The sequence below is a fragment of the Pseudomonas fragi genome, assembly GCF_002269505.1.
Classification (GTDB): domain Bacteria; phylum Pseudomonadota; class Gammaproteobacteria; order Pseudomonadales; family Pseudomonadaceae; genus Aquipseudomonas; species Aquipseudomonas fragi_D.
In genome coordinates this window covers 59,972-116,171 of record NZ_NQKQ01000004.1, presented here as the reverse complement: position 1 = coordinate 116,171, position 56,200 = coordinate 59,972, and the positions used below count along the sequence as shown (strand labels likewise).

General features: G+C 58.4%; 60 protein-coding genes and 1 tRNA gene (2 of these 61 cut by a window edge). 37 read left to right on the top strand and 24 right to left on the bottom strand.

Annotated features, from left to right (window positions below):
- The 5 genes from CJU81_RS05600 to CJU81_RS05580 all read left to right on the top strand — a co-directional run.
- A protein-coding gene (locus CJU81_RS05600; protein ID WP_095035833.1) for an RNA polymerase factor sigma-54 crosses the window boundary here: on the top strand, window positions 1-490 show its final stretch. It extends 1,004 nt beyond the left edge of the window; 490 of the gene's 1,494 nt are visible here — the last part of the coding sequence; its start codon lies beyond the left edge, outside the window; its stop codon occupies window positions 488-490.
- 75 nt (window positions 491-565) lie between these two features.
- Entirely contained in the window at window positions 566-874 is a 309-nt protein-coding gene (gene hpf, locus CJU81_RS05595; RefSeq protein WP_016781796.1) for a ribosome hibernation-promoting factor, HPF/YfiA family, read from the top strand.
- Window positions 875-886: 12 nt separating this feature from the next.
- The gene (ptsN, locus tag CJU81_RS05590; protein ID WP_095029001.1) at window positions 887-1,351 is read left to right on the top strand and encodes a PTS IIA-like nitrogen regulatory protein PtsN; all 465 of its coding nucleotides are present in this window, start codon (window positions 887-889) and stop codon (window positions 1,349-1,351) included.
- 2 nt (window positions 1,352-1,353) lie between these two features.
- Entirely contained in the window at window positions 1,354-2,211 is an 858-nt protein-coding gene (gene rapZ / locus CJU81_RS05585; protein ID WP_095029002.1) for an RNase adapter RapZ, read from the top strand.
- A 15-nt stretch (window positions 2,212-2,226) separates the two neighbouring features.
- Window positions 2,227-2,499 carry an HPr family phosphocarrier protein gene (locus CJU81_RS05580; RefSeq protein WP_095029003.1) on the top strand — a complete coding sequence of 91 codons (273 nt, stop codon included), beginning with the start codon at window positions 2,227-2,229 and terminating at the stop codon, window positions 2,497-2,499.
- A gap of 112 nt (window positions 2,500-2,611) precedes the next feature.
- Here the strand turns inward: CJU81_RS05580 and CJU81_RS05575 are convergent, their stop codons facing one another.
- From CJU81_RS05575 to pmbA, 6 genes are all read right to left on the bottom strand, one after another.
- Entirely contained in the window at window positions 2,612-3,505 is an 894-nt protein-coding gene (locus CJU81_RS05575) for a ZIP family metal transporter (protein ID WP_095035832.1), read from the bottom strand.
- Between the two features lie 27 nt (window positions 3,506-3,532).
- Window positions 3,533-4,144, bottom strand: coding sequence for a superoxide dismutase (locus CJU81_RS05570; protein ID WP_095035831.1), 612 nt, complete (start codon window positions 4,142-4,144; stop codon window positions 3,533-3,535).
- A gap of 1 nt (window position 4,145) precedes the next feature.
- On the bottom strand, window positions 4,146-4,595 hold the full coding sequence (locus CJU81_RS05565; RefSeq protein WP_095035830.1) for a hypothetical protein: 450 nt from the start codon (window positions 4,593-4,595) through the stop codon (window positions 4,146-4,148).
- 27 nt (window positions 4,596-4,622) lie between these two features.
- On the bottom strand, window positions 4,623-5,999 hold the full coding sequence (locus CJU81_RS05560) for a class II fumarate hydratase (RefSeq protein WP_095035829.1): 1,377 nt from the start codon (window positions 5,997-5,999) through the stop codon (window positions 4,623-4,625).
- Window positions 5,992-6,387: a FagA protein gene (locus CJU81_RS05555; RefSeq protein ID WP_095004705.1), complete on the bottom strand. Its 396-nt coding sequence runs from the start codon at window positions 6,385-6,387 to the stop codon at window positions 5,992-5,994. The genes CJU81_RS05560 and CJU81_RS05555 overlap by 8 nt, the downstream gene beginning before the upstream one ends.
- A 142-nt stretch (window positions 6,388-6,529) precedes the next feature.
- On the bottom strand, window positions 6,530-7,876 hold the full coding sequence (gene pmbA, locus CJU81_RS05550) for a metalloprotease PmbA (protein WP_095035828.1): 1,347 nt from the start codon (window positions 7,874-7,876) through the stop codon (window positions 6,530-6,532).
- A gap of 107 nt (window positions 7,877-7,983) precedes the next feature.
- Between pmbA and yjgA the strand changes: the two genes are divergently transcribed.
- Window positions 7,984-8,505, top strand: coding sequence for a ribosome biogenesis factor YjgA (yjgA, locus tag CJU81_RS05545; RefSeq protein WP_095029013.1), 522 nt, complete (start codon window positions 7,984-7,986; stop codon window positions 8,503-8,505).
- Between the two features lie 47 nt (window positions 8,506-8,552).
- On the opposite strand, the gene tldD is transcribed toward yjgA, so the two are convergent.
- The 8 genes from tldD to mreB all read right to left on the bottom strand — a co-directional run bounded on the left by tldD (window position 8,553) and on the right by mreB (window position 19,781).
- Window positions 8,553-9,995 (bottom strand): metalloprotease TldD, encoded by a 1,443-nt coding sequence (gene tldD, locus CJU81_RS05540; protein ID WP_095029014.1) that lies wholly within the window; start codon window positions 9,993-9,995, stop codon window positions 8,553-8,555.
- A 155-nt stretch (window positions 9,996-10,150) separates the two neighbouring features.
- Window positions 10,151-10,978, bottom strand: a complete 828-nt coding sequence (locus tag CJU81_RS05535) for a carbon-nitrogen hydrolase family protein (protein ID WP_095035827.1) — start codon at window positions 10,976-10,978, stop codon at window positions 10,151-10,153.
- A gap of 9 nt (window positions 10,979-10,987) precedes the next feature.
- The gene (locus CJU81_RS05530; RefSeq protein ID WP_095035826.1) at window positions 10,988-14,800 is read right to left on the bottom strand and encodes a YhdP family protein; all 3,813 of its coding nucleotides are present in this window, start codon (window positions 14,798-14,800) and stop codon (window positions 10,988-10,990) included.
- Between the two features lie 75 nt (window positions 14,801-14,875).
- Window positions 14,876-16,333: a ribonuclease G gene (gene rng, locus CJU81_RS05525; protein ID WP_095001127.1), complete on the bottom strand. Its 1,458-nt coding sequence runs from the start codon at window positions 16,331-16,333 to the stop codon at window positions 14,876-14,878.
- Window positions 16,334-16,389: 56 nt separating this feature from the next.
- Entirely contained in the window at window positions 16,390-16,995 is a 606-nt protein-coding gene (locus CJU81_RS05520) for a Maf family protein (protein WP_095035825.1), read from the bottom strand.
- Window positions 16,996-17,046: 51 nt separating this feature from the next.
- Complete coding sequence (gene mreD / locus CJU81_RS05515) at window positions 17,047-17,535, bottom strand: rod shape-determining protein MreD (RefSeq protein ID WP_095029018.1); 489 nt, start codon at window positions 17,533-17,535, stop codon at window positions 17,047-17,049.
- Window positions 17,536-18,570 carry a rod shape-determining protein MreC gene (mreC, locus tag CJU81_RS05510; protein WP_441007402.1) on the bottom strand — a complete coding sequence of 345 codons (1,035 nt, stop codon included), beginning with the start codon at window positions 18,568-18,570 and terminating at the stop codon, window positions 17,536-17,538.
- Window positions 18,571-18,743: 173 nt separating this feature from the next.
- Window positions 18,744-19,781 (bottom strand): rod shape-determining protein MreB, encoded by a 1,038-nt coding sequence (mreB, locus tag CJU81_RS05505; RefSeq protein ID WP_003439856.1) that lies wholly within the window; start codon window positions 19,779-19,781, stop codon window positions 18,744-18,746.
- Between the two features lie 210 nt (window positions 19,782-19,991).
- Here mreB and gatC point away from each other — a divergent pair, with 210 nt between their 5' ends.
- From gatC to CJU81_RS05480, 5 genes are all read left to right on the top strand, one after another.
- Entirely contained in the window at window positions 19,992-20,279 is a 288-nt protein-coding gene (gene gatC / locus CJU81_RS05500) for an Asp-tRNA(Asn)/Glu-tRNA(Gln) amidotransferase subunit GatC (protein WP_016781778.1), read from the top strand.
- A gap of 15 nt (window positions 20,280-20,294) precedes the next feature.
- Window positions 20,295-21,746, top strand: a complete 1,452-nt coding sequence (gatA, locus tag CJU81_RS05495; protein ID WP_095035823.1) for an Asp-tRNA(Asn)/Glu-tRNA(Gln) amidotransferase subunit GatA — start codon at window positions 20,295-20,297, stop codon at window positions 21,744-21,746.
- 10 nt (window positions 21,747-21,756) lie between these two features.
- A complete protein-coding gene (gene gatB, locus CJU81_RS05490) occupies window positions 21,757-23,202 on the top strand; it encodes an Asp-tRNA(Asn)/Glu-tRNA(Gln) amidotransferase subunit GatB (RefSeq protein ID WP_095035822.1) in 1,446 nt (481 codons plus the stop codon).
- A gap of 158 nt (window positions 23,203-23,360) precedes the next feature.
- Window positions 23,361-23,732: a septal ring lytic transglycosylase RlpA family protein gene (locus CJU81_RS05485; protein ID WP_095035821.1), complete on the top strand. Its 372-nt coding sequence runs from the start codon at window positions 23,361-23,363 to the stop codon at window positions 23,730-23,732.
- Window positions 23,733-23,782: 50 nt separating this feature from the next.
- The gene (locus tag CJU81_RS05480; protein WP_095035928.1) at window positions 23,783-24,823 is read left to right on the top strand and encodes a calcium/sodium antiporter; all 1,041 of its coding nucleotides are present in this window, start codon (window positions 23,783-23,785) and stop codon (window positions 24,821-24,823) included.
- Here CJU81_RS05480 and CJU81_RS05475 read toward each other — a convergent pair.
- Entirely contained in the window at window positions 24,820-25,761 is a 942-nt protein-coding gene (locus CJU81_RS05475) for an AEC family transporter (protein ID WP_095035820.1), read from the bottom strand. The two genes, CJU81_RS05480 and CJU81_RS05475, sit on opposite strands and share 4 nt — an antisense overlap.
- Window positions 25,762-25,825: 64 nt before the next feature.
- Window positions 25,826-26,383: a hypoxanthine-guanine phosphoribosyltransferase gene (locus tag CJU81_RS05470; RefSeq protein WP_088378128.1), complete on the bottom strand. Its 558-nt coding sequence runs from the start codon at window positions 26,381-26,383 to the stop codon at window positions 25,826-25,828.
- A gap of 165 nt (window positions 26,384-26,548) precedes the next feature.
- Here CJU81_RS05470 and upp point away from each other — a divergent pair, with 165 nt between their 5' ends.
- Complete coding sequence (gene upp, locus CJU81_RS05465; protein ID WP_095001117.1) at window positions 26,549-27,187, top strand: uracil phosphoribosyltransferase; 639 nt, start codon at window positions 26,549-26,551, stop codon at window positions 27,185-27,187.
- Window position 27,188: 1 nt separating this feature from the next.
- A complete protein-coding gene (locus tag CJU81_RS05460; protein WP_016781771.1) occupies window positions 27,189-28,466 on the top strand; it encodes a uracil-xanthine permease family protein in 1,278 nt (425 codons plus the stop codon).
- 81 nt (window positions 28,467-28,547) lie between these two features.
- On the opposite strand, the gene hemH is transcribed toward CJU81_RS05460, so the two are convergent.
- Complete coding sequence (hemH, locus tag CJU81_RS05455; RefSeq protein ID WP_095035819.1) at window positions 28,548-29,573, bottom strand: ferrochelatase; 1,026 nt, start codon at window positions 29,571-29,573, stop codon at window positions 28,548-28,550.
- A gap of 13 nt (window positions 29,574-29,586) precedes the next feature.
- The gene (locus CJU81_RS05450) at window positions 29,587-30,489 is read right to left on the bottom strand and encodes a TIGR01777 family oxidoreductase (protein ID WP_095035818.1); all 903 of its coding nucleotides are present in this window, start codon (window positions 30,487-30,489) and stop codon (window positions 29,587-29,589) included.
- Between the two features lie 192 nt (window positions 30,490-30,681).
- Between CJU81_RS05450 and CJU81_RS05445 the strand changes: the two genes are divergently transcribed.
- The 10 genes from CJU81_RS05445 (at window position 30,682) to CJU81_RS05400 (ending at window position 40,155) form a co-directional block, all read left to right on the top strand.
- The gene (locus CJU81_RS05445; protein WP_095035817.1) at window positions 30,682-31,665 is read left to right on the top strand and encodes an NAD(P)/FAD-dependent oxidoreductase; all 984 of its coding nucleotides are present in this window, start codon (window positions 30,682-30,684) and stop codon (window positions 31,663-31,665) included.
- 172 nt (window positions 31,666-31,837) lie between these two features.
- A complete protein-coding gene (locus tag CJU81_RS05440) occupies window positions 31,838-32,806 on the top strand; it encodes a DUF523 and DUF1722 domain-containing protein (RefSeq protein ID WP_095035816.1) in 969 nt (322 codons plus the stop codon).
- Between the two features lie 2 nt (window positions 32,807-32,808).
- Entirely contained in the window at window positions 32,809-33,747 is a 939-nt protein-coding gene (locus tag CJU81_RS05435) for a MerR family transcriptional regulator (RefSeq protein WP_095035815.1), read from the top strand.
- Between the two features lie 8 nt (window positions 33,748-33,755).
- Window positions 33,756-35,201, top strand: coding sequence for a deoxyribodipyrimidine photo-lyase (phrB, locus tag CJU81_RS05430; RefSeq protein WP_095035814.1), 1,446 nt, complete (start codon window positions 33,756-33,758; stop codon window positions 35,199-35,201).
- On the top strand, window positions 35,194-35,964 hold the full coding sequence (locus tag CJU81_RS05425) for an SDR family NAD(P)-dependent oxidoreductase (RefSeq protein WP_095035813.1): 771 nt from the start codon (window positions 35,194-35,196) through the stop codon (window positions 35,962-35,964). Before phrB ends, CJU81_RS05425 begins: the two co-directional genes overlap by 8 nt.
- Complete coding sequence (locus tag CJU81_RS05420; RefSeq protein ID WP_095035812.1) at window positions 35,961-37,208, top strand: NAD(P)/FAD-dependent oxidoreductase; 1,248 nt, start codon at window positions 35,961-35,963, stop codon at window positions 37,206-37,208. Before CJU81_RS05425 ends, CJU81_RS05420 begins: the two co-directional genes overlap by 4 nt.
- Window positions 37,205-38,005, top strand: coding sequence for a DUF1365 domain-containing protein (locus CJU81_RS05415; RefSeq protein WP_095035811.1), 801 nt, complete (start codon window positions 37,205-37,207; stop codon window positions 38,003-38,005). Before CJU81_RS05420 ends, CJU81_RS05415 begins: the two co-directional genes overlap by 4 nt.
- Window positions 37,992-39,263, top strand: a complete 1,272-nt coding sequence (locus CJU81_RS05410) for an SAM-dependent methyltransferase (RefSeq protein ID WP_095029033.1) — start codon at window positions 37,992-37,994, stop codon at window positions 39,261-39,263. Before CJU81_RS05415 ends, CJU81_RS05410 begins: the two co-directional genes overlap by 14 nt.
- On the top strand, window positions 39,256-39,750 hold the full coding sequence (locus CJU81_RS05405; protein ID WP_095035810.1) for a DUF2878 domain-containing protein: 495 nt from the start codon (window positions 39,256-39,258) through the stop codon (window positions 39,748-39,750). The genes CJU81_RS05410 and CJU81_RS05405 overlap by 8 nt, the downstream gene beginning before the upstream one ends.
- Window positions 39,751-39,849: 99 nt before the next feature.
- Window positions 39,850-40,155 (top strand): YkgJ family cysteine cluster protein, encoded by a 306-nt coding sequence (locus tag CJU81_RS05400; RefSeq protein WP_095001104.1) that lies wholly within the window; start codon window positions 39,850-39,852, stop codon window positions 40,153-40,155.
- A 10-nt stretch (window positions 40,156-40,165) separates the two neighbouring features.
- Here the strand turns inward: CJU81_RS05400 and CJU81_RS05395 are convergent, their stop codons facing one another.
- From CJU81_RS05395 to hemA, 6 genes are all read right to left on the bottom strand, one after another.
- On the bottom strand, window positions 40,166-40,684 hold the full coding sequence (locus tag CJU81_RS05395) for an acyloxyacyl hydrolase (RefSeq protein WP_095035809.1): 519 nt from the start codon (window positions 40,682-40,684) through the stop codon (window positions 40,166-40,168).
- A gap of 82 nt (window positions 40,685-40,766) precedes the next feature.
- Window positions 40,767-41,558: a glutamate racemase gene (gene murI, locus CJU81_RS05390; protein ID WP_095035808.1), complete on the bottom strand. Its 792-nt coding sequence runs from the start codon at window positions 41,556-41,558 to the stop codon at window positions 40,767-40,769.
- Complete coding sequence (locus CJU81_RS05385) at window positions 41,551-42,306, bottom strand: molybdopterin-synthase adenylyltransferase MoeB (protein ID WP_095035807.1); 756 nt, start codon at window positions 42,304-42,306, stop codon at window positions 41,551-41,553. The genes murI and CJU81_RS05385 overlap by 8 nt, the downstream gene beginning before the upstream one ends.
- Entirely contained in the window at window positions 42,300-43,130 is an 831-nt protein-coding gene (gene prmC / locus CJU81_RS05380) for a peptide chain release factor N(5)-glutamine methyltransferase (protein ID WP_095035806.1), read from the bottom strand. The genes CJU81_RS05385 and prmC overlap by 7 nt, the downstream gene beginning before the upstream one ends.
- On the bottom strand, window positions 43,131-44,213 hold the full coding sequence (gene prfA / locus CJU81_RS05375; RefSeq protein ID WP_095035805.1) for a peptide chain release factor 1: 1,083 nt from the start codon (window positions 44,211-44,213) through the stop codon (window positions 43,131-43,133).
- A 2-nt stretch (window positions 44,214-44,215) separates the two neighbouring features.
- On the bottom strand, window positions 44,216-45,499 hold the full coding sequence (gene hemA / locus CJU81_RS05370; protein WP_095029039.1) for a glutamyl-tRNA reductase: 1,284 nt from the start codon (window positions 45,497-45,499) through the stop codon (window positions 44,216-44,218).
- A 201-nt stretch (window positions 45,500-45,700) separates the two neighbouring features.
- Between hemA and CJU81_RS05365 the strand changes: the two genes are divergently transcribed.
- The 14 genes from CJU81_RS05365 to sctJ form a co-directional block, all read left to right on the top strand.
- On the top strand, window positions 45,701-47,425 hold the full coding sequence (locus CJU81_RS05365) for a tetratricopeptide repeat protein (protein ID WP_095035804.1): 1,725 nt from the start codon (window positions 45,701-45,703) through the stop codon (window positions 47,423-47,425).
- 3 nt (window positions 47,426-47,428) lie between these two features.
- Window positions 47,429-48,055: a lipoprotein insertase outer membrane protein LolB gene (gene lolB / locus CJU81_RS05360; RefSeq protein WP_095035803.1), complete on the top strand. Its 627-nt coding sequence runs from the start codon at window positions 47,429-47,431 to the stop codon at window positions 48,053-48,055.
- A 1-nt stretch (window position 48,056) separates the two neighbouring features.
- Window positions 48,057-48,944 carry a 4-(cytidine 5'-diphospho)-2-C-methyl-D-erythritol kinase gene (ispE, locus tag CJU81_RS05355; protein ID WP_441007401.1) on the top strand — a complete coding sequence of 296 codons (888 nt, stop codon included), beginning with the start codon at window positions 48,057-48,059 and terminating at the stop codon, window positions 48,942-48,944.
- Between the two features lie 10 nt (window positions 48,945-48,954).
- Window positions 48,955-49,029, top strand: a tRNA-Gln gene (locus CJU81_RS05350).
- A 45-nt stretch (window positions 49,030-49,074) separates the two neighbouring features.
- Entirely contained in the window at window positions 49,075-50,016 is a 942-nt protein-coding gene (locus CJU81_RS05345) for a ribose-phosphate pyrophosphokinase (protein WP_019825119.1), read from the top strand.
- Window positions 50,017-50,155: 139 nt separating this feature from the next.
- Entirely contained in the window at window positions 50,156-50,743 is a 588-nt protein-coding gene (locus CJU81_RS05340; protein WP_095035802.1) for a 50S ribosomal protein L25/general stress protein Ctc, read from the top strand.
- Between the two features lie 166 nt (window positions 50,744-50,909).
- Entirely contained in the window at window positions 50,910-51,494 is a 585-nt protein-coding gene (gene pth / locus CJU81_RS05335; protein WP_095035801.1) for an aminoacyl-tRNA hydrolase, read from the top strand.
- 23 nt (window positions 51,495-51,517) lie between these two features.
- Window positions 51,518-52,618, top strand: a complete 1,101-nt coding sequence (ychF, locus tag CJU81_RS05330; protein WP_095035800.1) for a redox-regulated ATPase YchF — start codon at window positions 51,518-51,520, stop codon at window positions 52,616-52,618.
- 136 nt (window positions 52,619-52,754) lie between these two features.
- Window positions 52,755-53,831, top strand: coding sequence for an FUSC family protein (locus CJU81_RS05325; protein WP_095035799.1), 1,077 nt, complete (start codon window positions 52,755-52,757; stop codon window positions 53,829-53,831).
- Window positions 53,832-54,065: 234 nt separating this feature from the next.
- Window positions 54,066-54,983, top strand: coding sequence for a sigma 54-interacting transcriptional regulator (locus tag CJU81_RS05320; protein ID WP_095035798.1), 918 nt, complete (start codon window positions 54,066-54,068; stop codon window positions 54,981-54,983).
- A gap of 91 nt (window positions 54,984-55,074) precedes the next feature.
- Window positions 55,075-55,281, top strand: coding sequence for a hypothetical protein (locus CJU81_RS05315; RefSeq protein WP_095035797.1), 207 nt, complete (start codon window positions 55,075-55,077; stop codon window positions 55,279-55,281).
- A 32-nt stretch (window positions 55,282-55,313) separates the two neighbouring features.
- Entirely contained in the window at window positions 55,314-55,541 is a 228-nt protein-coding gene (locus tag CJU81_RS05310) for a hypothetical protein (protein ID WP_095035796.1), read from the top strand.
- Between the two features lie 97 nt (window positions 55,542-55,638).
- Window positions 55,639-56,007 (top strand): EscI/YscI/HrpB family type III secretion system inner rod protein, encoded by a 369-nt coding sequence (locus CJU81_RS05305; RefSeq protein ID WP_095035795.1) that lies wholly within the window; start codon window positions 55,639-55,641, stop codon window positions 56,005-56,007.
- Between the two features lie 8 nt (window positions 56,008-56,015).
- On the top strand, window positions 56,016-56,200 hold the 5' end (the start) of the coding sequence (sctJ, locus tag CJU81_RS05300) for a type III secretion system inner membrane ring lipoprotein SctJ (protein WP_095035794.1). It continues 571 nt past the right edge of the window; only the first 185 of its 756 coding nucleotides appear in the window; the start codon lies at window positions 56,016-56,018; the stop codon falls past the right edge of the window.

Genomic DNA, 56,200 nt, shown 5'->3' with positions numbered 1-56,200 from the left:
CAACACGTTTATGCGTAACCAGCTGCAGGAAGCGCGCTGGTTTATCAAAAGCCTGCAGAGCCGTAACGAAACCCTGATGAAAGTGGCGACCCAGATCGTCGAGCATCAGCGTGGCTTTTTGGAATACGGCGACGAGGCCATGAAGCCGTTGGTGCTGCATGACATCGCAGAAGCCGTCGGCATGCATGAATCGACCATTTCACGGGTTACCACGCAAAAATTCATGCATACCCCGCGCGGTATCTATGAGCTCAAGTACTTTTTCTCCAGCCACGTCAGCACCTCCGAGGGCGGCGAATGCTCGTCCACCGCGATCCGTGCCATCATCAAAAAACTGGTTGCTGCGGAAAATCAGAAAAAGCCGTTGAGTGACAGCAAGATCGCTGGTTTACTGGAGGCACAAGGTATTCAGGTAGCCCGTCGCACCGTCGCCAAGTACCGCGAATCCCTCGGGATAGCGCCTTCGAGCGAACGCAAGCGTTTGATGTAAGCCACGGACCCCGGCGTTTCAGTGGCAGGCTGCTCGGCCTGCCGCTTTATGCAATGGCATCAAAGGAGAAACTGTATGCAAGTCAACATCAGTGGACACCAACTGGAAGTCACCGAACCGCTACGCGCATACATCGGCGAAAAACTCGACCGACTGGAGCGTCACTTCGACAAGATTACCAACGTACAGGTAACGATGGCGGTCGAAAAACTTAAACAGAAAATCGAGGCCACCTTGCACATCCATGGAGGAGAAGTCGTTGCCAACGCCGAGCATGACGATATGTATGCCGCCATTGATCTGCTCACTGACAAGCTTGATCGCCAACTGAAAAAGCATAAGGAAAAGACCCAAAGCCTGCTCCAGGGCGCAACCGGTCGTTAATACTCCCTACCCATGATCCGACTTGAAAGTATCCTGACCCCCGGCCGTTCCTTGGTGAACGCGCCGGGCGGCAGTAAAAAGCGCGCACTCGAACACATTGCCAACCTGATCAGCCGCGAAGTGCCTGGTCTCGAAATGCAGGATGTTTTTGAGAGCCTTATTGCCCGTGAAAAACTGGGTTCAACCGGTTTTGGCAACGGCATCGCCATACCCCATTGCCGCCTCAAGGGTTGCGAGTCGCCTGTGAGCGCCTTGCTGCACCTCGATGCCCCCATAGATTTCGACGCCATCGATGGCGCGCCGGTCGACCTGCTTTTCGTTTTGCTGGTGCCAGAAGCGGCAACCGATGCACACCTGGAACTGCTCCGGCAGATTGCCAGCATGCTCGATCGTAAAGACGTGCGCGAAAGACTGCGCAGTGCACCTAATAACGAAGCGTTGTACCAGGTTGTTCTGGACGTACAGAACGGTCATTAATCATGCGCTTAGTCATAGTCAGCGGACGCTCCGGCTCCGGTAAAAGTACTGCCCTCGCCGTCCTTGAAGACAACGGTTTCTATTGCATCGACAACCTGCCAGCCGGCTTGCTGCCGGAACTGGCCGAGCGGGCGTTGATTCACACTGAACTGGCGCAACCGCTGGTGGCCGTATCGATCGATGCGCGCAACCTGCCAAGCCACCTGTCACGCTTCCCGCAGTTGCTTGAAGAGGTGCGTAACCGGCATATCCAGTGCGACGTGCTGTACCTGGATGCCGACGAAGAGACCTTGCTCAAGCGATTCTCGGAAACCCGCAGGCGTCACCCGCTCAGCAGTGCGAGCCGTTCGCTTGCCGAGGCCATTCGCGATGAAACCCAGCTTTTGGGCCCCATTGCCGACCTCGCTGACCTGACCATCAACACCACCAATCTGAACCTGTATCAGCTGCGTGACACCATCAAGCTGCGCCTGTTGAACAAGCCTGAGCCCGGTACCGCCTTTTTGGTGGAATCGTTTGGCTTCAAGCGCGGGATGCCGGTGGATGCCGACCTGGTCTTTGACGTACGCTGCCTGCCCAATCCGTACTGGAAGCCTGAATTGCGCGAGCAGTCGGGGCTGGACCAGCCGGTAGCCGATTACCTGGCGGCACAACCTGATGTCGAAGAAATGTACCAGGACATCTCCAGCTACCTGCTCAAATGGCTGCCGCGCTTTGCTGCCAGCAATCGCGCTTATGTGACGATTGGTATTGGTTGCACGGGCGGCCATCACCGCTCGGTGTACCTGACCGAACGCCTGGGCAAATGCCTGCAAGAAACTCTGAAGAACGTCCAGGTTCGCCACCGCGACCTTACTTGAAGGATCTACCCCGCGATGCCTGCACTGGAAATTGAAATCATCAACAAACTGGGCTTGCACGCCCGGGCATCGGCAAAGTTCGTCGGTATTGCGGGGCAGTTTCCATGTCAGATCAGGGCAGGTCGCACCCCTGAATCTATGGTCGACGGCAAGAGCATCATGGCCATGATGATGCTGGCTGCCGGCAAAGGCACCACCATCCACCTCAAAACCGAGGGTGAGAAGGAACAGGAAGCACTGGACGCACTGGTCGCGCTGATCAACAACTACTTCGATGAAGGCGAATAAACCTAAAGCCTTTTCGACGCAGCGGCAGGAAAGCTGCTGCTGTGGGAGCGAGCCTGCTCGCGAAGGTCGTTCACGAGCAGGAAAGCTCCCACAGCAGTCTGCAGAGATCGGTTCAACCCAGCGCCGTATCCATTACCATCATCAGGCAAAAGCCGACACATAGCCCCAGGCTCGCCAGCTTCTCGTGGCCATTGCGCCGCGACTCGGGAATCACCTCCTGGGTAACTACCAGCAGCATCGCCCCGGCAGCCAATGCCAGACCCAGCGGCAATAGCACCTGCGCCAGATTGACCAGCCATGCGCAGAGCACCGCAAAGACCGGCTCAACCAGACCTGATGCGGCTCCGATCAGGAACGCCCTGACCCGCGACATCCCCGCCCCTGCCAGCACCAAGGCAATCACCAGACCTTCCGGCACGTCCTGCAACGCAATACCCATCGCCAGGCTATCGGCATCCGGCATACCGCCACCCGCCGACACCCCGACCGCCATGCCTTCAGGAATGTTGTGCGCCACAATCGCAATCACAAACAACCAGATGCGCGGCGCAATAGCCGGCTCGCCGGGGCGGGCGGCAAAAACCTCCGGCCCGACCCCCGAGACCTTGCGATCCACCAGAAACAGGCAGAATGCGCCCAGCAGGATACCCACGCTGATCAGCCCGCTAGCGGACCAGGGCGACAAACCCAGGCTTTGCGCTGCCGCAATGCCCGGCACGATCAGCGAAAAGGCCGTAGCCGCCAGCATCACCCCGGCACCAAAGCCCAACAAGGTATCGCTGACCGCCACCGGCATTTTTCGAATGACCAGTACCGGCACTGCACCTAGCGCGGTGCCCAGCGCACAAAGCGCACCGCCCTGCAGCGCCCGCAGCAGCCTGGGCTCCAGATCCAGCCAGACCAGCCCCTTGGCAACCAGCAAGGCCGTGCCCGCCAACAACAAAAGCGTTCCGAAGGCATAGCGAAACATTCGAACACCACCGACCGCTAAAATTTGCGTGCCCATAATCCGCCTGAATCCTTCTCGGTGGGCTTAGCCAATCGCCGCTTGATAGCGTCGCGCTACTTCGGGCCAGTTGATCACGTTGTAAAACGCATTGATGTACTCCGGGCGGCGGTTTTGGTAGCGCAGGTAATAGGCGTGTTCCCACACGTCCAGCCCCAGAATCGGCGTATTGCCATTCATCAACGGGCTGTCCTGGTTGCCGCTGCTTTCGATCACCAGGGTTTTTTGTGGTGTAACGCTCAACCACGCCCAGCCACTGCCAAAGCGCGTCAGGGCCGCTTTGGTGAAGTTCTCCTTGAACGCCTCCAGCCCACCCAACTGCTCATCGATCGCCTTGGCCAGCGCACCTTCGGGCTTGCCCCCGCCTTTAGGGCTCATGACCTCCCAGAACAACGAGTGGTTGGCGTGCCCGCCGCCCTGGTTAATCACCGCCGCTCGCAGCTTTTCAGGCAACTGATGAACACTGGCCACCAGTTTTTCTACCGGCCATTGCGCCCATTCCGTACCTTCCACCGCCGCGTTGAGATTGTTGATGTAGGTCTGGTGATGCTTGGTGTAGTGAATCTCCATGGTTTGCGCATCGATATGCGGCTCAAGCGCGTCATAGGCATAAGGCAAGGCAGGCAAGGTGTAAGTCATATCAATGTGCTCCTAGGTGATGGCCGCTAACTGTCGAGAACTCATGGCTGCTTTGAGCCACGTTGTTTTTGAGCAACAGATTGGAGCGCGGGTATTCGCCGTGCTCACTGATAAAGTTCAAAAGCTCTACATAGGTTTTGCTGCTCTGACGCAACGCCGCTTCGCGCAGCGCTGTCGACAGGCGAGCGTTCTGCACGGTTTGCAACAACCGCTGATGAATCGCGCAGAGGTACTCCACGCTCTCTTCCGGCTGATTGAGCCGCAAGTGCAGATCCGCCAGGTTGTGGTGCGAAATGACACAGGCCGCCACTGCTTCGTCGGCATCACTCCAGCGCTCGAACAGCACTTGAGCCAGCGCTAGCGCCTGCAAGTAGTGCTCTCGGGCATCGACCAGCTCGCCTTCTGCGAAACAGCGGTTGGCTCTTTCGATCGTGCGTTTCCAGTGCTCCATGTGAACCTCCAAAGCAGTGTCGAGGGGTTAAACGCCGCCGGCGGTGAGCTTCTCGGGGTCGAGCAGGACCTCAAGCTGGCTGCGTGGCAAGTCCGTGTATTCGAGGGCTACATCAATTACCGGGCGCCCTTGCTGGTAAGCGGTCTTGGCAATTTCGGCGGCTTTTTGATAGCCGATGATCGGGTTCAACGCCGTGACCAGGATCGGGTTGCGCGACAGCGCCTCCTTGAGCTTGGCTTCGTTGACCTTGAAACTGGCGATGGCCTTGTCGGCCAGCAGGCGGCTTGAGTTGGCCATTAGTTCGATGCTGCTCAACAGGTTGTGTGCAATCACCGGCAGCATCACGTTCAGTTCAAAGTTGCCGGACTGGCCTGCCACGGTGATTGCCGCGTCATTGCCGATCACCTGGGCCGCGACCATCGCCGTGGCTTCCGGGATCACCGGGTTGACCTTGCCCGGCATGATCGACGAGCCCGGCTGCAACGCCTCAAGTTCGATTTCGCCCAGACCGGCCAGGGGGCCTGAGTTCATCCAGCGCAGGTCGTTGGCGATTTTCATCAGTGACACTGCCGTGGCCTTCAACTGACCAGATACAGCCACTGCGGTGTCCTGCGAACCAATCAGGGCAAACAGGTCTTTGCCAGGCGTGAAGGCCACCCCGGTCAGCTCGCTGAGTTGCTGGCTGAACAGGCCCGCGAATTGCGGATGGGCGTTAATCCCGGTCCCCACCGCGGTACCGCCCTGGGCCAAGGATTGCAGCGCAGGCTGAAGGTTGTGCAGATGCTCGATGTTGGCCTTGAGCTGCTGCGCCCAGCCATTGAGCACCTGGCTCATGCGTACCGGCATCGCATCCATCAAGTGGGTACGACCGGTTTTGACATAGGCGTGAACCTCGATCGCCTTGCGTTCGATGACCTGCACCAGATGGGTCAGCGCCGGCAGCAACTGCTCGTGCAGGCCCAGTGCAGCGCTGACATGAATCGTGGTCGGGATAATGTCGTTGCTGCTTTGCCCGCAGTTGACGTGATCGTTAGGGTTGACCGGCTCGCCCAGTAGCCGCGTGGCCAGGGTCGCAATCACTTCATTGGCATTCATGTTGGAACTGGTGCCCGAACCGGTCTGGAAAATATCCACCGGAAAGTGCTCCATGAAATCACCGGTCAGCAGGATCTGGGTGGCCTCGACAATGGCCTCGCCCTGGGCAGCGCTGATCTGCTTGAGCTCGACGTTGGCCTGGGCCGCTGCGGCCTTGGCCAGGATCAGGGCGCGAATGAATTGCGCGGGCATGCGCTGATGGCTGATCGGGAAGTTGTCGACCGCACGCTGGGTTTGCGCGCCGTACAGTGCCGCCTCAGGAACACGCAACTCGCCCATGCTGTCGCGTTCGATACGAGTGTTACTCATCGGGAAATCCTTGCACCAGTTCTGTTAAAGAAATTGAAGGTTCGAGCTCGCAGGTAGCCAACTGCCAGGCAAAGCTTTGCCAGCGCTTGAGTCGGCAGTTACATAGGGCTTGGGTTTCGAGATCGCGCAGCGGGCGCCACGCGTTGTCCAGACACAGGGTGCGCCAGTGCCACGGCAGCGCGGTGTCTGTTGCGGTGTCGAGCAGCAGGCGCAAGGTGGTAGAGGCAATCATCCACGGGGAAGTGGGCGTACAGCCCGCAAGATAGCGGCCTTCGGCCAGGTAATGCTCGATCAGGCGCGGCTCGTTCGGTGCCAGCGCGCAACGGATCTGGCGGCTCATCCAGCGCCAGCTTTCTAGATACGGCCCTTCACGCAACGCAGAACTCATGACCCAGGCTCACTCGATAATGAGATTCATTATTAAGCGATATTGATTATCAAAACAAGCCTGCTAAAGGATGGGATGCACAAACACAAAAAAGGCGTATCACCGATTCAGTGATACGCCTTGGCATGGAACAGAGCAGCGTTTAGCTACCCGCTACCATCATGCGTTCGATCAACACCGAGCCGGTGCGGATGTTGCTGCGCAATTCCAGATCGTTGCCCACGGCCACAATCTGTTTGAACATGTCGCGCATATTGCCGGCAATGGTCACTTCCTGAACCGGAAACTGGATTTCGCCATTCTCGACCCAGAAACCCGCCGCGCCACGGGAGTAGTCGCCGGTGACCATGTTCAGGCCGCTGCCCATCAGCTCCGTGACGAACAAACCACGACCCATGCGCCGGATCAACGCTGCCTGATCTTCGTCGCCATGGGTCACGAACAGGTTATGCACGCCGCCGGCGTTGGCCGTGCTCGGCATGCCCAGCTTGCGCCCGGAGTAGGTGCTGAGGATGTAGGACACCAGCTCGCCGTCCTTGATAAACGGCTTGGCGAAGGTGGCCAGGCCGTCATTGTCGAACGATGAGCTACCCATGGCGCGCATCAGGTGCGGGCGCTCATCCAGGGTCAACCATTCAGGGAAAATTTGCTGCCCCATTGCATCCAGCAGGAACGACGACTTGCGGTACAGATTGCCACCCGAGATTGCCCCCAGGAAACTGCCGAACAGGCCGCCAGCCAGTTCGGCCGAGAACAGCACCGGCACTTCGCAAGTGGGTACCGGACGCGAGCCAAGGCGGCGGGCAGCACGCTCGGCGGCGCGCTGGCCAATGCTCACGGCGTCCATCAACAACTCGCCCTGGCAATTGACGTCATACCAGTAGTCACGCTGCATCTGGCCGTCGCCTTCGGCGATCATTACGCAGCTGAGGCTGTGCCGGGTGGAAGCCGAGCCACCGATAAAGCCATTGCTGTTGCCGTATACACGGCAGCCCTGATGGGTGCTGAGGGTGGTGCCATCGGCATTTTTGATCCGGCTGTCTGCATCAAAGGCTGCAGCTTCACAGGCCAGGGCCTTTTCAATGGCCTGCTCGGGGGTGATGTCCCAGGTGTGGAACACATCAAAGTCTTGCAGATCACGGGCCATCAGGCTGGCATCGGCCAAACCCGAGCTTTCGTCTTCCGAGGTGTGTTTGGCAATCGCCAGGGCGGCGGCGACGGTTTCGCGGATGGCATCCGGGCCGGTGGCCGAGGTGCTGGCCGAGCCTTTGCGCTGGCCTACATAGAGGGTGATGCCAAAACCCTGGTCACGGTTGAACTCTACGGTTTCAACTTCGCGCTGACGTACCGAGGTCGACAAACCCTGCTCCAGCGACACGGCGACTTCACAGGCGCTGGCGCCCTGGCGCTTGGCTTCTGCAATGATTTGCTCGACCTGTTCCTGCAGTGCCGGCAAGGCCTGCGGGCCGACGCTTTGAACTGCACTCATGGTTTTCTCCACTCAAATTCTGTTTTCGGCAGGGCCGCCGAGCGACCGGGCCGGACAAGCGGCCCCCGACTGGTTATCATGGCGGCGTTTCTTTGCGGACTGCCACCATGGTTGATTCTTACGACGACGCCTTCGACGGCGAAAAAAGCAAATCGCAGGTCAAACGCGAGCTTCACGCTCTGGTTGATCTGGGCGAGCGTCTCACGACACTCAAGCCTGACTTGCTGAACAAAATGCCCCTGACTGACGCTATGCGTAAGGCTTTGGCAGATGCTCCAAAACACACGGCCAATATTGCGCGCAAGCGCCATATGATGTTCATCGGCAAACTGATGCGCGATCAACCGCTTGACGAAATTCTTGCTTTGATCGATCAAGTCGATGCCTCTTCTCGCCAGTACAACGAACGTTTTCACAACCTCGAGCGCTGGCGTGATCGCCTGATCGAGGGTGATGACGCTGTACTGGAAAAGTTTGTTGCCGAGTTCCCTGAAGCCGACCGCCAGCAAATGCGTTCGGTGATACGTCAGGCCAAACACGAGCTGGCTCATAACAAGGCACCGGCTTCAAGCCGCAAATTGTTCAAGTACATCCGTGGGTTGGACGAGACTCAACGCGGTCTGCGTTAAGCCTCGTACCCGTGAAGGTTGCCTGGCAACCTTCACGGGACCTCCCCTCAACCGCCCGTACCACCCACGGTGATCGCGTCAATCTTCAGGGTTGGCTGGCCGACACCTACCGGCACCGACTGCCCGTCCTTGCCACACGTTCCCACGCCGCTGTCCAGCGACAGGTCGTTGCCGACCATCGAGACCTTGCTCATTGCTTCCGGCCCGTTGCCAATCAGGGTCGCGCCTTTGACTGGGCGAGTGATTTTGCCGTCTTCAATCAAATAGGCTTCGCTGGTGGAGAACACAAACTTGCCGCTGGTGATATCGACCTGACCACCGCCCAGGTTGGCGCAGTAGATGCCCTTTTTCACCGAAGCAATGATCTCGGCCGGATCGCTCTCGCCACCCAGCATGTAGGTGTTGGTCATACGCGGCATCGGCAAGTGCGCATAAGATTCGCGACGACCGTTGCCGGTGCGGGCCACGCCCATCAGGCGGGCATTGAGCTTGTCCTGCATATAGCCCTTGAGCACGCCGTTTTCAATCAGGGTGGTGCACTCGGTAGGGGTACCTTCGTCATCCACGCTCAGCGAGCCACGGCGGCCGGCCAGGGTGCCATCATCGACGATGGTGCACAGTTTGGAGGCGACCATCTCACCCATGCGCCCGCTGTAGGCTGAACTGCCCTTGCGGTTGAAGTCCCCTTCCAGACCGTGACCCACAGCTTCATGCAACAGCACCCCGGACCAGCCCGAGCCCAGCACCACCGGCATGGTGCCCGCCGGAGCCGGTACGGCTTCGAGGTTGACCAGTGCCTGGCGCAACGCTTCACGGGCATACCCCATGGCACGATCATCGGTGAGGAAATAACGGTAGTCGGTACGCCCGCCACCGCCATGGCCGCCGCGCTCGCGACGGCCATTTTGCTCAACGATGACGCTGACATTGAAACGCACCAGCGGGCGAATATCAGCAGCCAGACCACCGTCAGTGGAGGCCACCAGAATGCGTTCCCAGACCCCGGCCATGCTCACGGTAACTTGCTGGATACGCGGATCGAGGGCGCGGGTTGCTGCATCGATACGCTTGAGCAGTTCGACTTTTTCAGCGCGGCTGATGACTTCCAGCGGGTTGTCCGGGCCATACAGCTGAGCCACGTCCTGAGTGGTGAACGCCTGCACCGTACCGTTCTGCCCGGCGCGGGAGATCGAGCGGGCCGCGCGGGCAGCCTGGCCCAATGCTTCCAGGGTAATGGCATTGCTGTAGGCAAAACCGGTCTTCTCGCCAGACTGGGCGCGAACACCTACGCCCTGGTCGAGGTTAAAGCTGCCTTCTTTGACGATGCCGTCTTCCAGTGCCCAGGACTCGGAAATCTGCCCTTGAAAATACAGGTCTGCGGCGTCGATGCCCGGCCCGGCCAGGTCGCCCAGTACGCTTTGCAGGCTTTCGATGGTGACACCGCCCGGTGCCAACAGGTGTTCGCTGACTGAGGTCAACAACTCGCTCATATTCACTCCGTCTTGGCCCCTGCTTCAGCATCTTTGAGTGCTGAACCCACGGGCCTGAAAAATCCGTTGTGTGGGAGCGGGCTTGCTCGCGATGGCATCAATGCGGTGCAACGGTGACACCGCGTCGTCTGCATCGCGAGCAAGCCCGCTCCCACTTAAATTAGCTGGGCGTTGAACCGCCGATGGCTCACCACCGGCATGCGCGCCCTGATGTCCGCTTGCTCCACCGCATCGCGGCGGGCCAGCAACACACCCTCGCCCTGCGCCTGTTCGGCCAGTACCCGCCCCCAGGGATCGATAATGGCTGCATGCCCCCAGGTTTCCCGCGGGCCGGGGTGTATGCCGCCCTGAGCCGCCGCAAGGATGTAGCACTGGGTCTCGATGGCGCGAGCGCGGATCAGAATGTCCCAATGCGCAGCCCCGGTGACTGCCGTGAATGCCGAAGGCGCGGTAATCAGTTCAGCGCCAGCGGCGCGTAGCTCACTGTACAGCTCCGGGAAGCGCAGGTCATAACATACGCTCAAGCCCAGCTTGCCGACCGGGGTATCCGCCACTACCACACGCTCCCCATGAGCATAGTCATCTGACTCACGGTAGCGGCCACGGTTGTCGGACACATCCACGTCGAACAAGTGCAGTTTGTCGTATCGGGCAGCGCATTCACCCTCGGCATTGATCAGCAGCGAACAGGCATTGACCTTGGCTTGAGGCTGACCCTCTGGCGGCAGAGGTAAAGTGCCGGCAACTATCCATAAGTTGAGGTCGCGAGCGGCCTGTTTCAACCAGGGCAGGATCGGACCTTCGCCCAAGGCCTCGGCACGCCCGATATCGGCAATGTCGCGGCGGCCCATGGCGGCAAAGTTCTCGGGCAGAACGGCCAGTTTCGCACCACCCTCTGCAGCCTCTTGCAGCAGGCGGCGGGCCTGGGTCAGGTTGGCCAGAACATCGCTCTGGCTGACCATTTGAATCACTGCCAGGGTCATGGGGCGCTCCTAGTTTTTCTCAAAAGGCTTGTCGAAGGTGATCTTCGGATCGTTCCACGGGCCTTGAATGCTGTATTGCACGCTGGCGAAGCGCGACACCTGATCACCGATCAGCTTGTTGAGCAAGAACATCGCGCCACCCGCCGCCGGCCCGCCCACCAGCAAGGCGGCCAGCGGCAGGTTGTTGGTCACTGGCAAGGTCACCAGCAACTTGGCGTTGACCCGATCGGTGACCATATTCAAGGTGCCATTAAGCTCCAGATTAGTGGACGGCCCGGTCATCAGAATCGGCTTGCCGGTGCTGTACACACCACTGCTGGCGTTTAGCACACCCTTGACCCGGTCATAGCTCAGGCCTTTGCCGAACAGATCGGAGAAGTCCAGGCGCAGGCGACGGCCAATGGCGTTGAAGTTAAGCAGGCCAAAAATGCGCAGCACCTGGGCGCTGCCGTCGACTTCCACAAACTGCCCCTTGTTGAGCGAGGCGTCCAGTGTGCCGGAGAAACGCTTGAGGCCGATCCACGCTGGCGAACCGGGCCAGTTGCCATCAATGTCCACATGAAAGTTGTCGCTGGTGACGCTGGGGGCGAAGCCCCAGTTTTTCAGCACCGTGGCCAGGTTGCCGCCACCCAGGCGCCCCTGGTACCAGCTCTTGCTGTTACCCGCCACGCCTTCCCAGCCGCCCGAGCCTTCCAGCAGCATGCCCTTGAGCCCCAGGTTGAGGCTGGTGAGGCTGATGCCGCGGCTGTTGGGGCGAATGTTGAGCGACCAGGCGCCGAGCAGGTCAGAGCCCTGGTAAAGCTGACGAATAATGATGTCCAGCGCCGGAATCTTGCGTGGATCTACTGCCGCCAGCGGGTCCGGAGCATTGTCGTCCGCCACTGCCTTGGGGTCGGGCGCAGGCAGGCGAATGGTCTGCATATTGACCACAATCGGCGCGTTCTTCGCATCCGGCAGGGTTACGGCCCCGGTAGCCTGCTTGCTGTCGATTTGCAGCGCCCAGGAAGCGGCAACGCGCTTCATGACCAGACGCACCTGATCCAGCTGGGTACCGAAGGCAATCAACTTGCCGACTTTAAAGTCCGCACTGCTGAGCAGTTGCTTGGCACTGCCACCCGGGTCATTGCCCGCATAACGTTCCACCAGCGCCTGCCAGGGGGCAACGTCGAGTTCCGACAGTACACCGCGAATGCGCAAACCTTTACTCGTAGGTAATACGGGATTGCCATCGCCCAGAAACAGCTCACCGCGCCCCTCTTCAAACTTGCCGTTGGGGGCGGCAAAGGTCAGGTTGGCCAGGTCACCGTAGTCAAACCAGTAACGCCGCTCGGCACCTTGCAGGGTCATGCGGAACACGCTGTTGCGGCTTTCATTGGCCGCCAGGCCAAAGGGCGCAGGCAGATCAACCACAGCGCCTTTGAGGCTGGAGCTAACCCGCAACTGGCTGTCGGCCCCGTCCAGGGTGAGTTGCAATTGATATGGCAAATCGCCGCTCACCGGGATCGGCTGATTGAACTTGAGCCAGTCCGTGAGCTTTTTAACGCCTACCTGGCCGCTGGCCACTACCCGGGTACTGATGCGACCGGGCTTGCCGTCGGCGAAAATCTGCGCCTTGATCGGGCGATCGAACGCCCGCGCGCTGATGCCTTTGCCGCTCAGGCCCTTGGCGCTGTCAAAACGGAAGTCGCCCTTGAGCTGGGTCAGTTCAAGCTCGGGTTCGCTGAGTTTCAGACGGGCCTTGTCGGTACTGAAATCCACAAGGATTTTCGGCTCCACGCTTTTTTCCAGCGGGATATCCAGATCGACACGGCCCTTGAGCGAACCTTCACCCTGCCAGCCGGCGAAGGTGTCGGCGGTGCCAATCGGCGCCTCTTGCAGAATTTTCAGGCCGTCGCCCAGCCCGCCATCGAAATCCCCGTCCAGAAACAAATGGCTGACCTTGCCGGCAGGCACATGCGGGATGCTGACGGCCACGTTGCGCACCTGGGTGTCGAGCAACTGGCCTTTGCTGGCCATGATCCGTACGCCACTGTCTTCAATAAACACATCGCCCGAGACGTTACGCACATGGGGCCAGCCAGGCTGGAACGCCAGCTCCGCGCCATGCACCTTGAAAAACAGGCTGATATTGCGCGCCGCAGCAACGGCATCATGGCTTAGCGAGCCTTGATACTGGAAAAAGCCCTCGTCGACCGCCCCCTTGATAATCGCCGTGCTCAGCCACTCGGTGAGGGCCGGGCTCAGGACTTCAGGCAGGTACTTGGGGGTGAAACGGCCGTCGCCATCCGTAAGACCAACCCGCAGGTCCATGTAGTCTTCCTGGGAATGGTCGAGGTGAATGCGGATCAAGAAGTCGGCTGCGATTTTGCCCTCTTCGCCCAACACTTTGATGTAGGGCGCAATCAGGGTGAAGCTGTCCTTGTTCAGGGTCCAGGTCAGCAGCGCATTGGCTTGCAGGTATTGCCAGGGCTTGGCGAAGATCGGGGCCAGGTGCAGCATGAAATCCTTGCTGTCGAGACGCAGTTCGCCCTTGCCCAGATCGCCGCTGATCAGGCCACTGACGTTGCGGGCCGCCGGTGCACCGTGAGTGGCGTTGAAGCCGACCTGCTCCAGGTTGGCTGCGAAGCTGATTTTCTGATCGTCTGTGGCTGACGGTCGATAGTCCGCCAACACATTGCGCAATGTGCCAGTAACGCTCAGTTGGTCGATGACCTTGGCCACAGCTTCAGGAACAGGTGCCAGCGAGTCCATCAACGGCGTGATCGGCGTCAGGTCCAGACGGTCTGCCTGCAGGTGCCAGCGCGCCTGCTCTTTATCGGTGGCCGCAAACTGCTGCAATTGCATGCGGGTTTCCCAGCGCGTCTTGCCCAGGTTCATGGCCAATGAGTCGAGCACCACATTGAAACCCTGCTTGCCGCGTTCGGCCCAGGCGTGCAAGGCCAGGTTGTCGATGGATTCAGCTTTGCGCCCGGCGTAGGCACCGGTGAATTTGGGGGCATTCAGGCGCGCGACCGCGCTCTGCACCGAGCCCCGGCTCCAGTTAAACCAGAACTCGCCACCGGCCTTGAGCTCGGACACCTTCCACGGCGCAATCAGCGTAGCCGGCAGCCACTTGGCCCAGTCACTTTGCGGCAGACTCACATAGGCCTGGGCCGCACCATCACGCCACCGGCTGGCCTGGACCTGGGTCGAGACACTCAGCGCGACAGGCTGGCCATCAGGCAGGGTAAGGCGTGCATCAAGGCGCTGATCAGAGGCACCAACGTCCAGCGTCAGCCCAACATAGGTCAGGGTCAACGGGGCTTGTTTATAGGGTTCAAGGGTCACCTGGCTGTCGAGCACCGACAATCGCGCCACGTGTTGCAACTGGGTGAGCAACTGCTCAGGGTCGAGCGGCTGGTCGTCCTGCACCGGCAGCCCTTCAAGGCTCCAGTGGCCGCTCTCGTCCTGGCGAAGGCTCAGTTGCAGGCCATTGAGCTGCACACCGGCAATGCGCACATCACGATTCAACAGGCTGGCCCACACATCGGGTACCACCTGCACTTCGTCCAGGCGCAGGGCGCTGTTGCCCTCGCCGACCATCACATCGTGGGCCTTCAATACCGGTGCCATGCCGCTCCAGCTTCCTTCGAGGCTGCCAATGGTCAATGGCATGCCCAAGGCGTCCCGAGCTTTGTTTTGAACCTCGATGCGGTATTCGGCAATCAACGGGGTCAATTCACGGCCAATGCTGACATACAACGCCGTCAGCACCAAAACCAGAGCGCACGCGCCCAACCCCCAACGGGTCAGCGCGGCAAAAAAGCGTGTCAGACGCTCCATGTCAGGTGGCCCCTTCAGTAATGATCGAAGGGGCCGGAGTCAGCCCCTTTTTAACGCCATACGACGCCTGAGACTTCAGAGCAGCACCACGTCGTATTGTTCCTGGGAATACATGGTTTCAACCTGAAAACGAATCGTGCGCCCGATAAAGCCTTCCAGTTCCGCGACGTTCCCCGACTCTTCATCCAGCAAGCGATCCACCACTTTCTGGTTGGCCAGTACACGATAGCCGGTGGCTTGATAGGCCCGGGCCTCACGGAGAATTTCACGAAAAATTTCGTAGCAGATGGTTTCCGGGGTTTTCAGCTTGCCCCGGCCCTGGCAGCACACGCACGGCTCGCACAAGACCTGCTCCAGACTCTCGCGGGTACGCTTGCGGGTCATTTGCACCAGGCCCAGCTCAGTGATGCCGATGATGTTGGTCTTGGCGTGATCGCGCTCCAGCTGTTTTTCCAGAGTGCGTATCACCTGGCGCTGGTGCTCTTCATCTTCCATGTCGATGAAGTCGATGATGATGATCCCGCCCAGGTTGCGCAGGCGCAGTTGCCGGGCAATGGCGGTAGCGGCTTCGAGGTTGGTCTTGAAGATGGTTTCTTCAAGGTTGCGATGCCCCACAAACGCGCCGGTGTTGACGTCGATGGTGGTCATGGCTTCAGCCGGATCGACCACCAGATAACCGCCGGACTTGAGCGGTACCTTGCGGTCCAGGGCTTTCTGGATTTCGTCTTCAACGCCATACAAATCGAAAATCGGCCGTTCGCCCGGGTAGTGCTCAAGGCGGTCGGCGATTTCCGGCATCAGTTCAGCCACAAACTGCGTGGTTCTCTGGAAGGTTTCGCGCGAATCGATGCGAATTTTCTCGATCTTGGGGCTGACCAGATCCCGCAATGTGCGCAGCGCCAGGCCCAAGTCTTCGTAGATAACCGTCGGCGCACCAACGGTCTTGATCTGGGCACCGATCTGGTCCCACAAGCGCCGCAGGTAGCGAATGTCCATGAGGATCTCATCCGCGCCAGCACCTTCGGCCGCCGTGCGCAGGATAAAACCACCGGCTTCCTTGATGCCTTCCTGGGCCACGCAATCGCTGACCACCTGCTTGAGGCGTTCACGCTCGGCTTCGTCTTCGATCTTCAGGGAGATGCCGACATGGGCAGTGCGTGGCATGTACACCAGGTAACGCGAAGGAATCGACAGTTGCGTGGTCAGGCGTGCGCCTTTGGAACCAATCGGGTCTTTGGTGACTTGCACCACCAGGCTCTGGCCTTCATGCACCAGCGTACCGATGCTTTCAACCGCCTGGCCTTCACGCAGGGAAATCTCGGAGGCATGAATAAAAGCCGCGCGATCCAGGCCGATATCGACAAAGGCAGCCTGCATGCCGGGCAAAACCCTGACAATTTTACCTTTGTAAATATTGCCGACAATGCCCCGGCGCTGGGTACGCTCGACATGCACCTCTTGCAGAACACCGTTCTCTACCACCGCCACGCGCGATTCCATCGGCGTGATGTTGATCAGGATCTCTTCACTCATGGCTGGGTCTCGTTCAGGCGTCATCACAGTAGTGCCACGTCTCGTAGGTGCCGTATTCAGCGCACGGTAAGGTTTTGCCAACAGGGTATGCCGAAATGCCCGAGCAGTTCTGCGGTTTCGCACACGGGCAAGCCTACAACGGCGGAATAACTGCCATTGAGCCCCGCTACAAACACCGCTGCCAACCCCTGAATGGCGTAGCCACCGGCTTTATCCCGGGGTTCACCGCTGGCCCAATACAGGCTGGCTTCTTGTTTGCTGATGTTTCTAAAGCGCACCTGGCTGCTCACCACGCGGGTTTCGCAGCGTCCAGCGTCGATAATCGCGATGGCGGTCAACACTTCGTGCTCTCGGCCAGACAGCGCCATGAGCATAGCCAAGGCATCAGCCTCGTCGACCGGTTTGCCCAGAATGCGCTCATCAAGCACCACAGCCGTATCGGCTCCCAGCACGCAAAAGGCACTGTCGGGTATTGATTTGACCAGTTGCTGGCGGCCGGCCTGGGCCTTTTCGCGCGCCAGGCGCTCGACATAGGCCACAGGGGATTCATTTTGCAGGGGAGTTTCGTCGATGGCCGCACTGACCGCCGTGAACGGCACGCCGATTTGAGTCAGCAACTCGCGCCGGCGCGGTGAGCCAGAGGCCAGATAAAGCGAAGTCATCAAGACATCTCCCTGTCGAGGTGCACAAACCAGGAAATGGCTCGTATCCAGTTAATTGATTTTGAAGCGTCGGCACAACCCGCGAAGCCCGTAGCTGACCCAGGGCCACAACAGTGCACTGATCACCCCTGGCAACACCAGCGCCAGGGTTGGCTGGCGGTTGCCGGTCAAGGCACTGAGCCACAACTGGGCAAGCTGGGCCAGGCCGAAAATAACCAGTAGCACCAGGCATTGCTGCCACATCGGAAACACCCTCAGGCGCTGTTGCAGTGACAGTACCAGGAAGGTAATCAGGGTCAGCGTCAGGGCATTTTGACCCAGCAAGGTGCCGTACAGCACATCTTCGGCCAACCCCAGGCAAAACGCGGTGACCATGCCCACTTTATGCGGCATGTACAAGGCCCAGAAGGCCAGCAGCAAGGCCAGCCAGAGCGGGCGCAGGATCTCCATGAACTGCGGCATGGGTGAAATGCTGAGCAACAGGCCGATGGCAAACGTCAGCCAGATGATCCAGCCGTTACGCGAACGGGTACTCGCCATTTATTGCCTCTCCCGAGTAGTGGCCGGCACAGCGGCTGGCGGCTTGGCGGCAGGGGTTGCAACGGGCGCAGATTTCTTCACGGTTTTAGGGTCGGCAACCGCAGGTGCCGGAACCGGGGTCACCGCAGCCGGGATAGCTACTGGTGCCGGCTTGGGCACCGTCGCCGGAATGATCGGCGGCGGCTCACCGTTTTGCTCGGCCTGCTGAGCCTTGGCCGCGTCGTTGGCCCGCTCTTCAGGCGTGCGGCTGTCGCTGAATACCAGCAACAGGTAGCGGCTGCGATTCAAGGCTGCCGTCGGCACAGCACGCACAATTGCAAAAGGCTGGCCGGAGTCGTGAATCACTTCCTTGACCGTTGCCACCGGATAACCGGCCGGGAAACGCTGCCCCAGGCCCGAACTGACCAACAGGTCGCCTACTTTGATATCCGCGGTGTCGGCAACATGACGCAGCTCCAGGCTCTCGGGGTTACCCGTGCCGCTGGCAATCGCCCGCAACCCGTTACGGTTGACCTGCACCGGAATGCTGTGGGTGGTATCGGTCAGCAACAAGACACGCGAGGTGTAGGGCATCAGCTCAACCACCTGGCCCATCAGCCCGCGCGCGTCGAGCACCGGCTGACCCAGCACAACGCCGTCGCGCTCACCCTTGTTGATGATGATGCGATGGGTAAAGGGGTTGGGATCCATGCCGATCAACTCGGCTACTTCGACCTTTTCGTTAACCAGTGCCGAAGAGTTGAGCAACTCGCGCAAGCGAACGTTCTGCTCGGTCAAGGCAGCCAGCTTTTGCATGCGGCCCTGAAGCAGGAGGTTTTCGGTTTTGAGTTTCTCGTTTTCAGCCACCAGCTCCGTGCGGCTGCCGAACTGACTGGCCACGCCCTGCCACAAACGCTGCGGCAAATCGGTGATCCAGTAGGACTGCATCAGCACCAGCGACATCTGGCTGCGCACAGGCTTGAGCAACGTGAAGCGAGCGTCCACTACCATCAGCGCGACCGATAGCACGACCAGCACCAGAAAGCGCACGCCCAATGAGGGGCCTTTGGAAAAGAGCGGTTTAATAAGCCGCTCCTCCGGGGCAAGTGTTCAACTTATTCATACGGCTTCAAGCGGCCTGGATGAAGATTGACAGAAGATAAACGCCAAAAGGCAGCACTGCAAAGTGCTACCTTCTGATGATAACCAAAGGACTGCACCAGGCGATCTTATTCGCTGGAGAGCAGGTCCATCGTGTGTTTATCCATCATTTCCAGCGCACGGCCACCGCCACGCGCAACGCAGGTCAGCGGGTCTTCGGCAACGATCACCGGCAGACCGGTTTCCTGGGCCAGCAACTTGTCGAGGTCACGCAGCAAGGCGCCACCACCGGTCAGTACCAGGCCACGCTCGGCGATGTCCGAAGCCAGCTCTGGCGGAGACTGTTCCAGAGCGCTTTTCACGGCCTGAACGATGGTTGCCAGCGACTCTTGCAGAGCTTCAAGCACTTCATTGGAGTTCAGGGTGAAGGCACGTGGTACACCCTCTGCCAGGTTACGGCCGCGCACGTCGACTTCACGTACTTCACCACCCGGGAAAGCCGTACCGATTTCGGTCTTGATACGCTCGGCCGTCGATTCACCGATCAGGCTGCCGTAGTTACGGCGCACATAAGTGATGATCGCTTCGTCGAAACGGTCGCCACCTACCCGTACGGATTCGGCGTAAACCACACCGTTCAGGGAGATCAGCGCGATTTCAGTGGTACCACCACCGATATCGACAACCATCGAGCCGCGAGCTTCTTCAACCGGCAGGCCGGCACCGATGGCCGCAGCCATTGGTTCTTCGATCAGGAACACTTCACGGGCACCGGCACCGAGTGCCGATTCACGAATGGCGCGACGCTCAACCTGAGTCGACTTGCAAGGCACGCAAATCAGGACTCGCGGGCTTGGCTGCAGGAAGCTGTTTTCATGCACCTTGTTGATGAAGTACTGCAGCATTTTTTCGCAAACGCTGAAATCGGCAATAACGCCGTCCTTCATCGGACGAATGGCAGCAATGTTGCCCGGTGTACGGCCAAGCATGCGCTTGGCCTCGGTGCCGACGGCAACGACACTTTTCTGGTTACCGTGTGTCCGAATGGCCACAACCGATGGTTCATTCAGGACAATACCGCGCTCACGCACGTAAATAAGGGTGTTGGCAGTGCCCAGGTCGATGGAAAGATCGCTGGAAAACATGCCACGCAGTTTCTTGAACATGGGAAAGGGACCCTAGGCAACGCGTGGGTAAAAAAGTGCGGCAAACTCTAACAACGACAGGGATTTTGGGCAAGGCGCCAATATGTTAAATTGGGCGCTTTTCTGAGCACCAACTCCCATAATCGCGGCCATATGACCGTAGAAATGCGGTAGTGTTCCGACAATCTAACACACGGATAGCATCCGTCCTGTTTTCCACTGGAGAATCCCATGGCGCTAGACCGCTCCGACGTGGAAAAAATCGCACATTTGGCCCGTCTTGGCCTCAATGATGCCGATATTCCACGCACCACCGAAGCCCTTAACAGCATTTTGGGGCTGATTGATCAGATGCAGGCCGTCGACACTACCGGTATCGAGCCTCTGGCCCACCCACTGGAAGCCAGCCAGCGCCTGCGTGCAGACGTCGTGACTGAAAGCAATCATCGCGAGGCTTACCAGTCCATCGCACCAGCGGTCGAAAACGGCCTCTATCTGGTTCCTAAAGTCATCGAGTAAAGGGAAAGAGCCTGCATGCATCAATTGACTCTGGCCGAGATCGCCCGCGGACTCGCCGATAAAAAGTTTTCTTCTGAAGAGCTGACCAAGACCCTGCTGGCGCGTATCGCCCAGCTCGATCCTCAGCTCAACAGCTTCATCACCCTCACCGAAGACCTTGCTCTAGAGCAGGCCAGGGCTGCTGACGCACGTCGCGCCAACGGTGAAACCGGGGCCCTGCTGGGTGCGCCAATCGCTCACAAGGACCTGTTCTGCACCTTGGGCGTGCGCACCAGCTGCGCCTCGAAGATGCTCGACAACTTCAAGGCACCTTACGACGCCACCGTGGTTGCCAAGCTGGCCGCAGCCGGCGCCGTGAGCCTGGGCAAGACCAACATGGACGAGTTCGCCATGGGCTCGGCCAACGAATCGAGCTACTACGGCGCAGTGAAAAACCCGTGGAATCTTGAGCACGTACCCGGCGGTTCGTCGGGCGGTTCGGCAGCGGCAGTTGCCGCCCGTCTGTTGCCTGCGGCGACCGGCACCGACACTGGCGGATCTATCCGACAGCCGGCAGCCCTGACCAACCTCACAGGCCTGAAACCGACGTACGGTCGCGTTTCGCGCTGGGGCATGATCGCTTACGCCTCCAGCCTCGACCAGGCTGGCCCTTTGGCTCGCACGGCCGAAGATTGCGCCATCCTGCTGCAAGGCATGGCCGGTTTCGACCCGCAAGACTCCACCAGCATTGACGAGCCAGTGCCGGACTTCAGCGCCAATCTCAACGGCTCGCTGCAAGGCCTGCGCATCGGCGTACCTGCGGAGTTCTTCAGCGAAGGCCTCGACCCGCGCATTGCCGAGCTAATCCACAACAGCGTCAAGGAGCTGGAAAAGCTCGGCGCCGTGATCAAGCCCATCAGCCTGCCGAACATGCAGCACGCGATTCCTGCGTACTACGTGATCGCCCCCGCAGAGGCTTCGTCCAACCTGTCGCGTTTTGACGGCGTGCGCTTCGGCCATCGCTGTGAAAACCCGAAAGACCTTACCGACCTGTACAAGCGTTCGCGCGCCGAAGGCTTTGGCCCGGAAGTACAGCGCCGGATTCTGGTCGGTGCCTACGCCCTGTCAGCCGGTTACTACGACGCTTACTACCTGCAAGCGCAAAAAATCCGTCGCCTGATCAAAAACGACTTCATGACTGCGTTCAACGAAGTCGACATCATCCTCGGCCCAACCACGCCTAACCCGGCCTGGAAAATCGGCGCTAAAAACAGCGACCCGGTTTCGGCCTATCTGGAAGACGTCTACACCATTACCGCCAACCTTGCGGGCCTGCCGGGCCTGTCGATGCCAGCCGGTTTTGTCGATGGTCTGCCAGTAGGCGTGCAGCTGCTTGCGCCTTACTTCCAGGAAGGTCGCTTGCTCAACGTCGCTCACCAGTATCAGTTGCACACTGACTGGCATACGCGCTCACCTGCCGGCTTCTGAGGAGAAACACATGCAATGGGAAGTTGTGATCGGGCTGGAAATTCACTCCCAGCTCGCCACCCAATCGAAGATTTTCTCCGGTAGCGCCACCACCTTTGGTGCCGAACCGAACACCCAGGCCAGCCTGGTAGACCTGGGCATGCCCGGCGTACTGCCGGTGCTGAACCAGGAAGCCGTGCGCATGGCCGTCATGTTCGGCGTGGCCGTTGACGCTGAAATCGGTCAGCACAACGTGTTTGCCCGCAAGAACTACTTCTACCCCGACCTGCCCAAGGGCTACCAGATCAGCCAGATGGAACTGCCGATTGTTGGCAAGGGCCACCTGGACATCACCCTTGAAGACGGCACCGTCAAACGTGTCGGTATTACCCGCGCGCACCTTGAGGAAGATGCGGGCAAAAGCCTGCACGAAGACTTCAGCGGCGCCACCGGCATCGACCTGAACCGTGCCGGCACCCCGCTGCTGGAGATCGTTTCCGAGCCAGACATGCGCAGCGCCAAAGAAGCCGTGGCCTACGTCAAGGCGATGCACGCCCTGGTACGCTACCTGGGCATCTGCGACGGCAACATGGCTGAAGGCTCGCTGCGTTGCGACTGCAACGTCTCGATTCGCCCGGTCGGCCAGGCCGAGTTCGGGACTCGCTGCGAGATCAAGAACGTCAACTCGTTCCGTTTTATCGAGAAGGCGATCAACAGCGAAGTACAGCGTCAGATCGAGCTGATCGAAGACGGTGGCAAGGTCATTCAACAGACTCGCCTGTACGACCCGAACAAAGACGAAACCCGCGCCATGCGCAGCAAGGAGGAAGCCAACGACTACCGTTACTTCCCCGACCCTGACCTGCTGCCGGTGGTGATCGAAGATGCATTTATCGAACAGGTTCGCGCCACCCTGCCAGAACTGCCACCGCAAAAGCGCGAGCGCTTCCAGTCGCAGTTCGGCCTGTCGGCCTACGACGCCAGCGTATTGGCTTCGAGCCGCGAACAAGCGGACTACTTCGAAAAAGTCGTGAGCATCAGTGGCGACGCCAAGCTGGCGGCCAACTGGGTGATGGTTGAGCTGGGCAGCCTGCTCAACAAGCAAGGCCTGGACATTGACCAGTCGCCAGTCAGCGCCGAGCAATTGGGCGGCATGCTGCAGCGCATCAAGGACAACACCATCTCCGGAAAAATCGCCAAGGTAGTGCTTGAAGCGATGGCCAATGGCGAAGGTACTGCGGACGAAGTCATTGAAAAACGTGGCCTCAAGCAAGTAACCGACAGCGGTGCCATTGAAAAGGTGCTGGATGAAATGCTGGCGGCCAACGCCGACCAGGTCGAGCAATACCGTGCGGCAGACGAAGCCAAGCGCGGCAAAATGTTCGGTTTCTTTGTCGGCCAGGCGATGAAAGCGTCCAAAGGCAAAGCCAACCCGCAACAGGTTAACGAACTGCTCAAAAGCAAGCTTGAAGGCTAAAGCAACGTTTGCGAACGACCTGTAGTCGCTGACGAGGTACGAGGCTGCGATGGGCTGCGAAGCAGCCCCGGTTCTCTGAAGACCCTTAGGGCCTTATCGCAGCCTCGTGCCTCGTCAGCGACTACGAGTTTTTCCAAATCGCACAAAAGGATCCCCCCATGAAGCGGCTACTCGGCGCCTGCGCCCTGCTCAGCTTGCTCGCCGGCTGCGCCAGCCATGACATAGACCCCCGCGGCTATGACCAAACCGGCACGGCCTCTTATTACGGCGCCCGCCACCACGGCAAACGTACCGCCAGTGGCGAGCCTTTCGACCAGCACGGCCTCACCGCCGCCCATCGTCAGCTACCCTTCGGCACGCGCGTGCTGGTGACCAACCTGAGCAACAACAAATCCGTCGTGGTGCGCATCAATGATCGCGGACCGCACACCCGTGGCCGCCTGATCGATCTTTCCCGCCAGGCGGCTGCACAACTGGGCATGCTGCGCAGCGGCACCGCCAAAGTCCGTGTTCAGGGCTTGAGTGATTAACTGAGGGAGTTGTCGCCATTTTGGGTTTGAGCGCGCTGTCACCGTGGAACTTGCTGCAACTGTTCTGCGGCCTTGTACTGCTGATCGCCGGGGCCGAATTGCTGGTGCGTTGCGCTGTGCGTATGGCCGCCAACCTTAAGGTGCGTCCGCTCTTGATCGGCCTGACTGTCGTGGCACTGGGCAGCAGCGCACCGCAATTGACCGTCAGCCTGCAAGCCGCCCTCAATGATTCCACGGACATTGCCGTGGGCAGTGTGATCGGCAGCAATATTTTCAACGTACTGGTCACCCTGGGGCTTTCGGCGCTGATTATCCCCCTGCGGGTGTCGCGCCAATTGGTGCGCCTGGACATTCCGTTGATGATTGTGGCCAGCGCGCTGGTGTTTGCACTGGCCCTGAACAAGCAGCTCGACCGCCTGGACGGCGTCATCCTGCTGGGCGGCCTGCTGGTCTATCTGGCTCTGCTGCTACGTCAGTCGCGCCACAGCGGCCATCATCACAGCAACCACGACCTGCCCCGTACCTCCTGGCTGCATAACATCCTGCTGATGCTTGCAGCCTTGCTTCTGCTAGGGGTTGCCGGGCATTTGCTGCTCGGCGCCGCAGTCACTGTCGCCACCGAGCTGGGCCTGTCGGAGCGGATCATCGGGCTGACCATCATTGCCGTCAGCACCTCGCTGCCAGAACTCGCCACCTCGCTGATCGCCGCCTTTCGCGGCCAGCGCGAGATCGCCGTCGGCAACGTGATTGGCAGCAACGTCTTCAACCTGCTGGGAGTACTCGGCCTGACCGCCCTGGTGGCGCCTGCGCCCTTGTCGGTATCGCCCAACGCCCTGGCGTTCGACCTGCCGGTGATGCTGGGGGTCGCGGCGCTGTGCCTGCCCGTGTTCTACACCGGCTACCGCGTCACCCGGGCTGAAGGACTGCTGTTTCTGGGCCTGTATCTGGCCTATGGGCTGCATGTGGTGTCGTTCACCACCGGGATGCCCCTGGCGGGCAAACTAGAGCACTTGATGGTGTTTTTTGTGCTGCCGGCGCTGCTGGTATTTTTGCTGTTCAGCACCCTGCGCGCCTGGCGGCGACAGCACTAGATCCAGCCGCCCCACTGCAACACAAAAATCCCGATATTGGTCGTGAGCGCGGCCATCAAGGTGGTGATCACGATAATCGCGGCCGCCAGTTCGTGATTGCCATTGGCTGCCCGCGCCATGACATAACTCGCAGCCGCAGTCGGACTGGCGAAGTACAGAAACAAAATCCCCAGTTCCGGCCCACGGAAGCCGCAGAGCCAGGCGCCCAGGGTTGCGAGCAGCGGCATGCTGACCATTTTCACCAGGCTGGCGCTCAGCGCCATATCGCCGCTTTTGCGCAAGCTCGCCAACGACAGCGTGCCGCCTATGCAAATCAGCGCCAGCGGCAGGGTCATCGCGGCCAGATATTCACCCGATGCCTGCAACCAGCCGGGCAAAGCCACTTTGAACACTGCGAACGGTACTGCGGCCAGAACGCTGATGATCAGCGGGTTTTTGACCACGCTTTTGCAAATACTCCACGGGTCTGACTTGATCACCGGGCTGTATACCGCCAGCACAATGGTCGACAGGGTGTTGTAGAGCAAAATCACCAGCCCGGCGAGTACTGCCCCCAGCGAAATCCCGTAGTCACCGTACATGCTGGCCGCCAGAGCCAGGCCGACCACCCCGTTGTTGCCGCGAAAGGCGCCCTGGGTGTAGATGCCGCGATCTTCCCGCGGGCAGCGCCAGATCGACCAGCCCCACGCCAGCGCAAAGCTGAGCAAGGTCGCCGCAACAAAATACGCCAACACCTTGGGCTGCAAGGCCGCCCTGAGATCGGCGTGCAAAATACCCAGAAACAACAACGCCGGCATGGTGACGTTAAACACCAGTGCCGACGCAGTATGGATAAAGTTGTCATTGATCCAGCCCACACGTTTGAGCACCACGCCTAAAAACAGCATGGCAAACACCGGGGCGGTAATCGTGAGCGTCTGAAGGAAAATAGCCAGCATGTCAGCCCACTCGTGGGGGAACAGCGGGTTGAAGCTCCCTGAAAGAGAGCTTCAACGCTCTTTTTTACATACCTTTGACGGCGTAGATACCGGCAGCATTACGCCAGTAGCCTTTGTAGTCCATGCCATAGCCAAACACGTAGCGGTCAACGCACGGCAAGCCCATGTAGTCGGCCTTAAGGTCTGGACGCGCCTTGCGATCATGTTCCTTGTCGATCAACACCGCGGTATGTACCTGACGGGCACCCGCGTGTTTGCAGAAATCAACAATCGCGCTCAGGGTATGACCTTCATCGAGGATGTCATCGATGATCAGCACATGACGGTCGATAAATGACACTTCCGGCTTGGCTTTCCAGAACAGGTCACCGCCCGTGGTTTCATTGCGATAGCGTGTCGCGTGCAAATAAGACGCTTCAAGCGGGAATTGCAGATGGGTGAGCAGTTTGCCGGAAAAAATCAGGCCGCCGTTCATCACACAAAATACCACTGGATTGGTCTCGGCCATTTCAGCCGTGATTTGCGCGCCAACGCGGGCAATTGCCGCCTCGACTTCAGCTTCGGTGTACAGGCAGTCAGCCTCTCGCATGATTTGACGGATATGCTCGAGATCAGCAGACATGACGCTCTCCAGGGGGGGTTGTGCAAGAAAAGCGGGCAAAGGTACGCATCCGCTTGGCTCAGATCAAGCATTTATGGACTAACGTGCAGTAATGTCTGTAGGACATCACCCCGGATTAGATTAATCTAGGCCGGTTTTTTTGCCTGCCCCCGGAGTTTTTTCCCTATGCCTATCCGTGAGATACGCCACCCGCTGATCCGTCACAAACTCGGCCTTATGCGCCGCGCTGACATTAGCACGAAGAATTTCCGCGAGCTCGCTCAGGAAGTCGGCGCTTTGCTGACCTATGAAGCTACCAGTGACCTGACCCTCGAAACCTACGATATCGACGGCTGGTGCGGCACTGTTCAAGTTGAAAAAATCGCCGGTAAGAAAATTACCGTCGTACCGATCCTGCGCGCCGGTATCGGCATGCTGGAAGGTGTCCTGAGCCTGATCCCGGGCGCTAAAGTCAGCGCTGTCGGCATTGCCCGCAACGAAGAAACCCTCCAGGCCCACACCTACCTGGAAAAACTGGTTCCGGAAATCAACGAGCGTCTGGCGATGATTATCGACCCGATGCTGGCCACCGGCTCGTCGATGGTTGCCACCATTGACCTGCTGAAAAAAGCCGGCTGCAAGGAAATCCGCGCCATGGTGCTGGTTGCTGCGCCTGAAGGGATTGCTGCGGTTGAAGCCGCTCACCCGGACGTGACCATCTACACCGCCTCCATTGATGAGCGTTTGAACGAGCACGGCTACATTATTCCGGGCCTGGGCGATGCCGGCGACAAGATCTTCGGCACCAAGCAAAAGGACATTTAACATGCAGGACGAGTTCAACGACCCGCTCTGGCGCCAGATAATCTCTGGCGCGCAGATGCTCTTCGTGGCCTTTGGCGCGTTGGTGTTGATGCCTTTGATTACAGGCCTGGACCCTAACGTTGCGTTGTTCACGGCGGGTCTCGGGACTCTGCTGTTCCAGATCGTGACCCGGCGCCAGGTGCCGGTCTTTCTGGCTTCGAGTTTCGCTTTCATTACCCCGATCATTCTCGCCAAGGGCCAGTTCGGCCTGGCTGCGACCATGGGCGGCGTGATGGCAGCCGGTTTCGTGTACACCTTTCTCGGTTTCGCGGTAAAGCTCAAGGGCACCGGTTTCATTGACCGCCTGCTGCCACCCGTGGTGATTGGCCCGGTGATTATCTCGATCGGCCTGGCGATGGCGCCGATTGCGGCGCATATGGCCATGGGCCGCGCTGAAGATGGCACCGAGCTGATTCACTATCAGACGGCCATGCTGATCTCGATGCCAGCACTGCTGACCACCTTGATCGTGGCCGTATTCGGCAAAGGGATTTTCCGTCTGGTGCCGATCATTGCCGGCGTGCTGGTAGGTTTCGGCATGGCGTTCTACTTCGGTGTTGTCGACACCGCCAAGATCGCCGCCGCCCCCTGGTTTGCGCTACCGCACTTCACCGCGCCGGAGTTCAACTGGCAGGCGATTCTGTTTATCGTCCCCGTGGCACTTGCCCCGGCCATTGAACATATCGGCGGCGTGATTGCCGTAGGCAGCGTGACCGGTCGTGACTACCTGAAAAACCCGGGCCTGCACCGCACACTGTTCGGTGACGGCATCGCCACCACGGCTGCCGGTATGCTGGGCGGACCACCCAACACCACCTACGCCGAAGTGACTGGCGCAGTGATGCTGACCAAGAACTACAACCCGAAAATCATGACCTGGGCGGCAATCTTTGCCATCAGCCTGGCATTTATCGGCAAGTTCGGCGCACTGCTGCAAAGCATTCCGGTGCCGGTGATGGGCGGGATTTTGTGCCTGCTGTTCGGTTCGATTGCAGCGGTGGGCATGAACACCCTGATCCGCCATCAAGTCGACCTGAGCGAAGCACGCAACCTGGTGATCGTCTCGGTGACCCTGGTATTCGGGATTGGCGGCGTACTGATCGGTACGGGGATGGGGCCTGAGGACTTCGGTCTCAAAGGCATCGCGCTGTGCGCCATTGTGGCGATTGCGCTGAACCTGATCCTGCCGGGCAATGACAGCTGGAAGCACAAGAAAAAAGGTGACGGGCCGGTTATCTAAATCGACCCTGCTCTGCCCTCACCCTGCTTTGCTTTTAGTCCCCTCTCCCTCCGGGAGAGGGGCTTTAAGGCCTTCAGGCTTTTACAGCGCCAGCGGCGCCCTCTCACACAACGTGTTCAACGCCTGCGCCCACTGCGGGTTGTCATTGAGACACGGCACCAGCACCAACTCCTCGCCACCCGCCTCGATAAACTGCTCGCGTCCGCGATCGCCAATTTCTTCCAGGGTTTCGATGCAATCGGCCACAAACGCCGGGCACATCACCAAAATCTTTTTCACCCCTTGCTTGGCCAACGCATCCAGCCGCGCCTCGGTGTAAGGTTCGATCCACTTGGCCCGACCCAGACGGGACTGGAACGCTACAGACCACTTGCCCTCAGGCAGGCCCATGCGCTCGGCAAAGGCCTGGGCCGTGCGCAGGCACTGGGCCCGATAACAGGTGGCAAGCACCGCAGGTGAAGCGTTCTGGCAACAATCTTCATTCTTGAAGCAGTGATTACCGGTTGGGTCCAGCTTGTGCAAATGCCGCTCGGGCAACCCGTGAAAACTCAGCAGCAAGTGATCGTAGTTCTGCTCCAGATGCGGCCTGGCACTGGCCACCAGCGCATCAAGGTACTCAGGCTGGTCGTAGAACGGCTGCAGAATGGAGAACTCGATTGCCAGCTGGTTGGCCTTCACCACCCGCTTGGCTTCTTCGATAACCGTGGTCACCGTACTGTCAGCGAACTGCGGGTACAAAGGTGCCAGAGTGACTTTTTTGATGCCCTGTGCAGCAATCCGGGTCAACACGGTTTCAATCGATGGCTCGCCGTAACGCATTGCCAGCTCGACCGGGCCCTGGCTCCACTCTTTGGTCATGGCCTGTTGCAAGCGGCGGCTGAGCTCTACCAGCGGCGAACCTTCCTTCCACCAAATCGAGGCATAGGCATGGGCTGACTGCTCGGGCCGCTTGATCAGGATCAACGACACCAGCAAGCGTCGCACCGGCCACGGCAGATCGATTACATACGGGTCCATCAAAAACTGATTCAAGTAGCTGCGTACATCCGCTACCGAAGTAGACGCCGGCGAACCCAGGTTAACCAGCAACAGCGCGTGATCGGTCATGCAACTTCCTATTTCAGGGGCGGGCGGCTACATCTTCGAGCGCCGCACGCAAATCGGTGAACTGAAAAGTAAAACCGGCTGCCAGCAACCTTACAGGCACCGCCCGCTGGCCACCCAACAACAAGCCCGACATTTCGCCCAGCAGCACGCGCAATACAAAGGCGGGCATGGGCATAAACGCCGGACGGTGCAACACATGGCCCAAGGTCCGGGCAAACTCGGCATTGCGTACCGGCTGCGGCGCGCAAGCATTATAAGGACCGCTGGCGGCATTCTCATGCACAAGAAAATCAATCAGGGCGATTTGATCCTTGATATGAATCCACGGCATCCATTGCCGACCATTGCCTATCGGCCCGCCCAACGCCAGCTTGAACGGCAACAACAGACGCGACAAAAAGCCGCCTTCGGCTGCCAGCACCAACCCTGTACGCACCATGACTACACGCATGCCCAAGGCCTGCGCCTGCTGTGCGGTCTCTTCCCAGGCAATACACAAGTGACTGGCGAAATCTTCACTCACAGGCGCTGAGTCTTCTGTCAGTTCACGCTCGCCAGCGTCGCCATACCAGCCCACGGCCGAACCCGATACCAACACTGAAGGCTTTTGCTCACGACTTTGCAGCCAGGCCACCAGGGTTTCAGTCAGGGTAATACGGCTGCTCCACAACAAGGCCTTGCGCTTGCGGGTCCAGGGTCGATCGGCAATCGGGGCACCGGCCAGGTTGATCACCGCATCAATCGGTTCCTCACCCAGCTCTTCAAGCAGGGCCACCCCTTTGACCTGGGCACCGCATAATTGAGCCACCTGCTCGGGGCGCCGGCTCCACACACTGAGGCGATGGCCTTGCGCCAGCCAGTGACGACAGAGCTGACGCCCTATCAAGCCCGTACCGCCGGTCAGCAAAATGTGCATGAGTTGATCCTCACAAGGAGTTTTATCGGGAGCACTGGTCTATTTTTATATAAAGACCTTTTATCAGTCGTTGACCTGATTTAAGAATAGGCCACATGGATCTGGAAGAAGCACCAAAACCTATACTAAAAAACATTATTGTACAGGTATTGCCGACGGCGTAGTCTGTGCAAACAGAGATCGGGGGCCCTAATGACTGTACCAATCGCAATTATCGGTGCCGGCATAGCCGGGCTGGCAGCAGCAAATTCCCTGCACAAGGCGGGGCATGCCATTCAGTTGTTCGATAAAAGCCGAGGCAGCGGCGGGCGCATGTCGAGCAAGCGCAGCGAAGTCGGGGTACTGGACCTGGGGGCTCAGTATTTCACCGCACGCGACCGCCGTTTTGTCGATGAAGTCCAGCAATGGCAGGCCAAAGGCTGGGCCGTCGAGTGGGAACCCCATCTGTACCACTACAAAAATGGCCAACTGACCCCCTCCCCTGACGAACAGACCCGCTGGGTGGGCACGCCGCGCATGAGCGCCATTACCCGCGGTCTGCTGGGCCAGTTGCCCATCAGCTTTGCCTGCCAGATCACCGACCTGATCCGGGGTGAACACTGGCATTTACTGGATGCCGAAGGCGAGGAGCACGGCCCGTTCAGTCACGTCATCATCGCAACTCCAGCACCGCAAGCCACTTCCCTGCTGGCCAGCGCACCGAAACTGGCAAGCACCGCTGCGGGGGTAAAAATGGAGCCTGCCTGGGCTGTTGCCCTGGCCTTTGAGTCGCCCCTCGATACGGCCATGGAAGGTTGCTTTGTACAAGGCAGCCCGCTGGACTGGCTGGCCCGAAACCGCAGCAAACCCGGGCGTGACAGCCAGCCTGACACCTGGGTCCTGCACGCCACCAGTACCTGGAGCAAGCAGAACCTCGACCTGGCCAAAGAGTCGGTGATCGAACATTTGCACGGCGCCTTTGCCGAATTGATGCACTTCCCTACCCCTGCACCGATTTTCAGCCTGGCCCACCGCTGGCTCTACGCCCGTCCTGCTGCGGCTCATGAATGGGGTGCGCTGGCCGACTCTGACCTGGGCCTGTATGCCTGCGGCGACTGGTGCCTGTCAGGCCGCGTCGAAGGCGCATGGCTAAGCGGCCAGGAAGCCGCGCGGCGACTGATTGAGCATCTGGACTGAAGCCACAACACGTGCTGTAGCAGCTGCCGAAGGAACGATGCAGCTGCTACGCGGGATTAATACCTCCCAAATACCTGTACAAGAAATTTGACTTGTACAACATCCGGCATATGATGAACTCAAGTTGTACATCAATAAAAAGATGTACAAGTAATTCTTGGAGGTTCGTCACATGGCCAGCGCAGCATTCGCTCCACACAAACCGAAAATCGCCATCAGCGCCTGCTTGCTGGGGGCCGAGGTGCGCTTCAACGGTGGGCATAAAGAATCGCGGCTGTGCAGCCAGGCATTAAGCCAGCACTTCGAGTTTGTCCCGCTCTGCCCCGAGGTCGCCATCGGCCTTGGCATTCCGCGCCAGCCAGTGCGGCTGGTTGGCGACCCTGCACAGCCCCAGGCGGTAGGCACTGTCGACAGTACCTTGAACGTGACCCAGCCATTGCATGACTACGGCGTGGAAATGGCCGCAGCGCACACTGACATCTGTGGCTACATTTTTATGCAGAAGTCGCCGTCATGCGGACTGGAGCGGGTCAAGGTGTATCAGGACGGCGGCCGCCCTGCCGAGCTTGCCGGGCGTGGTATCTACGCCCGGGCATTCTGCGACGCTCACCCCGATTTGCCGGTGGAAGAAGACGGCCGCCTGAACGACCCCGTGCTGCGCGAAAACTTCATGACCCGGGTTTACGCCTACAGCGCCTGGCAGACACTGCTCAAACAGGGCATCACCCGCCGCTCACTGACCGAGTTCCATGCCCGCTACAAATACCAGCTGATGGCCCATCACCCGGTGCAGTACAAAACCCTCGGTGCACTGCTCGGCAACCTCGGCAAGCAAGACCCGCGAGCCATTGCCCCGCACTACTTCAGCGAGCTGATGAAAGCCCTGAAAAAATGCGCCACCCGCCGCACGCACACCAATGTGCTGCAACATATCAGCGGCTACCTCAAGCAATCCATCAGCGCGCAAGACAAGCAGGAAATGCAGCAACTGATTGGCCAGTACCTGCACGGCATCGTGCCACTGGTCGTACCGCTGACCCTGCTCAAGCATCACTTTCGCCTGCACCCGCACGCTTATATCTCGCGCCAGGTTTACCTGCAGCCGCATCCGGAAGACCTCAGCCTGCGTAATGCCATCTGACCATGAATGATGATCTGATCATGTCCAACACCCCTGACACTGACTACAGCCAGGCGCTGGCCGAAGGCTGGTTGCCCATCCGCGAAGTGTCGCGCATCACCGGTGTGAATGCCGTGACCCTGCGCGCCTGGGAACGCCGCTACGGCCTGATCGTGCCGCACCGCACGGCCAAGGGCCATCGCCTGTTCTCGACCGAACATATCCAGCGCATCCAGCAGATTCTGTTGTGGCTCAACCGTGGCGTGTCGGTCAGCCAGATCAAGCCGCTGCTCAACGCGCCAGCTGCACTGGCCCCGGCCCCTGACAGCGATTGGCAGGCATGGCGGCAAACCATGATTGAAGCCATCAGTGAGCTAGCAGAACGCCGACTCGACGACTGTTTCAACCAAGCAATGTCGCTCTACCCTGCCCGCCCGCTCTGCGAGCAACTGCTGCTGCCCCTTTTGAACGAGCTGGAACAACGCTGGCAAGGGCAGTTCGGTGCGCAATTGGAGCGGGTGTTTTTCCAATCCTGGCTGCGCAGCAAACTGGGCGCGCGGATTTATCACAACAACCGCTCGCTCAAGGGCGCACCGATACTGCTGATCAATCATTCGGACCTGCCCTTCGAGCCGCAACTGTGGCTTACCGCCTTGCTGGTCAGCAGCAGCCACTGCCCGGTCGAAGTATTCGACGCACCTGTGCCCGGCGGCGAACTGGGCCTGGCTGTCGAGCATTTGAAGCCCCGCGCCGTGGTGCTGTATTCCAGCAAAACCCTCAATACCCATCAATTGCCCCGACTGCTGCAGGGTATCGACTGCCCGATCCTGATCGCCGGACCAACGGTATGCATCCACTTCGATCAGTTGTCCGTAAGTACAACCGAGATCGCAGGATTGTATCTGGCCCACAACCCGGTAGAGGCCAATCAACGCCTCAGCCAACTCGGCCTTTATCGCTAGGAAATAATATGCAACTGATCTGGCTGCGCACCGACTTGCGCCACGACGACAACACCGCCCTGAGCGCCGCCGCCAAACGCGGCCCTACCCTGGCCGTATACCTGATCAGCCCCGAGCAATGGCTGGCCCATGACGATGCGCCAAGCAAGGTAGACTTCTGGCTGCGCAACCTGCGCACTCTGAGCAACAGCCTGCAACAGCTCAATATTCCTTTGCTGATTCGTACCGCGCCCACCTGGGACCAGGCGCCTGCGGTGCTCCTTGAGCTGTGCCAGCAGCACGGAGTTGAGGCGGTACACACCAACCAGGAATATGGCATCCATGAAACCCGCCGCGACCAGGCAGTGGCCCGGGCCCTGGAAGCGCAAGGCATCGAATTTCACAACTACCTCGACCAGTTGCTGTTCCAGCCGGGCAGCATCCTCACGCAGTCGGGCTCGTACTTCCAGGTCTTCAGCCAGTTTCGCCGAATATGCTACAACCGCCTGCATATGGCCTTGCCCAAGTTGGTTGCCAAGCCTGAAAAGCAGTCACTGCTGAATATAGAGAGCGACGCCATACCCGAGTCTGTCAGCGGTTTCGCTGTGCCCAGTGAATCACTGCGGGCACTGTGGCCAGCAGGCGAAGATCAGGCAAGCCAGCGCCTGGCGCAGTTTGCCGATGAGCAGATCCACTACTATCAGGACGAACGCGACCTGCCCGCCAAACCTGGTACCAGCCAACTATCGGCCTATCTTGCGGCTGGCGTGATCTCACCCCGCCAGTGTCTGCACGCCGCATTGCAAAGCAACAACGGCGAGTTCGAAAGCGGCAGCCCGGGGGTGTTTACCTGGATCACCGAGCTGCTGTGGCGCGAGTTTTATAAACATATCCTGGTGGGTTACCCACGGGTGTCACGTCATCGCGCCTTTCGCCCGGAAACCGAATACCTGCCCTGGCGCAACGCGCCTGATGAACTGAGCGCCTGGAAACAGGGGCGCACAGGCTTCCCGATTATCGACGCGGCCATCAGGCAGTTGCTGGAAACCGGCTGGATGCACAACCGCCTGCGCATGGTGGTGGCGATGTTCCTGACCAAAAACCTGCTGATCGATTGGCGCGAAGGCGAGCGCTTCTTTATGCAGCATCTGATCGACGGTGATCTGGCCGCCAACAACGGCGGCTGGCAGTGGAGTTCATCTACCGGTACCGATTCCGTGCCGTATTTCCGAATTTTCAACCCGGTCACCCAGTCAGAGCGCTTCGACCCCGAGGGCAAATTCATCAAGCACTGGCTGCCTGAGCTGGCCGAGCTGAATAAAAAACAGGTACACAACCCCGCCTCTCTGGGTGGTCTGTTTGGCGTGGCCAATTACCCGGCGCCCATCGTCAACCTGAGCCAAAGCCGTGACCGTGCTTTGAGCGCTTTCAAAAATCTGCCGTCGCGGCAAATGCTGGAGGCCAGTCATGGCTGATCGACGGCGGATCTGGCTAACAGGCGCCAGCAGCGGGATTGGCGCACAAATGGCTGAGGCGTTGCTTGTCAGCGGCGCCCGGCTGGCGTTGAGCGCCCGCACCCTGGAGCCCTTGAAAGCCTTGTCCGACCGTTACCCCGGACAGGTCTTGCTGGTGCCCGGAGACCTGACCGACAGCGTACAGGTACGCGAGATCGGCAAGCGTATCGCCCAGGCCTGGGGTGCGCTGGACACCGTGATCCTCAACGCCGGCACCTGTGAGTATGTCGACGCCCGCCAATTCGACGCGGCACTGGTCGAACGCGTGGTGCGCACCAACCTGCTGGCCAGCAGCTATTGCCTTGAGAGCGCACTGCCACTGTTGCGTGCAGGCTCACAGCCGCATCTGGTGGGCGTGGTCAGTTCGGTCACCTATTGGCCACTGCCCCGGGCCGGGGCTTATGGAGCGTCAAAAGCAGGCCTGCGCTATTTGCTCGAATCGCTGCGTATCGATCTGGCCCAGGAGAATATTGACGTAACCCTCGTCAGCCCGGGGTTTGTTGATACGCCCTTGACCGAAAACAACGACTTCCCGATGCCCATGCGCTGGTCTGCGCAAAAAGCGGCGCAGCACATATGCCAGCGACTGGAAAAACGCCCGCTGGAAATCGCCTTTCCCGCACCGTTCATTGCCATTCTGCGGCTGCTGGCAAACCTGCCAAAACGCCTGCAAGTGGCGCTCGGCAAGCGTCTGGCGCGCACATCAGACGGTAAGCCATCATGAAAATAGCGATCATTGGCAGCGGGATTTCAGGGCTGACCTGCGGCTACATGCTGCATAAAGAACACGATATCAGCGTTTTCGAGGCCAGCGACTGGGTCGGCGGCCACACCCACACCCTCAATGTCAGCGTCAAAGGCCAGACTTATGCCGTGGACACCGGCTTTATCGTATTCAACGACTGGACTTACCCCAACTTCATCAAGCTGATGGATCAATTGGGGGTTCGCTCCAAAGCCACTGAAATGAGCTTTTCCGTTCACGACACCGACAGCAACCTCGAATACAACGGCAACACCCTCAACAGCCTGTTCGCCCAACGTAGGAACCTGTTGTCGCCGAGGTTCTGGGGCATGTTGCGCGATATCCTGCGTTTCAATCGCGAAGCCATTCGCGACCTGAACGAGCAGCGCATTGCCAGCGACACCCGGTTGGGTGACTACCTGCAGCAACGCGGCTATGGCTCGCGCTTTATCGAGCACTACATCGTGCCGATGGGGGCTGCGATCTGGTCCATGTCCCTGGCCGACATGCTGGCTTTCCCGTTGCAATTCTTTGTGCGTTTTTTCAACAACCACGGCTTGCTCAGCGTCAGCAATCGCCCGCAATGGCGTGTGATCGAGGGCGGTTCCAGTGCTTACATAAAACCCTTGAGCGCAGGGTTTGCCGACAAAATTCGGCTCAACTGCCCGGTGATCCAGGTCGCGCGCAATCCCGAAGGTGTTCTGGTGCATAGCATTGGTGGCACTGAATCCTTCGACAAGGTGATCTTTGCCTGCCACAGCGACCAGGCCCTCAGGTTGCTGGCCAACCCTTCGGCTGCCGAGCAGCAAATTTTGGGAGCAATGCCCTACGCAGATAACGACGTGGTACTGCATACCGATACCCGCTTGCTGCCTGACAGAAAACTGGCTTGGGCCAGCTGGAATTATCGCCTCGGTGGCGCAGGGCAAAAACGGGCAGCCGTGACCTACGATATGAACATCCTGCAAGGGATTCAGAGCGAGACCACATTCTGCGTCAGCCTCAACCAAACCGTAGCCATTGATCCGCTCAAGGTGCTGGCCAGCTATACCTACGCGCACCCGCAATACAGCTTGGCCGCCATTGCCGCACAAGCGCGCTGGCAAGAATTGCTGGGCGCGCAGCACAGCTATTTTTGTGGCGCTTACTGGGCCAACGGTTTTCATGAAGACGGCGTGGTCAGCGCATTGCGCGTGGCCCGCGCCTTCGGCCAGCAACTATGAACAGCGCCCTGTACAGCGGCTGGATCGGCCATCGGCGTTTTACCCCAAAGCCCCATGCCTTTCGCTATCAGATCGGCCTGTTGTATCTGGATCTGGATGAGCAAGACGCTGTACTGGGGCTTTCACCACTGGCAGGGAAAAGTCGCTTTGCGCCCTTCTCCTTTCGTGAAACCGATTACCTGAAAACCTTCACTGCAACTGGCATGCGCCTGATTGATGCGGTACGCCAGCAAGTTGCCAGCGCTTTGGGTCGTACGCCGCAAGGCCCGATCTGCCTGCTCACACAAGCCCGTAGCTGGGGGCTGTCCTTCAACCCGGTGAGTTTCTTCTATTGCTACGAAGCTGACGGAAAACTGGCCGCCGTCCTGTGTGAAGTCACCAATACGCCTTGGCGCGAACGTTATCACTATGTGCTCCCCGCCAAGGGAGACGGTTTTTCCCACGTTGCCGTGGCCAAGGCCTTCCACGTATCCCCTTTTCTGCCACGAGATCTGGAATACCACATGAGCTTCAGCCCGCCCCAGGCCAGGCTCGGGGTGCATATGGCCGACTGGCAGGGTGATCAGAAACTGTTCGATGCCACCCTCAACCTGCAGCGCACAGCGCTGGATCGTGCAGGCCTGCATCGCTATTTGTGGCAATTTCCGTGGATGACCGCCAAAACCTGCCTGGCCATCTACTGGCAAGCCTTGCGCCTGTTTCTCAAGCGCACACCGATTTTTTCCCATCAGGCCGCCGACGGCGCCTTTCGCATTGCCGCCCTGCAACCCAAGGATCAACGCCATGAAGAGCCCTAGCCTGGTGAGCAAAACCTCACTGTCGACTACCCACAACCTGACCAGCGCGTTGCTGCGACGCGGGGTACTGCGCCAACTCGGTCAATTGAAAAACGGGCATTTGGTCGTTATCGAAAACGGTGAACGCCTGATGTTCGGTGACAGCGGCGCGGGTCTGGTGGGTGAGGTGCAGATTCACGACGCAAGTGTCTGGGGCATGCTCGCCAGCAATGGCTCGATTGGCGCAGGCGAAGCCTTTATTCATGGCTACTGGAGTTCGCCTGACTTGACCAAAGTGGTCCGCGTGCTGGTCAGCAACATGGACGTGCTCGATGCCATGGAGGGTGGTCTGGCGCGCCTGGGTCGCCCGCTGATACGCGGTTTGCACTGGATCAATCGCAACACCCGCAAGGGCTCGCAGAAGAATATCGCCGCGCACTACGATCTGGGCAATGAGATGTTCGAGCAGTTTCTTGACCCGACCATGATGTACTCCGCCGCACAGTTTTTAACGGCTGACGACACCCTGGAGCAAGCCCAGCTCAATAAACTGCAGCGCATCTGCCAGAAGCTCGACCTCAAGCCCGAAGACCACCTGCTGGAAATCGGTACCGGCTGGGGCAGCATGGCATTGTTTGCAGCCCAGCATTACGGCTGTAAGGTCACGACGACTACATTGTCCAAGGAGCAATTCGACTACACCCAAGCCCGTATTGAGGCATTGGGCCTCCAAGATCAGGTGATTTTGCTGCTGGAGGATTACCGCGACCTGACCGGGCAATACGACAAGCTGGTGTCGATCGAGATGATCGAAGCCGTCGGCCATCACTTTTTGCCGAGCTACTTCAAACAATGCTCGCATCTGCTCAAGCCTCATGGGTTGATGCTGCTACAGGCCATCACCATTCGCGAGCAGCGTTACGAGCAGGCGAAAAGCAGTGTGGACTTTATCCAGCGTTATATTTTCCCCGGTGGCGCATTGCCCAGCGTGCAGAAAATGCTCGAAATTGTCGGCAAGGACACCGACATGAACCTGATGCACATGGAGGATTTTGGCCTGCACTACGCCAAAACCCTGCGCTTGTGGCATGAGAACTTTCGTCGCGCACACGGCCGTTTAACAGAACTGGGCTACGACGAATACTTTCTGCGTCTGTGGGAATTTTACCTATGCTACTGCGAAGGTGGCTTTCTTGAGCGCAGCATCGGCACGGCACAACTGTTGCTGGCCAAACCGGCGGCCATGCCCGCGCCCTTGCTTGGGCGCTTCAATGCTTAAAAACCTGGGCAGTGCCGTGCTGTTCCAGCTCGGCTGGTTTGCCTGTGTACTGGGCGGCAACAGCCCGTTGCTACTGCTGGCGGGCGGCGCTCTGCTAGTGCATCTGTTGTTTATAAGTCGCTCGATGGCAGAAGTGCGGTTAGTGGTTGTGGTCTGTTTGCTTGGCAGTGCGGTAGACAGCCTGTTGCTCAATGCCGGAGTTTTCGCCTTCAAGCAGCCCGGTTTATTGATTCCGTTCTGGCTGATACTGCTTTGGGCCCTGCTGGCCATCACCCTGAACCATTGTCTGGCGTGGACCGCCAAACCCTGGTGGCGTGCTGTTTTGCTGGGCGCCATCGGTGGGCCGCTGTCGTATTACGCCGGGCAACGTCTGGGCGCGGTGCAATTTCCCCTGGGCCTGTGGCCGACGCTGCTTGGGTTGAGCGTGCTGTGGGCCGGGTTGTTTGCATTGCTAATCACCTGTAGTCGCTGCCAAAGGCTGCGATAGGGGCCGCAGGACCCTCGCAGCGTTTGGCAGCGACTACAAAAGCCGGCGTTCATCAGCACATTCACACCTGATGCCAGCACTGGCTTACACTGCGCGCCTATGACCAACATCCCCCTGACCGAAATTACCGAACCCGCCGTTACCTGTTCGACGTGCGCGGCATGTTGCTGCCAACTGGAAGTGATGCTGATCACCGACACCGGCGTGCCCGAACGCTTTATTGCAGAGGATGACTGGGGCGGCGAAGTGATGCTGCGCCTGGATGATGGCTGGTGTGCGGCTTTGGACCGCAACACCATGATGTGCACCATCTATGAGCTTCGCCCACTGATTTGTCGCGAATTCGAGATGGGTGAGGTCGAGTGCCTCAATGAACGCCAGGGCATTGCCACGGCATATCGCTAAACACCTGCCTCTACAGCGGCATGGTGTAGTGCAGCGCATAGCTTTCTACGCCGTCATTGGTGCTGGAGATCCCGGCATTGGAGTAGTGAGACGCGCGTATCCCCACTTCATGCCCCCCCGCAAAACGCAGACCAAAGCCCAAACGGTCTTCAAACTGGAAAGCGGTTCCCAGCCGGTTGCCTTCAACTTCAGTGTGGGAAAATAACGCCACCCCTATCCCGGCCTCAAGATAAGGCTTTATGTTTTCGCCGGCGAACTCGTACACCAGCACGGGCGAGAACGACAGACTGTTGCTCGCGGATGACTTATCCCCTTCCCAGTAGGTGTAAGCACCGTCCCAATAGCCCGTCAGTCGTCCAACATCACTTTGCAGCCAGCTTTTGTCCCAGTCAGACTTCAAACCCAGGCGATAGGTCATGGTCGATTCGCTGGTGTGCCCTACCGCAAATTCAAGACCGGCAGCCTGTGCCGTATAACTGTGCCCCAGTGCAGCGGCTGCAAGCGCAGCCAAACAAAACAGTCGCTTCATAAGAAAAATCCTATTTTCATATGCCCATGTCAGTTGTTATGCGCTTCATCAGGCAGTCGTCGTGAAGCAAAGTTGCAGTTTTTTACAGACCGAAGCTTCGCACAACGCCAGATTTATTCCACAACACGGGCAGGATATTTCCCAAGTGTTCAGGTGAAGCACTGGTCCAGAACTGTGTTTCGCGAGGCGGCCCGGCGGCCAGCAGATTTTGTTCAGCGAGCAAACGCTGGAGTTGGCGCGCCACGGCGGCGCCGGTATCGATAAGGGTGATCGATGGCGGGAGCATCTGCGCCAGCAGAGGCTTGAGGAAAGGGTAATGGGTGCAACCAAGAATGATCGTGTCGCAGCCCGCCATCAGCAGTGGGTCGACATAACCGCGCAGCAAGGTGCGCAAGGCATCGCTATGCAGGTCACCGGTTTCGATCAGCTCCACCAGCCCCGGGCAGGGTTGGGTGATCACCCGGATATCGCTGGCGAAACGGTCAAGCAAAGCGGCAAATTTGGCGCTTTGCAACGTCCCGGTGGTGGCCAGTACGCCCACCACACCGCTGCGGGTAGCCGCCGCTGCCGGCTTGACCGCAGGCTCCATGCCAACCAGGGGCCATTGCGGGTAACGCTGACGCAAATCAGCCACTGCGGCCACCGTGGCCGTATTACAAGCCAGCACCAGAGCCTTGACGCCCTGGCGCTGAAAAAAATCGGCCACTATCGCGCAGCGCTGACGAATGAACTCGGGGCTTTTTTCGCCATAGGGAATATGCCCGCAGTCCGCCACATAGAGCAGCGACTCGTTGGGCAGCAGTGCCTGGATTTCCTTGAGCACCGACAACCCGCCGACCCCAGAGTCGAAAACGCCAACCGGCGCTTCACTCATGGCCTGTACCACACACGCTGCACGCCGGGTCACGCTTGACCCGCAGCTCGCGAAAGCGCGTGCTCAAGGCGTCGATCAGCAACAGGCGGCCTACCAGCGGCTCACCAAAACCGGCCAGGACCTTGAGCGCCTCAAGGGCTTGCAAGCTGCCAACCAACCCGACCAACGGGCCAATCACGCCGGCTTCGCTGCAGGTCAACTCCTCTTCGCTGCCATGCCCGTACAGGCAGTGGTAGCAGGGGCTGGCGCTCTGACGCGAATCAAACACCGACAACTGCCCTTCAAGACGGATCGCCGCACCGCTGACCAAAGGCTTGCGCGCCGCAACACAGGCCCTGTTCACCGCCTCACGGGTGGCAAAGTTGTCAGAGCAATCGAGCACCAGATCCACTGCGCCAACGACGTCGGCCAGCGAATCGGCATCCAGTGCCGAGCGATGGGCGATCAATGTGATATGCGGGTTGATCAGGCGCAACCGGTGCGAGGCCGAATCGACCTTGCTCTCGCCGACAGTGGCGGTGTCATGAATGATCTGGCGCTGCAGATTGGTCAGGTCAACGCTGTCGAAGTCGGCCAGATGCAGCTCGCCGACACCGGCTGCGGCCAGGTAGAGCGCGACAGGCGAGCCAAGCCCGCCCAGGCCGACAATCAGCACACGACTGTTTTTCAGCTTCAACTGGCCATCGATATCGACCTGTTGCAACAGGATCTGTCGGCTATAGCGCAACAGCTCCTCGTCGGTCAGCACGGCAGGCGACCCAACGTGATGCGTTCGTGGCCGCCCAGATCCTTGCGGCTTTCAACCGCTGCAAAACCTGCGTCCTGCAACAGTTGGCGAACAGCCGCAGCCTGATCGTAACCATGCTCCAGCATCAACCAGCCGCCAGCATTGAGGTGCTGTGCCGAGGCGGTGATGATTTCACGAATATCGTCCAGGCCGTCGGCACCGGCGACCAGGGCGCTCTCGGGCTCGAACCGCACATCGCCTTCAGCCAGGTGCACATCACCGGCGGCAATATAAGGCGGGTTGCTGATGATCAGATCAAAGCGCTGATCGGCCAGCGCGCTGAACCAGTGGCTGGTGAACACATTGACGTTGTCGAGTTGCAGACGCTGGCGATTGCGTTCGGCCAGTGCTACAGCCTCAAGCACCCGGTCAACCGCAGTGACGTGCCATGCGCCGCGCTCACTGGCCAATGCCAGGGCAATGGCGCCGCTGCCAGTGCCCAGATCCAGCACCCTGGCCGGGCTTGCGGGCAACAGGGCCAGCGCGGTTTCGACCAGCAGTTCGGTGTCCGGGCGCGGGATCAGCGTATGCGGCGCAACTTCCAGATCAAGGTTCCAGAAACCCTGCTGACCTAGAATATAGGCCACCGGCTCACCGGCACGGCGGCGCAGCAGGTATTCGGCGAAGGTCAGTGCCGCTTCGCTGCTGACGATTTTTTCGGGCCATGTGTGCAGATAGCTGCGCGATTTGCCCAGGGCAGCGGCCAGCAGCAGCTCCGCATCAAGACGGGCCGTAGGCGAATCAGGCAGTTCAGCAGCACGCAACAAGCTGGCAATAATAGTCATTTATTCACCCAGGGCTGTCAGTTGATCAGCCTGAAACTCCGCCAATAATGGCTCGATAACGGCGTCTACACCGCCCGCCAGTACGTCATCCAGGGAATACAGGGTCAGGTTGACGCGGTGGTCGGTCACTCGTCCCTGCGCGAAATTGTAAGTGCGGATGCGCTCGGAACGATCCCCCGAGCCCACCAGCGACTTGCGCTCGCTGGCAATGGCATTGGCCGCAGCGCTGGTTTGCTGGTCATTCAACTTGGCCGAGAGCCAGGACATCGCCCGTGCCCGGTTTTTATGCTGGGAACGCTCTTCCTGACACTCCACCACAATGCCCGAAGGCAAGTGAGTGATGCGGATCGCCGAGTCGGTCTTGTTGACGTGCTGACCACCGGCCCCGGAGGAACGGTAGGTATCCACACGCAAATCCGCCGGGTTGATCTCGATGGCTTCCTGCTCATCGGGCTCTGGCAACACCGCCACGGTACAGGCCGAGGTATGGATACGGCCCTGGGATTCGGTCGCCGGTACCCGCTGCACGCGGTGTACGCCGGACTCGAACTTCAGCTTGGCGTAAACATTCTCGCCTTCGACACGGGCAATGACTTCTTTATAGCCGCCATGCTCACCGATGCTTTCGGAGAGAATTTCAACCCGCCAGCCGCGCCGCTCGGCGTAGCGCGAGTACATGCGAAACAGGTCACCGGCAAAAATCGCCGCTTCGTCGCCACCGGTGCCAGCGCGAATTTCCAGAAACACGTTGCGCCCGTCATTCGGGTCCTTGGGCAGCAACATGCGCTGCAGGTCTTTTTCCAGCTCGATCAACCGTTCTTTGGCTTCGCGAACTTCTTCGACCGCCATTTCGCGCATGTCCGGGTCGTTATCCTTGAGCAACGCCTGGGCGCCTTCAAGGTCGACCTGCACTTTGAGCCACTGCCCGTAAGCAGCAACAATGGGTTCAACTTCCGAGTATTCCTTGGAATAGGCACGGAATTTGGTTTGATCGGAAATGACTTCGCCATCGCCAAGCAATGCGGTCAGTTCTTCAAAACGGTCCTGGAGGATGTCCAGTTTATTAAGCAGTGACGCTTTCATTACTATTTTTTATCCGCAGAGCTATGCGATGAGCCCTCACCGAGGGCAAAAAGTTCTTGGGCCATGGCCAGCGCATCGAGGCGGCCTTCGGCGGAAAGTTTTTTCAGTTGTACGCTGGGGGCGTGAAGCAATTTGTTGGTCAGGCCCCGCGCCAGTTGTACCAGCACATCTTCAGGATTGCTGCCGTTGGCCAGCATCCGCTGGGCCTTTTGCAGCTCTTCGTCACGCAGGCGTTCGCTTTGCTGACGATAGGCCTTGAGCACATCAACTGCCGCCAGCTCGCGCAGGCGCACCATAAAATCGTCGGCGCCGATGCTCACCAGCTCTTCTGCCGCCTGGGCCGCGCCCTGACGACTCTTGAGGTTTTCGGCTACCACTTCGTGCAAGTCGTCGACGGTATAGAGGTAAACGTCGTCCAACTCGCCGACTTCCGGCTCGATATCGCGGGGAACGGCAATATCGACCATAAAGATCGGCTTGTGTTTGCGCAGTTTCAGGGCGCTTTCGACCGCACCCTTGCCCAGAATCGGCAACTGGCTGGCCGTGGAGCTGATCACGATATCGCTGTGTACCAGCTCCTGGGGAATATCCGACAGCAATACAGCATGAGCGCCAAATTGCTCGGCCAGCGTACTGGCGCGCTCCAGAGTTCGGTTGGCAACCACGATACGTTTCACTCCCAGCTCATGCAGATGGCGGGCGACCAGGGTAATGGTCTCGCCCGCGCCGATCAGCAGGGCCTGGCTGCGCTGCAGGTCGCTGAAGATCTGTTTGGCCAGGCTCACGGCGGCAAAGGCGACAGACACCGGGTTCTCACCGATGGCGGTGTCGGTGCGCACCTGCTTGGCCGAGTTGAAGGTGGCCTGGAACAAACGCCCCAGCAACGGCCCGACCGTACCCGCTTCACGCGCTACGGCGTAGGCCGATTTCATCTGGCCGAGAATCTGCGGTTCGCCCAATACCAGCGAATCCAGCCCCGAGGCCACGCGCATCATATGACGAACGGCAGCATCGTCCTCATGGACATAAGCGCAGGCACGCAGTTCATCGAGGCTCAGGTCGTGGTAGTCCGCCAGCCATTTCAGCACGCTGTCTGCCGAAAGGTGGTCCTGCTCTATATAGAGCTCACTGCGATTGCAGGTGGAGAGGATCGCAGCTTCGCGACTGTCGGTTAGGCGGCAGAGCTGCTGCAAGGCCTCAACCAACTGCTCTGGAGTAAAAGCCACGCGCTCGCGGACGTCTACTGAAGCAGTCTTGTGGTTAATACCGAGTGCGAGGAAGGCCATTCAAGATCGCTGATGATGACGAGAAGCCGACAATTGTCCTACTTCGCCAGATTCAGAACAACCATTGCTGACTATTGTCTCTATAGTTAACGTCTGTTGAACCCATCATCAGCCCCGGATATCGATAGTCGCACCTGTTATGGTTTGCACCATTGCATGTGTCATGATGCCCAGACCGCAGGTAAGTCGCCCATCTCTTATATGAATAGATCCTCCGCGTTGCTCCTCGCTCTCGTTCTTCTCAGTGGCTGCCAGGCTTTGGCCCCCACGTCCCCGGATGATTCATCCGCGAATGAAGACGTTACCTCCGTCCCGGAAAAGCCCACGGTCTACAGTTCGTTCAGCGAAGACACGCTGTACAGCCTGTTAAGTGCCGAGCTGGCTGGCCAACGCAACCGTCTGGATATCGCCCTCGATAACTACGTGACGCAAGCGATCAACACCCAGGACCCGGGCATATCCGAGCGGGCTTTCCGCATTGCCGAGTATCTGGGCGCCGATCAGGCCGCACTGGACACCTCGCTGATTTGGGTTAAAAACGCCCCGGACGATATTGAGGCACAGCGTGCTGCAGCCATTCAGCTGGCGCGTAACGGCCGTTATGACGAATCCCTGGTCTACATGGAAAAAGTCCTGCAGGCCAAGGGCGACACTCACTTCGATTTCCTGGCCCTGGCGGCCATAGAAACCGATGCAGATACCCGTGCGGGCCTGCAAAAGAGTTTTGACAGCCTGCTGGCCAAGCACCCGGACAACGTTCAGCTGATTTTCGGCAAGGCCTTGTTGATGCAGCAGGACGGGGATGCCGAAGGCGCGCTGAAACTGCTGGAAAAAAACCCGCCGCAAAACGGTGAGATAGCCCCGATTCTGTTGCGCGCCCGCTTGCTGCAAAGTCTCAACCGCGGTGATGAAGCGTTGCCGCTGCTGAAAAAAAGCGTCAGCCAGTACCCCGACGACAAACGCCTGGGCCTGACCTATGCACGAACCCTGGTCGAGCAGAACCGCATGGCCGAGGCCAAAGTGCAATTTGCCAGCCTGGTGGAGCAATACCCCGAAGACGATGAGCTGCGATTCTCGCTGGCGCTGGTTTGCCTGGAAGGCAAGTCCTGGGACGAAGCCGAAGGTTATCTGCAAGAGTTGATCGAGCGCGACAGCCATGTCGACTCGGCGCACCTGAATCTGGGCCGCATCGCCGAAGAGCGCGATGATCCCGAGGGCGCACTGGTCGAGTACGCACTGGTAGGTCCCGGCAACGAATATCTGCCCGCACAACTGCGCCAGGCGGACATCCTCATCAGTCATGGTCGCGGCGCCGAAGCCTCGAAAAAACTGGCCTCGGCCCGTGGTGCACAACCCGACTACGCTATTCAGCTGTACTTGATAGAGGCCGAAACCCTGGCGGCGAACAACCAGACCGATCGCGCCTGGAACACGCTTCAACAAGCAATCAAGCAATACCCGGACGATCTGAACCTGCTGTATTCACGCGCCATGCTGGCCGAGAAGCGTAACGATCTGGAGCAGATGGAGCGGGATTTGCGCGCCATCATCAAGCGTGAACCTGACAATGCGATGGCATTGAACGCCCTGGGTTACACACTTTCGGATCGAACCACTCGCTACGCGGAAGCCAAAGCGCTGATCCAGCAAGCCTACGATCTGAACCCGGATGACCCTGCCGTGCTCGACAGCCTGGGCTGGGTAAATTATCGCCTTGGCAATCTGGATGAAGCCGAACGCTTGCTGCGCCAGGCACTGGAGCGCTTCCCGGACCAGGAAGTTGCTGCTCACCTGGGCGAAGTGCTGTGGGCCAATGGCAAGCAGCGTGAAGCCAAAAAAATCTGGGGCACTTTTCTTAAAGAAAATCCTGACAGCCCTATTCTGCGCAAAACCATTTTGCGCTTGACCGGATCAGAGACTCTTTAACTCATGTTATATCGTCACTTGCGCCATCTCGTAGTTTTCAGCCTGATTGCCGTACTCGCCGGTTGCGCGGGCTTCGGCGCCCGCGAATCCGTAGAAGGCCACGGCAGCCCTGCCCTGTGGTCAGCACACAAACAGCAACTGACTCAACTCGACGGCTGGCAAATCAACGGCAAAGTCGGCATTCGCGCCCCTAAAGATTCCGGCAGCGCCACGTTGTTCTGGCTGCAGCGTCAGGACTATTACGATATTCGCCTTTCCGGCCCACTGGGCCGCGGTGCCGCCCGCCTGACCGGGCGCCCGGGCAGCGTGCTTCTGGAAGTAGCCAATCAGGGCCGCTATGAAGCGCCGACCCCGGAAGAGTTGCTGGGCGAACAATTGGGCTGGAGCCTGCCGGTGTCGCATCTGGTCTGGTGGGTACGCGGCTTGCCTGCGCCCGGCAGCAAAAGCCGGGTGACACTCAATGGCGACAGCCGCCTGGCCAACCTGGAGCAGGATGGCTGGAAAATCGAATATTTGAGCTATGTCGAGCAAAACGGCTTCTGGCTGCCCGAGCGCGTCAAGCTGCACGGCCCGGACCTGGACGTCACGCTCGTGGTTAAAGATTGGCAACCTCGCTTGTTGGGTCAATAAGATGCAAGACCGTCTGGATCGAAACACTCTGGTTTTGCCCTCACCGGCAAAGCTGAACTTGATGCTGCACATCCTCGGCCGTCGCGAAGATGGCTATCACGAACTGCAAACGCTGTTTCAATTTCTCGACTACGGCGATGAAATGACCTTTGCCGTGCGTGAAGATGGGGTTATTTGCCTGCACACCGAATTTCCCGGCGTTGCTCACGACGATAATTTGATCGTCAAGGCGGCAAAAAAACTCCAGGCGCAATCCGCTTGCCCACTGGGGATCGATATCTGGATCAAGAAAGTCCTGCCCATGGGCGGCGGCATCGGCGGCGGCAGCTCCAATGCGGCGACCACCCTGCTCGCGCTCAACCATCTTTGGCAACTGGCTTGGGATGAAGACCGGCTGGCAACGCTGGGCCTGACTCTGGGGGCCGACGTCCCGGTTTTCGTACGCGGCCATGCCGCATTTGCTGAAGGTGTCGGCGAAATCCTTACCCCTGCAGAGCCGGAAGAACCCTGGTATCTGGTGCTTGTCCCGCAAGTATCTGTAAGTACTGCAGAAATATTTTCAGATCCGTTGTTGACACGTGACTCTTTGCCCATTAAAGTGCGCCCCGTTCCCAAGGGAAACAGCCGAAACGACTGCGAAGCAGTAGTGAAGGAGCGTTATCCAGAAGTACGTAACGCTTTGAATTTGTTAGGTAAATATACCGAAGCAAAATTAACTGGAACTGGAAGTTGTATATTTGGGGCCTTCCCAAACGAAGCAGATGCTGATAAAGTGCTGCACCTTCTTACAGAGACCCTTACAGGGTTTGTAGCAAAAGGAAGCAACGTTTCGATGTTGCATCGCAAGCTACAAGATCTGTCAAAGGAAACGGGTACACGGTACTCGTAGCAACAGATACAGGGGCGTCGCCAAGCGGTAAGGCAGCAGGTTTTGATCCTGCCATGCGTTGGTTCGAATCCAGCCGCCCCTGCCATTTCTTATACTCATCCAGGTTACCCTCAGCCTTCAGGTACTGCGCGTGTCCAAGATGATGGTCTTTACGGGGAACGCTAACCCCGATCTGGCTCGGCGTGTCGTACGTCAGCTGCATATCCCACTCGGTGACATCTCTGTCGGCAAGTTTTCCGACGGCGAAATTACCGCTGAGATTAATGAAAATGTCCGCGGTAAAGACGTTTTCATCATTCAGCCGACTTGTGCTCCGACCAACGATAACCTGATGGAACTCGTCGTGATGGCTGATGCCTTCCGCCGCTCCTCAGCGACTCGTATTACTGCTGTTATTCCTTACTTTGGTTATGCCCGTCAGGATCGCCGTCCGCGTTCCGCACGTGTGGCTATCAGCGCGAAAGTTGTTGCTGACATGCTTACCGTAGTCGGCATCGATCGTGTTCTCACGGTTGATTTGCATGCTGACCAAATCCAGGGTTTCTTCGATATTCCTGTAGACAACATCTACGGCTCCCCAGTTTTGGTGGATGACATCGAAGATCAGCGCTTTGAGAACCTTATGATTGTGTCCCCGGATATCGGCGGCGTCGTGCGTGCACGTGCTGTTGCCAAGTCCCTGGGCGTCGATCTGGGTATCATCGACAAACGCCGTGAGAAAGCCAATCACTCGGAAGTGATGCATATCATCGGTGATGTCGAAGGGCGTACCTGTATTCTGGTTGATGACATGGTCGATACCGCCGGCACTCTGTGTCACGCGGCTAAAGCCTTGAAAGAGCATGGCGCTTCCAAAGTGTTCGCCTACTGCACACACCCTGTGCTGTCGGGTCGGGCAATTGAGAATATCGAAAATTCCATGCTGGATGAGCTGGTGGTGACTAACACCATTCCGCTGTCCGCTGCCGCACAAGCCTGTTCGCGTATCCGCCAGTTGGATATCGCACCGGTTGTGGCTGAAGCGGTTCGCCGCATCAGCAACGAAGAATCGATCAGCGCGATGTTCCGCTAAGGGCCCTGCCCTTTCAGGACTTCTGCTGACGAAAAGCGCCCCGCCCCAGCAATCCGTTGGGGCGGGGCTTTTTTGCCCATACCGTCCATGGCGCTGGTCGCAAACGTCAGGGCGGATGTGGTTATTTTGGAGATACAACATGAACGATTTTACTCTGAATGCTGAAGTGCGTTCCGACCTGGGGAAAGGTGCGAGCCGCCGCCTGCGTCGTCTCGCAAGCCTGGTTCCAGCTGTAGTTTACGGTGGCGAAAAAGCCCCTGAATCCATCAGCATGCTGGCTAAAGAAGTTGCCAAACTGCTCGAAAACGAAGCTGCTTACAGCCACGTTATCGAACTGACCGTTGGCGGCGTTAAGCAAAACGTGATCATCAAAGCTCTGCAACGTCACCCGGCTAAAGGCCACGTGATGCACGCTGACTTCGTACGCGTTGTTGCTGGTCAAAAGCTGACTGCAATCGTTCCAGTTCACTTTGTTGGTGAAGCGGCTCCGATCAAGAAAGGCGGCGAGATCTCGCACGTTGTTGCAGACATCGAAGTTTCCTGCCTGCCAAAAGACCTGCCTGAATTCATCGAAGTTGACCTGGCTAACGCCGAAGTTGGCTCGATCATTCACCTGTCGGACATCACCGCTCCTAAAGGCGTTGAGTTCGTAGCTCTGGCACACGGTAACGACCTGGCAGTAGCCAACGTTCACGCTCCACGTGTTGCACCAGAAGCAGCAGAGTAATTCATTACTCTGTAGTTGGAGTCTTGAGAAACATCGCGAGCTAACACGCAGCGAGTAAAGCGGACAAGATCGCGAAGTTTACTCATGTAAACCCGCTTTTTTGTCCGTTTTCGCCGCTAACCGTTAGCGGCGATGTTATCCACAACTCCATAGAAGGGCCCTTGTCGTGACCGCCATAAAACTGATCGTTGGCCTGGGAAATCCAGGCACCGAATACGAACAGACCCGGCATAACGCAGGGGCCCTTTTTGTTGAGCGTCTCGCGTCGGCAAACGGGGTAAACCTTGTTGCTGATCGCAAATATTTTGGCCTGACCGGGCGTTTCAGCCACCAGGGTCAGGATGTTCGTCTGTTGATTCCCACCACCTATATGAACCGAAGCGGCCAGGCCGTTGCGGCGCTTGCCGGTTTCTACCGTATTGCGCCGGAATCCATATTGGTGGCCCACGACGAACTCGACCTCCCGCCAGGCGTTGCCAAGCTCAAGCTGGGCGGCGGCCACGGAGGTCACAACGGATTGCGCGACATCATCGCGCAACTGGGGAACAACAAAGATTTCTACCGTCTGCGGCTTGGCATTGGCCACCCGGGCGTCGCCAGCATGGTGTCCAACTTTGTCCTCGGTCGTGCGCCACGCGCCGAACAGGAAAAACTGGACGCCAGCATCGATTTTGCCCTCGGCGTGCTGCCGGATATCCTCGCCGGGGAATGGAACCGTGCGATGAAAAACCTGCACAGCCAGAAGGCCTGACTCTTTTTCCGAGGGGAAACACCATGGGATTCAACTGCGGCATCGTCGGCCTGCCTAACGTCGGCAAGTCCACCCTGTTCAACGCCCTTACCAAATCCGGTATCGCGGCCGAGAACTTCCCCTTCTGCACGATCGAGCCGAACACCGGTATCGTGCCGATGCCCGACCCACGTCTGGACGCGCTGGCTGCCATCGTCAAGCCGCAGCGCATCTTGCCGACCACCATGGAATTCGTCGACATCGCAGGCCTGGTGGCTGGCGCATCGAAAGGCGAAGGCCTGGGCAACAAGTTTTTGGCCAACATCCGTGAAACCGATGCTATCGCTCACGTAGTGCGCTGCTTTGAAGACGAAAACGTGATTCACGTTTCCAACAGCGTTGACCCGAAACGTGACATCGAAATCATCGACCTTGAGCTGATCTTCGCCGACCTCGACAGCTGCGAGAAGCAACTGCAGAAAGTCGCGCGTAACGCCAAAGGCGGTGACAAGGAAGCCGTGGCTCAAAAAGCCCTGCTGGAACAGCTGATCGCCCACTTCACCTTGGGCAAGCCGGCACGCAGCCTGATCAAGAACATGGACGCCGATGAGAAACAAATCATCAAGGGCTTCCACCTGCTGACCACCAAGCCGGTGATGTACATCGCCAACGTGGCTGAAGACGGTTTCGAGAACAACCCGTTGCTGGACGTGGTACTGGCTATCGCTGAAGAAGAAGGCGCCATCGTTGTTCCGGTCTGCAACAAGATCGAAGCAGAAATCGCCGAGCTGGATGACGGCGAAGAAAAAGACATGTTCCTGGAGGCCCTGGGCCTTGAAGAGCCGGGTCTTAACCGTGTGATTCGTGCCGGTTACGAAATGCTCGACCTGCAAACCTACTTCACCGCCGGCGTGCAGGAAGTTCGCGCCTGGACTGTAAAAGTAGGTGCTACCGCCCCACAGGCAGCCGGCGTGATCCACACCGACTTCGAAAAAGGCTTTATCCGTGCTGAAGTGGTCGCCTACGACGACTTCATCAAGTTCAACGGGGAAGCGGGCGCGAAAGAAGCCGGTAAATGGCGTCTGGAAGGCAAGGAATACATCGTTAAAGACGGTGACGTCCTGCACTTCCGTTTCAACGTGTAATACACCACACGTATAAAAAACCGCGCCCTGGCGCGGTTTTTTTTGGCCCGCCGTTTGTTGCGCCGGGCATTACGCACTCCGGGCCGCAACAAAGGTCTATGGTTAACGCCATATCACCTCATGATCGGGAGCATCAATGATTCCCCGCGCCAACGCCCTCAGTCGCTACGCCGACTCCGTTATCGAAAAAGTTAAATCGCGCTGGTCCCTGGGCTGGCGCGATGCACTGGCATCCGCCATCGCCGCCGCATTAGCCTGGATTATCGCCCGGCATTTCTTTGGTCATATTCATCCGGTCTTTGCCGCGATCAGTGCCGTGGTGTGTCTGGCTCCAGGCCTGCCCAGTCATGGCAAGCAGGCCGTTGGCCTTATGGTAGGCGTCGCCACGGGGATCATCGTGGGCGAAGCCGCCTTGTGGTTGCCGGATGCTTACCCGCTGGTGCGTATTGGCTTTGCCACGTTCTCTGCCATCGCCATTGCGGCCCTCTACGGCCTGGGGCCCGTAGTCCCCATTCAGGCCGGTGTATCGGCAGTACTGATGCTGGCGGTAGGTCCGGAAAGCGCGGGCGTGGTGCGCATGCTCGATGTGGTCGTGGGCTCATGCGTCGGCTTGATTTTCAGCCAGATACTGCTCACCCCCAACCCGATCGGCATTATCGACAGCTCCGCCAAGGATTTGCTCGAAAGACTCGCGTCGGGGTTCGGTAAAAGCCTGCAGGCCCTTGAAGGGCAAGACGCGGCCAAGGCGCAAAATGCCGTGCAGATATTTTCCAGGGCCCACGACAGCCTGATCGCTCTGGAAAACGGCATCAGCATGGCCCGCAATACTGCGCGCTGGACCTTGCGCGGGCGCTTTGTATCACGGGAGGTCAAGGACATTGCCAGCCGATACGAACGCCACGCCGTGCGTTTGTACGCCAGCTCCTTGTTATTTTCCGAAGCCTTTGCCGATGCCTTGCGCAAGGAACAGGGCCCGGCCCCCTCCTCCTTGCACGAACGCCTGGCAAACGTCGCCTCAGGCTGCGCCTCGATCGCCAGCGACGATGAACACCCGGTACTCATCCCCGTGGCCAGCGATGAACTGGCCGATGTCGTATCAGGGCCGTGGCAACTGTGCATGCAGCACTTGAGCACTGTTGAAAGCGCCCTGCTGACCTTCGGCTTCACCACCCAGGGTGATGGCAGAAAAAACCCTGAAGAAACCTGCGTATAAACATCCGTTCATCCTTGCCCCCGTGAAGAGAGTTCCATGGAGGCAAGGGACAATATCCTACGCAAATAAATACTTATCCCTACCGTATCTGTGTCTCTTAACTCAGGACATCCGGCCAGTTTAAGCCTTGGTTTAAACCGTAAACATCTTCAAACTATATTATAAAAATTTCTGCTTATCCCTGTTTCATAGCCATCTTCCCCTCACAGAGAACATAGCGCGGGAGCACATTCAATGGAATCTTTTCGCCCGAACAAAGAACCTTCATACATAGATCTTTTCGATGAGATCCAATTCCACGCTACTGTCAGAAATGCCGCTGCACAAAATATCGACATATTGCTTCATGGTGAAACAGGCACAGGTAAAGATACGCTGGCCGAGCAGTTGCACACCCTATCCGGACGCCGAGGTCGCTATATCGCACTCAATTGCGCGGCCATTCCCGAGAGTCTGGCAGAAAGCCAGTTGTTTGGTGTCACCCAGGGCGCATTCACCGGTGCCCTGCAATCACGTGCGGGATTTATAGAGGCTTCTGACAAAGGCACTCTGTACCTGGATGAAATAGACAGTATGCCGCTGACTTTACAAGCCAAATTGTTACGCGTACTGGAAGCACGTGGTGTTGAACGATTGGGCTCGACAGCATTCACACCGGTAAATATGCGCGTGATCGCTTCGGCTCAAACCTCGCTGGCGGAGCGAGTCGAACAAGGTCAGTTCAGACGTGACTTGTATTACCGCCTCAATGTGGTGACCTTGCACTTACCGCCTTTACGCGAACGGCGCGAACATATTATTCCTTTGTTTATGGATCTGCTTCTGAGTGAAGCGCAAAACTTCAACTTATCTATACCAGCACTGGATGCAGCGCTCCTTCAACAAATGCTTTGCCATGATTGGCCGGGCAATGTTAGAGAGTTGCGTTCAGTTGCCAAGCGTCTGGTGCTTGGGCTCCCGCCACTGTGCATGGCTGCCCGTGAGCATGACGACACAAGCCCTAAGCTGAAAATTCGTTTACAGCAAATCGAAAAAATGCTGATCACGGACGCCCTACGGCGCCACTTATATTGTATCGATGCCGTTGTGCTTGAGCTTGGAATTGCCAAGCGCACGCTGTATCACAGGATGAAACAATTGCATATTTCCTGATTGCACATCAATGGAACTGTTTGTACTGAAAGGGGCACTCAAGCATTGAACCAACTGTCTGGCTCACTGCAAACAACATAGAGGTCTCCATATGCTCCCCCTACTTGCATTACCTGCCCTTGGCTCTCTGGCACTCCCCGCCATCAGTTCTCTGGTACTGCCCATTGCCAGCAACATTATCAGCACCTTAGGCAACACGGTGAGCAGCGTATTAAACAACACCGTCAACCAGGCAAAATCCAGCGTCACCGACATATTGCAAAATTCGCAAACAACAAAAAACAAAATCTTTTTTTAACCCTGGTAAACAGTTACAGAAGGAGATAATCAATGAACATGCTCACGCCACTTCTCGGACAAATCTTAGGCGGTAGCTCCTCTGGCTCCCCACTGGAGGCGGTCAAAGAATATGATCGTCAAAAAAGCATGGAGGATGCACAGTTCCAAATGTACAAAAGAGGCAAGGATAGCGAGTCCATGCAACTCAATGGGGTTATGGACTCAAGTATCAAACAAATAAATGCAATGACCGAGAATGGGAAAAAAATAAATATTTAAATTTATTCAATCGCCTTATCTCAGGGTGAGGCGATTTACCGACCCGCTCGTGCAGGCATTCAACTGTTCAGGCCAACCCCGGAGTCAGAGGTCTTAAATGAAAGTACATGATCACCCCGCCTCCGCTGTTAAACCTTCCCCCACCTCTACCCAGCCATTCCTCCCGCCAGAAGCAGCCGATATCAAATGGTTCAACGCCTCATTGCTTCCTGCGGCAGCTATAAAACCTGACACTGTTAAATCCGAGAACTTGATGGTCAACCCTCTCGGTCAGCGCTCGATGCTCTTGCAGGAACTCTCGAATACCGCCGCACGCGCGCTGCAAAAGGTCAGCGCCAGCACCGATCCCATGGACATGCTCAAGTCAACCCGGGCCATGTCGGCGTTTCATCTTGAGACCGTACTGAGCGCCAAGATGATCAGCAAGACGTCGCAAGCCATCGAAAAACTCACCAATCTTTCCTAGGTAACCCCATGGCACCACGCCTGATCAAGAGCCTGTTCATGATGCTCCTGTTGTGTATCGCTGGTTGTGGTGAAAAAGTTGAACTCCATGGGCAGCTTTCCGAACAGGAAGCCAATGAAGTGATCGCGGAACTGGCTGACAAACAGATTCCCGCCCAAAAAGTCCCGAACAAAAATGGCGTTTCCATACGCGT

Coding starts and splice junctions, on each gene's coding strand:
- gatB (WP_095035822.1), top strand. CDS start 21,757: ATGCAATGGGAAGTTGTGATCGGGCTGGAAATTCACTCCCAGCTCGCC.
- prfA (WP_095035805.1), bottom strand. CDS start 44,213: ATGAAAGCGTCACTGCTTAATAAACTGGACATCCTCCAGGACCGTTTT.
- CJU81_RS05325 (WP_095035799.1), top strand. CDS start 52,755: ATGATTCCCCGCGCCAACGCCCTCAGTCGCTACGCCGACTCCGTTATC.
- CJU81_RS05365 (WP_095035804.1), top strand. CDS start 45,701: ATGAATAGATCCTCCGCGTTGCTCCTCGCTCTCGTTCTTCTCAGTGGC.
- CJU81_RS05520 (WP_095035825.1), bottom strand. CDS start 16,995: ATGACTTCGCTTTATCTGGCCTCTGGCTCACCGCGCCGGCGCGAGTTG.
- CJU81_RS05565 (WP_095035830.1), bottom strand. CDS start 4,595: ATGGAGCACTGGAAACGCACGATCGAAAGAGCCAACCGCTGTTTCGCA.
- gatA (WP_095035823.1), top strand. CDS start 20,295: ATGCATCAATTGACTCTGGCCGAGATCGCCCGCGGACTCGCCGATAAA.
- CJU81_RS05470 (WP_088378128.1), bottom strand. CDS start 26,383: ATGTCTGCTGATCTCGAGCATATCCGTCAAATCATGCGAGAGGCTGAC.
- upp (WP_095001117.1), top strand. CDS start 26,549: ATGCCTATCCGTGAGATACGCCACCCGCTGATCCGTCACAAACTCGGC.
- CJU81_RS05395 (WP_095035809.1), bottom strand. CDS start 40,684: ATGAAGCGACTGTTTTGTTTGGCTGCGCTTGCAGCCGCTGCACTGGGG.
- pmbA (WP_095035828.1), bottom strand. CDS start 7,876: ATGAGTGCAGTTCAAAGCGTCGGCCCGCAGGCCTTGCCGGCACTGCAG.
- CJU81_RS05420 (WP_095035812.1), top strand. CDS start 35,961: ATGAAAATAGCGATCATTGGCAGCGGGATTTCAGGGCTGACCTGCGGC.
- gatC (WP_016781778.1), top strand. CDS start 19,992: ATGGCGCTAGACCGCTCCGACGTGGAAAAAATCGCACATTTGGCCCGT.
- CJU81_RS05305 (WP_095035795.1), top strand. CDS start 55,639: ATGAAAGTACATGATCACCCCGCCTCCGCTGTTAAACCTTCCCCCACC.
- tldD (WP_095029014.1), bottom strand. CDS start 9,995: ATGAGCGAGTTGTTGACCTCAGTCAGCGAACACCTGTTGGCACCGGGC.
- hpf (WP_016781796.1), top strand. CDS start 566: ATGCAAGTCAACATCAGTGGACACCAACTGGAAGTCACCGAACCGCTA.
- prmC (WP_095035806.1), bottom strand. CDS start 43,130: ATGACTATTATTGCCAGCTTGTTGCGTGCTGCTGAACTGCCTGATTCG.
- CJU81_RS05555 (WP_095004705.1), bottom strand. CDS start 6,387: ATGAGTTCTGCGTTGCGTGAAGGGCCGTATCTAGAAAGCTGGCGCTGG.
- CJU81_RS05450 (WP_095035818.1), bottom strand. CDS start 30,489: ATGCACATTTTGCTGACCGGCGGTACGGGCTTGATAGGGCGTCAGCTC.
- CJU81_RS05575 (WP_095035832.1), bottom strand. CDS start 3,505: ATGGGCACGCAAATTTTAGCGGTCGGTGGTGTTCGAATGTTTCGCTAT.
- CJU81_RS05560 (WP_095035829.1), bottom strand. CDS start 5,999: ATGAGTAACACTCGTATCGAACGCGACAGCATGGGCGAGTTGCGTGTT.
- rng (WP_095001127.1), bottom strand. CDS start 16,333: ATGAGTGAAGAGATCCTGATCAACATCACGCCGATGGAATCGCGCGTG.
- hemA (WP_095029039.1), bottom strand. CDS start 45,499: ATGGCCTTCCTCGCACTCGGTATTAACCACAAGACTGCTTCAGTAGAC.
- CJU81_RS05570 (WP_095035831.1), bottom strand. CDS start 4,144: ATGACTTACACCTTGCCTGCCTTGCCTTATGCCTATGACGCGCTTGAG.
- CJU81_RS05310 (WP_095035796.1), top strand. CDS start 55,314: ATGAACATGCTCACGCCACTTCTCGGACAAATCTTAGGCGGTAGCTCC.
- CJU81_RS05340 (WP_095035802.1), top strand. CDS start 50,156: ATGAACGATTTTACTCTGAATGCTGAAGTGCGTTCCGACCTGGGGAAA.
- CJU81_RS05530 (WP_095035826.1), bottom strand. CDS start 14,800: ATGGAGCGTCTGACACGCTTTTTTGCCGCGCTGACCCGTTGGGGGTTG.
- CJU81_RS05415 (WP_095035811.1), top strand. CDS start 37,205: ATGAACAGCGCCCTGTACAGCGGCTGGATCGGCCATCGGCGTTTTACC.
- ispE (WP_441007401.1), top strand. CDS start 48,057: ATGCAAGACCGTCTGGATCGAAACACTCTGGTTTTGCCCTCACCGGCA.
- rapZ (WP_095029002.1), top strand. CDS start 1,354: ATGCGCTTAGTCATAGTCAGCGGACGCTCCGGCTCCGGTAAAAGTACT.
- murI (WP_095035808.1), bottom strand. CDS start 41,558: ATGAGTGAAGCGCCGGTTGGCGTTTTCGACTCTGGGGTCGGCGGGTTG.
- CJU81_RS05435 (WP_095035815.1), top strand. CDS start 32,809: ATGAATGATGATCTGATCATGTCCAACACCCCTGACACTGACTACAGC.
- CJU81_RS05460 (WP_016781771.1), top strand. CDS start 27,189: ATGCAGGACGAGTTCAACGACCCGCTCTGGCGCCAGATAATCTCTGGC.
- yjgA (WP_095029013.1), top strand. CDS start 7,984: ATGGTTGATTCTTACGACGACGCCTTCGACGGCGAAAAAAGCAAATCG.
- CJU81_RS05580 (WP_095029003.1), top strand. CDS start 2,227: ATGCCTGCACTGGAAATTGAAATCATCAACAAACTGGGCTTGCACGCC.
- lolB (WP_095035803.1), top strand. CDS start 47,429: ATGTTATATCGTCACTTGCGCCATCTCGTAGTTTTCAGCCTGATTGCC.
- CJU81_RS05445 (WP_095035817.1), top strand. CDS start 30,682: ATGACTGTACCAATCGCAATTATCGGTGCCGGCATAGCCGGGCTGGCA.
- CJU81_RS05405 (WP_095035810.1), top strand. CDS start 39,256: ATGCTTAAAAACCTGGGCAGTGCCGTGCTGTTCCAGCTCGGCTGGTTT.
- mreD (WP_095029018.1), bottom strand. CDS start 17,535: ATGGCGAGTACCCGTTCGCGTAACGGCTGGATCATCTGGCTGACGTTT.
- phrB (WP_095035814.1), top strand. CDS start 33,756: ATGCAACTGATCTGGCTGCGCACCGACTTGCGCCACGACGACAACACC.
- mreB (WP_003439856.1), bottom strand. CDS start 19,781: ATGTTCAAGAAACTGCGTGGCATGTTTTCCAGCGATCTTTCCATCGAC.
- CJU81_RS05485 (WP_095035821.1), top strand. CDS start 23,361: ATGAAGCGGCTACTCGGCGCCTGCGCCCTGCTCAGCTTGCTCGCCGGC.
- CJU81_RS05425 (WP_095035813.1), top strand. CDS start 35,194: ATGGCTGATCGACGGCGGATCTGGCTAACAGGCGCCAGCAGCGGGATT.
- CJU81_RS05410 (WP_095029033.1), top strand. CDS start 37,992: ATGAAGAGCCCTAGCCTGGTGAGCAAAACCTCACTGTCGACTACCCAC.
- CJU81_RS05440 (WP_095035816.1), top strand. CDS start 31,838: ATGGCCAGCGCAGCATTCGCTCCACACAAACCGAAAATCGCCATCAGC.
- CJU81_RS05535 (WP_095035827.1), bottom strand. CDS start 10,978: ATGACCCTGGCAGTGATTCAAATGGTCAGCCAGAGCGATGTTCTGGCC.
- ptsN (WP_095029001.1), top strand. CDS start 887: ATGATCCGACTTGAAAGTATCCTGACCCCCGGCCGTTCCTTGGTGAAC.
- CJU81_RS05475 (WP_095035820.1), bottom strand. CDS start 25,761: ATGCTGGCTATTTTCCTTCAGACGCTCACGATTACCGCCCCGGTGTTT.
- hemH (WP_095035819.1), bottom strand. CDS start 29,573: ATGACCGATCACGCGCTGTTGCTGGTTAACCTGGGTTCGCCGGCGTCT.
- ychF (WP_095035800.1), top strand. CDS start 51,518: ATGGGATTCAACTGCGGCATCGTCGGCCTGCCTAACGTCGGCAAGTCC.
- CJU81_RS05400 (WP_095001104.1), top strand. CDS start 39,850: ATGACCAACATCCCCCTGACCGAAATTACCGAACCCGCCGTTACCTGT.
- CJU81_RS05315 (WP_095035797.1), top strand. CDS start 55,075: ATGCTCCCCCTACTTGCATTACCTGCCCTTGGCTCTCTGGCACTCCCC.
- CJU81_RS05320 (WP_095035798.1), top strand. CDS start 54,066: ATGGAATCTTTTCGCCCGAACAAAGAACCTTCATACATAGATCTTTTC.